Source organism: Streptomyces sp. NPDC093065, assembly GCF_044754585.1.
Lineage (GTDB): Bacteria > Actinomycetota > Actinomycetes > Streptomycetales > Streptomycetaceae > Streptomyces.
Genome location: NZ_JBIVPJ010000026.1, coordinates 68,244 through 109,935 on the forward strand (window position 1 = coordinate 68,244; position 41,692 = coordinate 109,935).

Here is a 41,692-nt window from a genome sequence, read left to right on the forward strand (position 1 = left end):
CTTCGGGTGGGTTCCGGACCCCGGTCCCCGGAGGGCTTTCGGCAGCGGCTTCGGGTGGGTCCCGGCACCCGGCCCCCGCAGGGCCAGCGGTCGGGCGGCCGATCGGCTCCCTGGGCGGAGGTGCGGATGGGGCCCCGGTCCCGTCCCCCGCAGTGCCCCCGGCCCATTCCCGGGCCGAGCCCGCGGCCGGGGGGTTGGCCGAGTCCCGGGCCGAGCCCGCGGCCGGGTCCGGGGCCGAGCCGGAGTCCGGGGCCGAGCCCGCGGCCGGGACGTCGGCCGGGTCCGGGGCCGAGCCCGCGGGCGAGGACACCGCGGAGGCCGTCGCCGAGGCTCCGGTCGTCCCCGCGCGGATTCTCGTCGTGGACGACGATCCCACCGTCGCGGAGGTCGTGGCCGGGTACCTCGTCCGGGCCGGTTACCGCGTCGACCGGGCCGGTGACGGGCCGGCGGCGCTCGCCCGGGCGGCCGTGCACCGTCCCGACCTGGTGGTGCTCGACCTCATGCTGCCCGGCATGGACGGCCTGGAGGTGTGCCGGCGGCTGCGCGGGGAGGGGCCCGTGCCGGTCGTCATGCTGACCGCCCGGGGCGACGAGGACGACCGGATCCTCGGCCTGGAGGTCGGCGCCGACGACTACGTGACCAAGCCGTTCAGCCCGCGGGAGCTGGTGCTGCGGGTGGAGTCCGTCCTGCGCCGCACCCGGCCGGCCCCGGCCCGGGCGCCGCACCCGCCGTCCGCGGCCGGCCTCACCGTCGACCCGGCCGCCCGCAGGGCCACCAAGCACGGCACCGAACTGTCTCTGACCTTGCGCGAGTTCGACCTCCTCGCCTTCTTCCTGCGGCACCCGGGGCGGGCGTTCTCGCGGGAGGAGCTGATGCGCGAGGTGTGGGGCTGGGACTTCGGCGACCTGTCCACCGTGACCGTCCACGTCCGGCGGCTGCGCGGCAAGGTCGAGGACGATCCGGCCCGGCCCCGGCTGATCCAGACGGTGTGGGGCGTGGGCTACCGCTTCGACGCCGCCGGCCGGGAGGCGGACTGACCGTGCCCGCCACCCTCCTCATGGCCCTGTACGCCTTCGCCGGCGCCGCCGCCACCGGCCTGGCCGGCGCGGCCGTGCTGCGGCTGATCCGGCGGCGCTCGCTGACCGCGTCGCTCGCCGTGGTGGCGGCGGTCGCCGTCCTCGCGATGCTCGCGGGCACGCTGGCCGTCGCGTGGGCGATGTTCCTGTCCCCGCACGACCTGTCCGTCGTCACGACCGTCGTGGCGATGGCGGCCGTCGTCTCCCTGGCCACCGCGCTGCTGCTGGGCCGCTGGGTCGTCGCCCGCAGCCGTGAACTGGCACTGGCGGCGCGGTCGTTCGGCGACGACGGCGGCTACGCGGCCCCCACCACGCCGGCCACCGCCGAACTGGACGCGCTCAGCCGTGAACTGGCGGCCACCAGTGCCCGGCTCGCCCAGTCCCGGGAGCGGGAGCGCGCCCTGGAGGCCTCCCGGCGCGAGCTGGTCGCCTGGATCTCGCACGACCTGCGCACCCCGCTGGCCGGTCTGCGCGCCATGTCCGAGGCGCTGGAGGACGGCGTCGCCGCCGACTCCGGCCGCTACCTGCGCCAGATCCGCGCCGAGGTGGAACGCCTCAACGACATGGTCGGCGACCTCTTCGAACTCTCCCGCATCCACGCCGGCACGCTCGCCCTCGCCCCGGCCCGCGTCTCGCTCTACGACCTGGTCGGCGACGCCCTCGCGGGCGCGGACCCGCTGGCGCGCGAGCAGGGCGTACGGCTGGTCGGCGACGCCGTGGCGGCCGTACCGGTCGAGGTGGACGGCAAAGAGATGAGCCGGGTCCTGGGCAACCTGCTGGTCAACGCGATCCGCCGCACCCCCGCCGACGGCACCGTCGCCGTCGCCGCCGAGCGTTTCGACGACGGCGTGGTGGTCTCCGTGACCGACGGCTGCGGCGGCATCCCCGAGGAGGACCTGCCGCGGGTCTTCGACACCGGCTGGCGCGGCACCCACGCCCGTACGCCCCCGGCCGGCGCGGGTCTCGGCCTCGCCATCGTCCGCGGCATCGTCGAGGCCCACCGAGGCCGCGCCACGGTCCACAACATCCCCGGCGGCTGCCGCTTCGAGGTGACCCTGCCCCTGGCGGACGCCTGAGGGGAGCGCGCCCCGCCCCGCGTGCCGTCCCGCACGCGGCACCGGCGGAGCGCCCTCGCGGTTCACTCGCCCCGCAGGCCCGCCCGGGCGAACTCCCGCATGCCCTCCGCGAATCCGACCCGTGGCCGCCAGCCCAGTCCGGTCCGCAGGCGGGTGGAGTCGGCGGTGATGTGGCGGACGTCGCCGAGGCGGTACTCGCCGGTGACGACGGGCTCGGGTCCGCCGTGGGCGGCGGCCAGGGCGGTGGCCATCTCGCCCACCGTGTGCGGCTCACCGCTGCCGGTGTTGTAGGCGCTCAGGGCTCCCTCCGGGGGCCGGGCGGCCTCCAGCGCCGCGACGTTGGCCGCGGCCACGTCCCGCACGTGCACGAAGTCCCGGCGCTGACGGCCGTCCTCGAAGACGCGCGGGGCCTCGCCGCGGGCCAGCGCGGAGCGGAAGAAGGAGGCGACACCGGCGTACGGGGTGTCGCGGGGCATCCGGGGGCCGTACACGTTGTGGTAGCGCAGCGACACCGCCGTCGCGCCGGTCGTCCGGGCCCAGGCGGCGGCCAGGTGCTCCTGGGCCAGCTTGGTCGTGGCGTACACGTTGCGCGGGTCGGCCGGGGCGTCCTCGCCGACCAGCCCCGGTGACAGCTCCGCGCCGCACCGCGGGCACGCGGGCTCGAACCGGCCCGCGTCCAGGTCGGCGACGGCGCGCGGCCCCGGCCGCACCACCCCGTGCCGGGGGCAGACGTACCGTCCCTCCCCGTACACGACCATCGACCCGGCGAGCACCAGCCGCCGCACGCCCGCACCGGCCATCTCGGCGAGCAGGACGGCGGTGCCGAGGTCGTTGCGGGAGACGTAGTCCGCCGCGTCGGCGAAGCCGTTGCCGAGGCCGACCATCGCCGCCTGGTGGCACACGGCGTCCACGCCGGCCAGCGCCCGCGCCACCGCCGCCGGGTCGCGCACGTCGGCGCCGGGGTCCTCGCGGACGTCGTAGCCGACGGGCTCGTGCCCGTGCTCCCGCAGGGCCTCGACGACGTGGGACCCGATGAAACCGGCACTGCCGGTGACCAGTACGCGCATGCGCACACGCTAGGCCCGCGGGGGCGCCGGACCGGGCGCCCCGACCGGCACGTCACGGGTTCGTAAGGGGCGGAGCGGGGACGGCCCGGGAGGCGACCCACGGCGCGCCCACGGCGCGACTCAAGGCGACTTTGCCAACCCTTTGCAACCCGCCCCCTCCCCGCCTCGTCTCTCCGTCCGATCCGTCCCGCACCCACGCGGTGCGCGGACGCACAGACCACGAGAGAGAGCGACCCGATGCGCCGAACCATCCTCAGTGCCGTGGCCCTGGCCTGCACCGCCGTGCTGGCGGGCACCGCGCCCGCGTTCGCCGACGACCCCACCCCGGTCCCCTCCGCCCCCGCCGAGAGCACCCCGGCCCCCGGCGCCGAACCGACCGAGGCCACCGAGGCGACCCCCGTGCCGTCCGTCAGCGTCCCGGCGGAGGAGCCCACCCGGGCACCGGCCCCCGCGCCCGCCGACGGCCAGGTCACCGTCGTGCCCAAGGGCGCCGCCGACACCGGAGTGGCGGCGTCCGCCGACACTTCGGGGAACGACACGGGGCTCGTCGGCGCGGGCGCCGGCGGGGTGCTCCTCGCGGGCGGCGCGGTCCTCTTCGTCGTACGCCGTCGACGGGCGGCGACCGGCGCATGATCCCGCGCCCCGGTCGCGTCCTCGCCACCGCCGCGCTGGCCGCGCTGCTCGCCGGCTGCGGCGGCGGCCAGGGGGACGGCGAGGCCGCTCCCGCCCCCTCGGCGACCGCGACGAACACGGCACCGGCCGCGCACGCACCGGCGAAGTCGGTGCGGCCCCTCGCGCGTTCGGTTCCGGTGGGGCTGCGCATCCCCGCCATCGGGGTCGACACCCCGGTGACGGACCTGGGGCTCGCGTCGGACGGCACGGTGGAGGTCCCGCCCGTCACGGACGACGACCGCGCCGGCTGGTACCGGCACTCGCCGACCCCGGGCCAGGCGGGGCCGTCGGTCCTCCTGGGCCACGTCACGGTGGGCCGGTACGGCGACGGGGTGTTCCGGCACCTCGCGCGGCTGCACCGCGGCGACCGGATCGAGGCCCGCCTGGAGAACGGCACGGCGGCCGAGTTCACGGTCACGGCCGTACGGACGGTGGCCAAGGCGGACTTCCCGACGGACGACGTCTACGGGGACGTGGCAGGGCCGGAGTTGCGGCTCATCACCTGCGGCGGCCCGCGCGACGGCGACGAGTACCGGGACAACGTGATCGTCTTCGCCGAACTGAGCGCCGCCGAGGGCGCGTAGCGTCCGGCCGCGCACCGCATACCCTCACGACCATGGAGAGCGTTGAAACGGTCCCGTGACAGGGCGGCGTCCGAGCTGTTCGCCGCCCTGTATCCGCGCCTCGCCGGCTGGTGCCGCCGGCTCGTCGACGACGACGAGACGGCCCACGAGATCGCCTCGGAGGCGTTCACCCGGCTCTGGGCCCGCTGGACGTCCGTGGAGGAGCCGCGCGGTTTCCTCTACGTCACCGCCGCCAATCTCGTCCGGGACCACTGGCGCAGACTAGAGCGCGAGCGCCGGGCGGTGCGCCGGGTCACCGCGGAGGTCGCGGTGCGTCCGCACCCCGAACAGGCCGACCCCTCGGTGCGGTTGCTCGTACAGTCCCTGCCGGAGCGGCTGCGCGTGCCGATCCTGCTGCACTACTACGCCGACATGCCGATCCGGGAGGTGTCCGTGCTGACCGGACGCAAGGAAGGGACCGTCAAGGCCGACCTGCACGCGGCCCGCGAACTGCTCCGCGTCCACCTGAGGAGAAGCCTTGACCACACGCCTTGAGGACGGCCCGGACGACCGGGACGAGCCGGGGTTCGCGCGGGACGACGACGATCCGCTGCTGGTCGTGCTGCGTCCGGACGCCGACTTCCTGGGCCCGCCCCCGGGCCGCTACGAGGCGATCCGGCGCGCGGCGTCCCGGCGGCGCCTGCTGCGTGCCGCCGCCGGGGCCGCGGCGACCGCTGCCGCCGCCGCCCTGATCGCGCTGCCGCTGCACTGGGCGGCTCCCGCCCCGCCCGCGAGTCCGGCGTCTCCGCCGGCCCCCGCCCGCCCCACGCCCGAGGTCTCACCGAGCCCGGCCCCGTCCCGGGACTCGACACGCTCGCCCGATCCGGGCCCCGCGCTGCCGACCGAGGCGCCCGGAACGGCCGCCGCCACGCCGTCGCCCTCCGCGCCGCCCGCCTTCGCGCCGTCGGTCGAGCCGAGCGACCCGCCCGTCCGGCAGGCCCCGTCGGGCACACCCGGCGACGTACTGCCCACGCCCTCGGCACCCGGCCCCGCGGAGCAGGACGGCGCGGCCGACGCGGCGGGCACGGCTGCTACAACGGGGCGATGATCTATCACGTGGTGCCGCTCGCCGAGTGGAACGCGGACCCGGCCCGGCCGTACGCGCCCGCCTCCCTCACCGCGGACGGCTTCGTCCACTGCTCGCCCGACGAGGCGGCCACGCTCGCCGTCGTCAACGCGTTCTACCGCGACGCGCCCCGGCCCCTGGTGGCACTGGTCCTCGACGAGGAGCGGCTCACCGCCCGGTGCGTGTGGGAGGCGCCGGAACCCGTCCCGCCGCCCGGCGTCGCCGCGGGCACCCTGTTCCCCCACGTGTTCGGCCCCCTCGACCGCGAGGCCGTCCAGCGCGTGCTGGAGGTCCGCTGGGACGACGGGGGCCGGGCCACGGGACTGCGCTGACCTCAGAGGTCCTGGGGCGGGGCGGTGGTGCCGCCGAGGAGCGCGGACGCCGTCTCGACCGGACTGGCTGCGGGCGCCGGCGGCGCGGGCTCGGCACCGGGCGCGGGGTGGCAGGTGAACCCGAGGCGGGTCATCGCCCGGGTCACCTCGGCGCCGGAGAAGTCGCGGCGGTCCTGCCGGGTGACGACCTCGCCCACCTGCTTGACCGGATAGCGGCGGCGGCCGATCGTCACGGACTCACCGGTGACGGGCTCGGGCGTGACGCCCTTCATCGAGTCCAGCACCCCTCCCTTGGTGAGGTCGAACGGGTACCGGGCGATGACACAGCGCATGATGCCTCCACTGAGGGGATGGGGCGGACGGGGTCCGTTGCCGGGGACGTGCCAGGGGATGTGCCGGCGGTGACCTAGGCCGCCGAGCCGGTCGCGCCGGCCGAGCCGCCGGTGGACTGGCGGCGCGGGCGGCGGCGCGGGGCTTCGCCGGCGGGCCGGCCCTGGGCGGAGCGCCCCTGGCCGGTGCGGGGCTGGGCGGCGCCGGTACGGCTCGCCGTGCCGGACCCCTGCCCGCCCGCGCGTCCCGAGGAACGGCCGCGCCGGCCGCGGGAAGCGGAACCCGAACCGGCGGCGGCACGACGGGGGCGCTCCACCACCGGTACGGCGATGACGACGGGGACGCCGGAGGGGGACTGCGCACCGGTGATGCGGGCCAGCTCCGCCTCGCCCGAGCGGACGGGGGTGACCCGCGGGGTGATACCGGCCGAGGCCATCAGCCGCGTCATGTCGCGCCGCTGGTCCGGCGTCACCAGCGTGACCACGCTGCCGGACTCGCCGGCGCGGGCGGTGCGGCCGCCGCGGTGCAGGTAGTCCTTGTGGTCGCCGGGCGGGTCGACGTTGACGACCAGGTCGAGGTTGTCGACGTGGATGCCGCGGGCCGCGACGTTGGTCGCCACCAGCGCCGTCACCTGGCCGTCCTTGAACTGGGCGAGGGTCCGGGTGCGCTGCGGCTGGGACTTGCCGCCGTGCAGGCCGGCGGCGCGCACGCCGCTCTTGAGCAGCTGCTTCACCAGCCGGTCCACCCGGTGCTTGGTGTCCAGGAACATGATGACCCGGCCCTCGCGGGCGGCGATCTCGACGGTCGTGCGCTGCTTGTCCTCGTCCTGCACGTGCAGGACGTGGTGCTCCATCGTGGTGACGGCACCGGCCGACGGGTCGACGGAGTGCACCACCGGGTCCGTCAGGTAGCGGCGGACCAGCCGGTCGACGTTGCGGTCCAGGGTGGCCGAGAACAGCATCCGCTGCCCGTCGGGCGCGACCTGGTCGAGCAGGGCGGTGACCTGCGGCATGAAGCCCATGTCGGTCATCTGGTCGGCCTCGTCCAGGACCGTGATCGTGACGTCGCCGAGGGCGCAGTCGCCGCGGTCGATGAGGTCCTTGAGCCGTCCGGGCGTGGCGACGACGACCTCCGCGCCGGAGCGCAGCGCCCCGGCCTGCCGGCCGATCGACATGCCGCCGACCACGGTGGCCGACCTGAGGCCCACGGCGCGGGCGTACGGGGTGAGGGCGTCGGTGACCTGCTGGGCCAGCTCACGGGTGGGGACGAGGACCAGGGCGAGCGGTCGGCGCGGCTCGGCGCGCCGGCCGGCCGTGCGGGCCAGCATGGCCAGGCCGAAGGCGAGCGTCTTGCCCGAACCGGTGCGGCCGCGGCCGAGCACGTCGCGTCCGGCCAGGGAGTTCGGCAGGGTCGCCGCCTGGATCGGGAACGGCACGGTCACGCCCTGGTCGCCGAGCGCGGTCAGCATGCGGGCCGGCAGGTCGAGTTCGGCGAAGGTCTCGACGGCGGGCAGCGCCGGCGTGATCGTCTTCGGCAGTGCGAACTCGCCGCCCTGGGGGGCGGCGGCCGGACGCCGGCCGGAGTTCTGGGGGCGGCCGCCCGACCGGGAGCGGCGCGGGCCCTCACCGGAGCGTCGGCGGTCGTTGGTGCGTGCGCGGTTCATGGGGAACCTTCCTCGATACGGCACGTATCAAGGGAGACCCGCAGCGGACGAGCGGCGCAGGGAATCGCAAGAACGAGCCGGCCCGGTCGATTTCGGCGCGGTGGCCGAGCGGACCGGGAGAATTGGTGAAAACGGGGATCGCGGCGGTCGCGGAGACCGCGGCGAAGGTGAATGCGCGGGGAGAAATCGGTGACCCCGCGGGGCGGCGTGCGCCCGGAAACGCGGCGAGCTGGGGCCCGCACCCAAGGTGCGGGCCCCAGCTGCGGAGTGTGCGAGAGCGTCAGGCCGGAGTGATGTTCTCGGCCGTCGGGCCCTTCTGGCCCTGCGCGATGTCGAAGGTCACCTTCTGACCCTCGAGCAGCTCGCGGAAGCCCTGAGCGTTGATGTTCGAGTAGTGGGCGAAGACGTCGGGGCCGCCGCCGTCCTGCTCGATGAAGCCGAAGCCCTTTTCGGCGTTGAACCACTTCACGGTGCCGGAAGCCATGTTTTCTCCTTCGGTACGGTGCTCGGAGTTCACCCTGTGTGCACTCCGGTCGCCGCGATGATCACCCCGTCGGAAAAACCTTCAGGCAACCACAACTGCAACTTCCCTCGACAGTAGCACGCCGTGATCGGGTGGGTGCCGGCGATAATCCGGCCTCCGGCCGGCCGTCCGGGAATATTCCCGGACGGCCGGCCGATTTCTGCCGCCGGCCCGGCGGACACCGGGGGCAGGGGGCGCGGCCGGCCCCGCATCGAGACGAAGGACACGTCGTGCGCGCGGGCGGTGAACGGCCCGGACGGAACGGTTCGGGGTCCGCCCGCGTCGTCCCCTTCCAGGGCACGGCGGCCGTGTCCCGGGGAGGGGCGGCGCAGTGGGCAGGGACGGGTACGCCGAGTGGACACGGCGGTTCGAGGACGAGCGCGAGCGCAGACGGGCGCAGGGCGACCCGGACTGGGCGCGGGGTGCCGTGCTGCACCGGGCGGTGTGGTCCGGCGTCCAGCGCTTCCAGGTCGGCGAGGACGGTGACGGGGCGAACCTCGTCGCCAAGGCCGAGGAGGCCGGCGACGCCGACTACGCGCGGGCGGTGCGGCTCTTCGTCGCCGAGGAGCAGAACCACGCCAGGCTCCTCGCCCGGCTGCTGGCCGCGGGCGGCCGGCCGACGCTGAGCGGCCACTGGAGCGACACCGTGTTCGTACGGCTGCGGCGGCTGCTGGGCCTGCGCACGGAACTGCTGGTGCTGATGATCGCCGAGGTCGTGGCGCTGCGGTACTACCGCGCCCTGCGGGACGGCACCGACGACGCGCTGACCTCGGAGGTGGCCGGCCGGATCCTGGCCGACGAGCAGCGGCACGTCCCCTTCCACTGCGAGCGGCTGCACGACTCGCTGGGCGAACTCCCCGCCGTGACCCGCCGCCCCGTGATGGCCCTGTGGCGGCTGCTGCTCCTGGCCGCCACCCTCGTCGTCGCCGCCGACCACGGCGCGGGGCTGCGCCGGCTCGGTGTCGGCCGGCGCCGTTTCACGGCCGACGTCATGGCCTCGTCCGCCGAGGTGACCGACGCCGTACTCGCCCCCCGGCCGGACGCGTGGACCGGCGCCGGCGGGGAGTGAGCGCCGGACGCCGGGCCCGACGACCCCGGTGACCTGTGCGGAAGCGCGCTGCTATCCTCCAGCGGATCTTCGCGCGCGGCGACGTACCGGTTGAGGGGGGTCCCATCCGGCCGCCTGCGCGTGTCCGGCCGCGCGCGTGCGCTTCGCCGCGGTCTTCTTCTGGGGAGGGACCGTATGTTGCACCGTTCTCGTGTTTCCCGGCTGCGGCTGACGGTGGCGATCGCCGCCGTGCTCGCGACCGTCCCGGCCGGCGGCCAGGCCGTGGCCGCGCCGGCGCCGCCCACCGCGCCCTTGTCCGCGTCGGCTGCGACGGCCGCCTCCGCGGCGGTGCCGTACCCGGCCGGCCGGAGCCGGCTGGCGGGCGTCGGCGCGACCGGGTTCCTGACCTGGGGCGAGGGCGGCCCCGCGGACGCCCTGTGGACCAGCTTCGCCGACGGTTCGACCACCGATCCGAGGGGCGGGCGGCCCCGCTGGGTCGCCATGGGCGCCAAGGCCTCGGACGCGGTGGTGCTCCTGCGCTCCGACGGCCTCGTCGAACTGCGCGACATGAGTACGGGCAAGTCCGTGATGGTCGTGGACCCGGACGACTTCGGCCCCTCGGGGCAGTCCGCCGGCGCGGTCGGCTCCACCCTCCTCGTCGGCACCGCGAACAGCGCCGGCGGCCAGGACGTCCACCTCGTCGACATGGTGGACGGCGCACCGGCCGGGCGCACGGTGACCGGTCTGCCGCGCGACGCGGACGACCCGCACGTCGTCGCGGGCACCCCCGACCACGCCGTACTGACCTACAGGACGGCGGGCACCTGGCAGTGGGCGCTGGTCGACCTGGCCGACGGCGCCGTCGTGCGGCGCCACGACGCGGCCTCCGCCCCCGCCTCCGTCACCGTCTCCGGCACGCACGTGGCCTGGGCCGAGTCGGACGCCCAGGGCAGGAGCCACGTGGTCGTCGCCCCTCGCGGCACCGGCACCGACCGGCGCTTCGCGATCGGGCAGGCGTCCGGTGACGTGCAGGTCGGCCTCGTGGGCGACTGGGTGACGTACGGCGTGAGCAGCGAACTGACGGCCCAGGACCCGGATCCCCTGTACGCCCTGACGGCCCGTCACCTCACCAGCGGCGCCACCCGCAAGCTCCTCGACCACACGCGGGAGACGGCCACGGCACCCGACGGCACCCTCTACGCCGGCGGCGGCACGGCGGCGGGCGGCGAGGGCCTGTACCGGATCGCCCCCGGCACCGACGGGGCGCCGGTCGCCACCCGCGTGGCGAGCAGCGGCGAGGCGACGAAGGTGACGTTGCTCGGGGACGACATCCCCGACGTGGTCGACCTCGACCGGGACAAGGGCCGATTCCGCCTGGAGTGGCGCCTGTCCCGGGTCAACGTGGCGATGGACGTCACGCTGCGCAACACCCGCACCGGGGAGGTGAAGCGGGCCGACGTGTACCCCCTGTCGACCGGATACGGCGACCCGCACCGCGTCCACCTCGACTGGGACGGTGACGTGGAGTGGAACGGCTCCCGCGGCATGTACTCCGCCGCAGGCGCCGGCCCGTACACCTGGCGGGTCGAGGCCGAGCCGCTCAACGGCATCGGCCCGAAGCTGGTCTCCTCGGGCACCTTCACCGTCGCCCGCGACCCCGGCCTGCACGACTACGACGGCGACGGCGCCCCCGACGTCCTCGCGCGGGACACGGGCGGCCGGCTGTGGCTCAACGACACCTTCGACTCCCGGGAGCAGTACACCTACTTCCAGAACCCGGAGCAGCTGGTCGGCGGCGGCTGGGACGTCTACGACCGGATCGAGGGCGCCGGTGACCTCGGCGGCGCCCCGGTGAGCGACGTGGTGGCCCGGGACCGCTCCGGCGTGCTCTGGCTGTACCTCGGCAAGGGCGACGCGAAGGCCCCGTTCACCTCCCGCATCAGGATCGGCGGGGGCTGGAACGCCTACCGTCAGCTCACCGGCGGCAGCGACCTGAACGGCGACGGCCGGGCCGACCTCGTCGCCACCGACGCCTCGGGCGCCCTGTGGCTGTACAAGGGCACCGGGAACTACAAGGCCCCCTTCGCCAAGCGCGTGAAGATCGGTACGGGCGGCTGGGGGGCGTACGACCAGATCACGGCGACCGGCGACATCGCCGGGGCCCCGGCCGGTGACCTGGTGGCCCGGGACCGCTCCGGCGTGCTCTGGCTCTACCTCGGCCACGGCGACGGCCGCTTCGCGCCCCGCACGCGCATCGGCGGCGGCTGGAACACCTACGACCACCTGGTGGGCATCGGCGACGCCGACCACGACGGCCGGCCCGACCTGTACGCGACCGATGTGCGGGCGTCCGACCCGGGGCCCTGCCTGTACAGGAGCACGGGCGCCTGGCGGTCGCCGTTCGCGGGACGCGCCGAGGTTTCCTGGTTCTTCATGGAGCGCCGGGACTACAACCTCTTCGCCTGACCCGATGGGCGCGGCGGGGCCTTGCAGGCCCCGCCGCGGGTCCGTCCCGTGCGCGTCCCGCGTACCGCGGGACGGGCCGGGCTACTTGCTGACGGCGAAGCGCATCAGGGCGTGCTCGTCGCCCTGCTTGATCTTGCCCGTCTCGTTGACGACCTCCAGCTTCCAGGCCCCGCCGACCCGCACGGCCTTCGCCACGGCACAGCCGTTGTCCTGGCTGAGCAGGCTGGGCCAGATGTCGGCGACCTGCTCGGAGCTGCCGCCGGTCGCGTCGTAGACCTTGAAGCTGATGTTGCGCGCCTTCTGGAAGGAGCTGCCCTTCTTGTAGGCGGCGGCGACGAACACGATCGACGTGATGGCGCTCGGGAGCCGTGCGAACTCGACGGTCACCGTCTCGTCGTCACCGTCCCCGTGGCCGGTCTGGTTGTCGCCGCTGTGGAGCAGCGAACCGTTGCCCATGGGGTCGAGCGAGTCGAGTCCGGCGAGGCGCACCGGGTCCCCGCCCTGCAGGGCGACGGCGATCAGGTCGAGGTCGGTGCCGGTCTTGCGCCGCAGCTTGCCGAGCACTCCGCCGCTGCTGCCGGCGGTGGGGTCCCAGGAGACGCCGATGGACAGGTGCGTGACCCCGTCCAGGTCCGCGGGACCGCCTTCCTTGGTGAGCGTGATCATGTGTGGGTCATCCTCCGTGGTCGTGCCTGTGCCGCAGAGTCTGCCTGGCGCCGGAACCCTTCGTCAGGGCGGGGCGGTCCGTCAGTTTTCGAGAAGCACCGCGGACCCGGCCGCCCCTACCGTCATGGACATGAACTCCATCGACTCCATCACCCTCGAAGTGGCCGACCCCGAGGCCGCCGCCCGCTTCTACTCCGACGCCTTCGGACTCGACGAGTCGCGGGTGCGGGTCCGCGCCTCCGACAGCCCCACGAGCGGTTTCCGCGGCTTCACGCTGTCGCTCGTGGTGGCCCAGCCCGGCAACGTCGACGCGCTGTTCACCGGCGCCGTCGACGCCGGCGCCACCGTCCTCAAGCCCGCCGCGAAGTCGCTGTGGGGCTACGGCGGAGTCGTCCAGGCACCGGACGGCACGGTCTGGCAGATCGCCACCTCGTCGAAGAAGGACACCGCCCCGGCCAGCCGCGACGTGGACGAGATCGTGCTCCTCCTGGGCGTCGAGGACGTCAAGGCGACCAAGCGGTTCTACGTCGAGCAGGGCCTCACCGTGGGCAAGAGCTTCGGCGGGAAGTACGTCGAGTTCGCCACCGGCCCGGACACCGTCAAGCTCTCCCTCTACAAGCGCCGTGCCCTCGCCAAGGTCGCGGGCGTGGCCGCCGAGGGCACCGGCTCCCACCGTCTCGTCGTCTCCGGCGGCACCCGCCCCTTCGCCGACCCGGACGGCTTCGCCTGGCAGCCGGAACTCAGCCACTGATCCGTTAGTTTCCTGTGCATGTCATCACGGGAAACTCCGCGAATACCCGGGCGCCGGGCGCGGGCGAGACTCTGGGCCGTGGCGGGTGTGGCGACCCTCGCGTTCCTCATCGCGCTGGAGATCGCCGCGCGCCGCTACGGCCTGCCGGGGCCGATGACCAACCAGGCCGAGGAGCTGGTGTCCGCCCCCGCGTCGGGGCCGCTGCTCTACGCCGGTCTGGCGCTCACGATGGTGGTCCTGACCTGGCGGGAACGGTTCGTCGCGGCCGCCTTCGCGGTCGGCGTCGACCTCGCCGTCGCGCTGGTGCGGTGGGCGGCGGACGCCACCGCGTCCGGCAGCCACTCCTTCGGCAACGGCGCGCTGTGGGCGGTCCTGGGCTGCGGGGTCGTCGCCGTGACACGGCGCACGGGACCGGAGCGGATCCTCCTGCTGAAGGGCGTCGGGCTGGGCCTGCTGCTGGTGGCCGGCCGCAAGACGGGCGACGCCTGGCTGCTGATCACGTCCAAGACCCGTCCGGACGTCCTCGACCCGTACGTGGCGACCGCCGACCACGCGCTGGGGAACCCCTCGTGGCTGATGGGGCGGGCCGTCGAGGCCACGGGCCCGGTCGGTGAGCACCTGCTGGACTGGGTCTACGTCCAGCTCGCGGTGGCCGCGGTCGTGGTCGCGCTGTACCAGTTGCGCAAGGTGGCGGCCGAGCGCCGCTTCCCGAGCCACCACCTGGTCCGCACCTTCCTGTTGATAGGTCTGCTCGGACCGGGCATCTACATGATCTTCCCGGTGGTCGGGCCGGTCTTCGCCTACGGCACCGGGGCCTTCGGCACCGGCGGCGCGGAGTGGGCGATCGCCGACCTGTGGCCGCACACCCTGCCGCCGGCCGGCACCCCGCACCCGTTCACGTACGACGGGGTCACCCCTCGCAACTGCATGCCGAGCCTGCACACTGCGTGGGCCGTCGTGATCTTCATCCACTCCCGGAAGGGGCCGCGCGTCCTGCGCTGGGCGGGGACGTTCTGGCTGGTCGCCACGCTCACCGCCACGCTGGGCTTCGGCTACCACTACGCCATCGACCTCGTCGCCGGCGTGGTGTTCGCGGTCACGGTCGAGGCGGGGCTGCGTGCGCTGGACCGCGGCTGGGACCGGTCGGGGAGCCTGCTGGTCGCCCACGGGGCGGTGGTGTTCGCCGCGATCCTGGCGTCGACGCGCTACCTGGCGCCGGAGATGGCCCGGCACCCGTGGGTCTTCGGGCCGCTCCTGCTGCTGTCGATGGCCTCGGTGATCCACGGCTACGTACGGACCACGAAGGGGTGGGAACCGGTGGCCGCGGTCGTGCCGCAGCGTCCGGAGCCGCGGCTCGAGGCGGCCTGAGGCGGCCCGGGCGGGGCGGCGGAGGCCGCGTGCCTGCCGAATTGCGAAAGTTGGCAAGTCATTGGATGCTGGGAGGCCCGGGTCCGCAGGAAGCCGCGGACCCGGTTCTCTCGTGGAGACCCGATGAGCGCCCTGCTCCAGCCCCTGACCCACCGGCACGTGCTCACCCTGCCGACGACGCCCCCGGCGGTCCGGGTGGCCCGGGAGACCGCCGAGCAGGCCCTCGCCGAGTGGGGGGTGAACCCCGGGCACCCCGCGGTGGCACCCGCCCTGCTGATCCTCAGCGAGCTGGTCACCAACAGCGTCCGCCACGCGTCCCCGCCCAGCGAGCAGGTGACCGTCACGTACGCGGCCGGCGCCGACTGCCTGGTTTTCGCCGTGCACGACCGGCACCCCCACCGGCCCCGGCTGCACGGCGCGGACTCTGGTGGCCGCCGGACCGGGGGCCTGGCGACCGTCATGGAGCTGACCGGCGCCCTGGGCGGCACCGCGGTGGTCCGGGGCGACGACGACGGCCGGGGCAAGAGCATCTGGATCACCCTCCCCCTGTGACGTGCGCGGCGGCCGGGTTCAGGAGGAGCCGTAGGTCGTCAGGGGCGGGGTGCGCAGGGCGATGACGGCCTTGTCGTCGTGGCCGTTGCCGGGCCGGTGGGTGATCAGGGCACGGCACAGGTCGTCGGGTGCCAGTCCCACCAGCCGGGAGGCGGTCACGGCCAGGGCGTCCAGGCCCCGGTCCAGCGCCTGGCCGGGGACCTCCACCAGACCGTCGGTGAACAGGATGACGGTGCTGTCCACCGGCAGTGTCCGGCAGTGGTCGGGCCGCGGCACTTCGGGCGCCACCCCGAGGGGAAGTCCGGGCTCCACGTCCAGGTACTCCACCCGGCCGTCGGGCAGCAGCACGAGCGGCGGCGGGTGCCCCGCGCTGGACCACCGCAGCTGCCATGCGCCGTCGGCGGGCTCCAGCCGCGCGAGCAGCGCCGTCGCGACGGGGGACTCGTCCAGGGCGGCGCTCATGATCCGGTCGAGCCGGCCGAGGGAGGTGCTGGGCGGGGCGCCCGGGTCGTAGTACAGGGCGCGCAGCATGTTGCGGATCTGGGACATGTCGGCGGCGGCCCGCAGGTCGTGCCCCACGACGTCCCCGATGACCGCCGCGCAGGCCCCGCCGGGCAGCAGCATGGCGTCGTACCAGTCGCCGCCCACGGCGGCGGGCGCGCTCGCCGGGCGGTAGGCCGCGCCCGCGGTGAAGGGCCGCAGGTCGGGCAGGCGGGGCAGCAGCAGCCGCTGGAACTGCTCGCTGCTGTACCGGACCTGCTGGTAGAGGCGGGCGTTCTCGATCGCCACACCCGCCGTGCCGGCCAGCGCGCGGATCACGCCCTCGTCGTGCCGGTCGAAGGGCTGCCCGTCCTTGCGTTCGGAGAGGTAGAGGTTGCCGTAGATCCGGCCGCGCACGCTGATCGCCACCCCGAGCAGGCTGCGCATCGGCGGGTGTCCGGGCGGGAAGCCCGCCGACTCCGGGTGGCGCGAGATGTTCTTGACCCGCAGCGGCTCGGGGTGGTGGATCAGGTGCCCGAGCAGGCCCCGGCCCCGCGGCAGCTCCACCCCTTCCAGGTCGGCCAGCTCCTTCGCGGTGAGCCCCAGCGGGATGAACTCCTCCAGGAACCGGCCCTCCGGGTCGAGGACGCCCATGGCCCCGTAGCGGGCGCCCACCAGGTCCATCGCGGTGCGCACGATGCGGCGCAGTACCGCGGGCAGCTCCAGCTCGCCGGTGATGTTCACCACCGCCTGCAGCAGCTCCTGCAGGGTCCGCTGGGCACGGGCCAGGGCGTGCAGCTGCTCGCCGATCCGGTTGAGGTCGGAGCTGAGCGGCAGGTCGAGGAGCGAGGCGTACGGCTCCGCGGGGCCGCCGTCCGCGGTGTCCTCGCCGTCCGCGGGATCCCCGTCCGCGGGGTTCACGCCGGCCGGGGCCGCCTCGTCCGGTGGGCGCCGCCAGTCCTCCGCCATCGCGCCTGCCTCGTTTCCCGCCGTGCGGATCGTCCTGCGCCCAGCCTGGCCCGGTGTGCGGGGGCGTGCCGCCCGGCCACAGCCGGTCGGAGTACAGCCGGCCCCGTCCGGCCGGGACCGGACTCGTCCCGGCGGATTCGGCCTGACGGGTGGCTCGCGCGAGGATGGGCGGCATGCTGATGAGGACGGGACGGGCGCGACACGCGCAAGACGGCGGCCAGGACGGTGCCCGGGGCGGGTCGACCGGGGCACGCCGCCGCGGTGCGAGAAGGGCGATGGCACGATGAGCACGCCGCTATACCAGTTGAAGGCGGAGTTCTTCAAGACGCTCGGCCATCCGGCGCGCATCCGCGTCCTGGAACTGCTGAGTGAGCGCGAGCACGCGGTGGCGGAGATGCTGCCCGAGGTGGGGATCGAGCCGGCTCATCTGTCCCAGCAGCTCGCGGTGTTGCGCCGGTCGAACCTGGTGGTGTCCCGCAAGGAGGGGTCGACCGTGTACTACTCGCTGACCAGTCCGCAGGTCGCCGAGTTGCTCAGGGTGGCGCGCGGCATCCTCTCCGGCGTGCTCGCCGGGCAGGCCGAACTGCTCGCGGACCTGCGGGCCGGCCAGACCGAGCCGGGAGGTCCGCCCGCGTAGCCGCCGCGGCGCCCGGTCACTTGTGCGCGTGCTCGCCCACGTAGAAGAGCAGCCAGATGAAACCGGCGAGCAGATGCGTGCCGAAGATGTAGAAGCCCGCCCGGAGGGCGACACCGCGCTCGAAACGGCGCTCGGAGTCGTCGCGCCCGCCGCGTCCCGGCCGGCCGGGGGATGCGGCCGTGCCGTCCTGCCGGCTCACCGGCATCCCGATCACCTCTCGTCCGTAGAGGAAGTAAGAATCAAAGCAATTAACGAATTGCACAACTTCGCAAATCTCCTTCAACCGTACCGCCTGCACGCCGCCCCGTGACCGGGCCAGTACCTTGCACCCATGCCTGATCTGAGCCCTTCCTCACCCGCCGAGGCCTACGCGGCCCTGCTCCAGGGCAACGCCCGCTTCGTGAGCGGTGACCGTCTGCACCCCAACCAGGACGCCGACCGCCGGTCGGAACTGGCCCCGCGGCAGCATCCGTTCGCGGTGCTCTTCGGGTGCTCGGACTCGCGGCTGGCGGCCGAGATCATCTTCGACCGGGGGCTGGGCGACCTGTTCGTGGTGCGGACGGCCGGCCACGTGGCGGGCGCGGAGGCGCTGGGCAGCGTCGAGTACGGGGTCAAGGTGCTGGGCGCCCCGCTCGTGGTGGTGCTCGGGCACGACTCCTGCGGCGCGGTCACCGCGGCCGCCGAGGCCGAGCGCGGCGGGACGGCACCGGCCGGCTACATCGGGGACGTGGTGGAACGGGTGATCCCCAGCGTGCTCGCGGCACGCGCCCTCGGCCGTACCGGGATCGACCAGTTCGTGGACGAGCACATCCGCCGGACCGTGGACGGCCTGGTGGGACGTTCGGCGCTGCTGGCGGACGAGGTGGCCGCCGGCCGGTGCGCGGTGGTCGGCCTGTCCTACCGCCTGGCCGGCGGAACGGTGAAGCGCGTGGCGGCCCACGGGCTCCCGGAGCAACCGGCGTGACCGGCCGGCGGCGTCGCCCGGGCGGCGTCGGCCGGAGCGCGGCTGGACACCGACGGGCCGTTACAATCCGGAGCCATGGCCCTGACCGTGAGCGACGTGGAGCGGTTCGAGGCCTCCAGGCCCCGTCTGGAGGCCATCGCCTACCGCCTCCTCGGCTCCGCGAGCGAGGCCGAGGACGCCGTGCAGGAGACCTTCCTGCGCTGGCAGGCGGCCGACGTGGAGCGCGTCGAGGTCCCCGAGGCCTGGCTGACGAAGGTCCTCACCAATCTGTGCCTCAACCAGCTCACCTCGGCCCGCGCCCGCCGTGAGACCTACGTGGGCCAGTGGCTGCCCGAGCCGCTGCTCGACGGCGACCCGATGCTCGGCCCGGCGGAGACGGCCGAACAGCGCGAGTCGGTCTCCCTCGCGGTCCTCGCGCTGCTGGAGCGGCTCTCACCGGGCGAGCGGGCGGTGTACGTCCTGCGCGAGGCCTTCCAGTACACGCACCGGGAGATCGCCGCGATCCTCGACATCACCGAGGACGCCAGCCAGCAGACCCTGCACCGCGCCAGGAAGCACGTCGCGCGGGGCAGGGCGCGTACGGAGATCGACGAGGCCGCGGCCCGGCGGGTCGTCGACGAGTTCCTCGCGGCGGCCACCAGCGGCCGGACCGAACCGCTGGTCCGCCTGCTCACCCAGGACGCCGTGTCGATCGGCGACGGCGGCGGAAAGGTCCCGGCCCGGGCCAAGGCGTTCGAGGGCGCCCGCGCCGTGGCGACGTTCCTGCGGGGCCTGTTCAAGCCCGGCAAGGCCAAGCGCGACCTGGCCGGCGGCACCGCGGAGGTCTACGCCGCCACCGCCAACGGCGACCCCGCCGTGGTGGCCGTGGTGCACGGCCGGGTCGTCGGGATCATGTGCCTGGAGGTGACCCCCGAGGGGATCGCGGGCTTCCGCAACCAGGTCAACCCCGACAAGCTCGAACGCGCGACGCGCCGCTGGGCGGCCACCGACCACGGGGAACCCCTGTTCCACGCCTTCTGACCGGGCTGCCCGGACCGGACGGACCGATTCGACCGGACTGTGGCGCACGTCACTCCCCGCCCCTGTCAGGAATCGGCGGGCTGCCCGGTTCAAGGGGCGAGTCCCGCTGGTGACACCTCAGCGGTCCGAGACAAGGGAGCACGCCATGCAGCACGTCACGCCGCACCGCATCGTCGTCCTGGGCGCCGGATACGCCGGAGCCGTCGCCGCCGGCCGTCTCGCCAGGCGGCTGCGCCCGCAGGACGCCGCGATCACCCTCGTCAACGCCGAGCCCCACTTCGTCGAACGGGTCAGGATGCACCAGCTCGCGACCGGCCAGGAGCTCAGGCCCCGGCCGCTCGACGAGATGTTCGCGAAGACCGGGGTCGAGGTGCGGATCGCGAAGGTCACCGGCGTGGACACCGACCGCGGGACCGTCTCCGTCACGGATCCGGACGGTGCCGGTGAGCTGGCGTACGACACCCTCGTCTACGCCCTCGGCAGTGCCTGGAACCCGCAGGACGTCCCCGGCGCCGTGGAGCACGCCCACGAGATCGCCGGCCGCCCCGGAGCGCTCCGGCTGCGCGAGCGCCTTGCGGGGCTGGCGGCCGGGCGGCCCGTGGTCGTGGTCGGCGGCGGGCTCACCGGCCTGGAGGCCGCGACCGAGATCGCCGAGGCCCGCCCCGACCTGGACGTGACGCTCACGGCCAGTGGCGGACTCGGCGACTGGCTCTCCCCCAGGGGCCGCCGCCACCTGCGGAAGGTTTTCCACAGCCTGGGCATCACCGCGCGCGAGAACGCCGCCGTCACCGCGGTGGCCGCCGACCACGTCGTCACCGCCGACGGCACGAGCGTCCCGGCCGACGTCACCGTGTGGACGACGGGCTTCGCCGTCCACCCGATGGCGAAGGCCACTTCGCTGGACGTCACGGGGAGCGGCCGGATCGTGGTCGACGCGACCATGCGCTCGGTCTCCCACCCGGACGTGTACGCCGTCGGCGACGCGGCCCTGGCGGCGGGCCCCGGCGACAAGCCCCTGCGGATGTCGTGCGCCTCGGGCGTGCCCAGCGCCTGGCAGGCCGCCGACGCCATCGCGGCCCGCCTGACCGGCCGGAAGCTGCCAGAGGTGGCGCCGCGCTACTTCAACCAGTGCATCTCGCTGGGCCGCAGGCAGGGCCTGATCCAGTACGTCACCGCCGACGACCGCGCGGTGCGCGCGGCCCTGACGGGACGGACGGCCGCCCTCTACAAGGAACTGGTCTGCAGGTCGGCGGCCTGGGGCGTCGCCAACCCGACCCTCGGCGTTCCGGCCCGCCGCCGTCCGGTGGCACCCCGGACCCCGGAGCCGGCCCCGGTGCGCTGAGGGACGGCCGCGCTCAGCGCACCGGGAACCCGAAGTCGTACCCCTGCTCCGCCAGCCAGGGCAGGACCTGCCGCAGGGCCTCGACGGTCTGGGTGCGGTCGCCGCCGGCGTCGTGGAAGAGGATCGTCGGCCCGTTGGGCAGCTCCCGCTGGACGGTGGCGACGATGGCGTCCGTGCCCGGCCGCTCGAAGTCCTTGGTGTCCACGTTCCAGCCCAGCGGGCGCATGCCCCGGGAGGCGGCGAGCCCCCGACTGTAGGGGGTGAAGGCCCCGCCGGGCGCCCGGTAGTACATCGGCCGTACGCCCCCGGACGCCTTGGTGATCATGCGCTCGGCGTCGAGGATCTCCTTGGACTGGTAGGCCTCGGACTTCTTGTCCATGGCGGTGTCGTGCGACACCGAGTGGTCGCACAGCCGGTGCCCGGCCGCGACGACGTCCTTCACGAGGTCCGGGTGGGCCTGGGCCTGAAGGCCCGTCATGCAGAAGGTCGCCTTCACCCCGTACTCGTCGAGCAGGTCGAGCACCTGGGGCGTCCACGCGGGGTCGGGGCCGTCGTCGATGGTGATGTTCACGCCGCGCGGCCCCGCGTCCGAGGCGTGCGCGATGCCGATGTCGACCGGCTTCGGGTCGTCGCCCGGCGTGGCCGGCGCGGACGCCTGCGGCGCCGGACCGCCGCCGACGGACTCGGCCTGCGCGGTCCACACCGAGGCGCCGACGGCGAGCACCGTCACACCGAGCGCGGCCCCGACCACCTTGCCGTACCAGCCCCGTCCACCACCGTGCCGCGCCATGTCCGCCGCCCCGCCTTCGCGTAGTCCCTCGCCGCCGGTCCTCGACGACGTCGGGGACCACATGGCAGGACGACGGACGCAGGCCGCGGGATCCGTCCGTTACCGATCACGGACAATCCGAGAGGAATTCGCGGACAACTCGACCGACGACGGCTCACGCGAGGGCGAGGTAGTGCCAGAGACAGGCCCCGGCCCCGTGCGGGCCGTGCCCGAACCGGCAATCCAGTACGCCGGTACGAGGGAGAAGGTGTTGAGGGGGACCTTGTCCCAAGGCTTCTCCTCCTGCTCCCGGATGTCGGCCGCGACCTTCTCGGCGATCGGCGCCGGCATGACGACATCCTCCACCGTGGCGTTGGGCAGCAGGAACAGCCAACCGGCCGGCGGGGCGGCGAACATGCGCAGCCGGGCCGTGCGCGTCGGCATGCACCAGTACATCGGCCGGGCAGACGACGGTGGCGCCGAAGGCGATGAGCCACCACTCGTCGGTGCTCGGCCGAACGGAACCGACATGATCGCGGCCCCCTGCCGGGCGGAAGCCCAGACACCCCGGCCGCCTCGGCGTGAGCGTGCCTTCCGGCATCGGGGGCCGGTCGACGCCCGCCGTGTGCCGGCAACGTCACGCGTCGTCCGTGCCGGTGCGGGGCCGGGAGCGGAAGGTGCGGCGGCAGGTGTCGGGCGGCACGCCGAACGTGCGGTTGAAGTGCCGGGGGAGGTGGCGGGGGCTCATCGGCGCCCCGCGGGCCAGGTCCGGTACGCCGACCGGTCGGTCCAGGCGCGCGATCGCCCAGGGAAGCAGCGCGGCGAGCGAGTGCTCGTCCCGCGTGGGCCCCGGCGCGGCGACGAACCGGGCCTGGCCGCCCGCCCGGGGGCGGCCAGGGAGCTAGCTGCCCCGGACACACCGCACCGGCCGCGACCGACGAGGACGGCCGGTCCGACCAGACCTCCTCGTCGACGCCGTCGCACGCCGCGGCGGCACCGAGCGGCGCGCGGTGGCCCCGGGCCGGGACATCCACGCCGTCGGCGCACCGCTCGCGGTGGAGGCCGTGCACCGCGTGCTCACCGGCCGCACCCGCACCACCGGTGTCGCCTCGTCCGGCGCCCTCCTCGACGCGCCGGACTTCCCGAACGCCCTGGCTCCGCACCCGACCTGGGCACTGGGCACTGGGCACTGGGCACTGCTCGAGCTACGGACGGTGTCCTGACCCCCGTCCGGTCACCGCCGGGGACGGGCGGGCCGGTCCTCACGCCCCGGAGGGCTTGGCCTCTCCGGACGCCTCCGCTGACGCCTCCGCTGACGCCCTCGCGGCGTCCAGCGCGTGGACGATGCGGGTCAGGTCGGCCGGAGCGGCCGCGAGGCGGACCCGCTCGCCCGCGTCGTCGATCTCGGCGACGTGCCAGCTCCGGGGAACGGACTCGCCGTCGCCGCCACGCAGGCGCCGTACGCCCCCGACGGAGAGCCGCCGCACCGGGATCGGCCGTGCCGCGAACCGTCCCGGACCGGGGTGGGGAACGACCGCGGGCGGGCCGTCGCCGAACACGATGTGGGTGCCGAAGTGGTTCGGGTTGTAGTCGGTGCTCTCCAGGAAACGGGCGGCGAGGAACACGTCACGGCCGTCGTGGCCGCCCCCGCCGCCCTCGGCGGCGGACTCGCGGAGTGCCGCCCCGGCCGTCGCGGCCCGCCCGGGGGCGCGCACGCGGGTCGCGCGCCAGGCGAGGGCGAGGAGGCCCGACGTGGCGAGCGTTCCGGCGACTGCCCAGGTGAGGGGCACGGGAGAGGCCGGCAGTCCGAGGGGGTGGAGGTAGCACAGCGGCAGCAGCCACAGGGCCGTGGCGACCAGCACGCCCAGGAACGGCAGTACCGACGGTAGTACCTCGTCGTCGGGAAGCCGGCGCCCGCGCAGGTGCACCAGCAGCCGGGCGGCCGGCCAGCCGGCGGCGAGGGCGAGCGCGGCCGCGAGGACGGCCACCGAACCGGCGCTGGCGAACTGCTCCCGCCAGACGTGGTGTTCCCCGGTCACGACCCTCACCCGACCGCGCCACAGGGTGAGTTCGACACGGTCACCGGCCCGGAACTCCCGGGCCGCGTCCCGCGAGACCATGACCCGCTCCAGGGGCCGGGCGTCGCCGAAGTACAGCCGGCTGGGCTGCTTCGCCTCGCCCACCTCGGTCCGCGCGATCACGGCGTCCAGGCCGGTCAGACACTCGTCGCGCTCGGCGGACGGCGTCCCGGCGGCACACGGGACGGCCGAGGACCACGCCTCCTTCGTCGCCCCGGTGACCGGCACGAACCATGCGGCCGCCCCCGCGCCCGCGAGCAGCAGCACGCACAGGACCGCGGGCACGGCGACGCCGCGCCCGGCCGTGCGCCTGGAGATGACGGCGAGATGGTCCGACTCGGGTTCCCCGTGACGGCGGTGCAGCGCCCGCAGCGCGTCGAGCGTCGCGTCGAAGTCCGCCCGGTCCTTCCCGGACACGGACAGCGGAAGGGGCAGCCGCCGCGTCCGGCCGTCGCGGGACAGCACGCCGACGCGGAAGTACTCCTCCCCGTGCCGCCCGTACTGGATGTGGACGCGCAGGTCGGCGATGTCCCGCCAAGGAACGCTCCGGCGACGGCGCAACAGCGAGCCGGTGTGCACGCCGTACGCGTCCGCGCTCACCTCCAGGGTGATCCCGTGGAGGAACGCGACGCCCACCAGGGCGGCCAGCAGCCCGCCGCCCACCCACCCGTCCACGAACTCGCCCGTGTACACCAGGCGCCCCGCGGCCAGGACGGCCCCGGCCGCGCCCAGCCCGACGAGGACCCACAGGGGCCGGGTGCGCGGGGAGCGGCAGTTCACTTCCTCACCGACGGTCATGACCGCAGGGTCCCACCGGGCGTGCCGCTCCCGCCTGTACGGCACCCGGCAGTCTTGTGGCCCGCGGAACTGCCGGGTGCCGGTGGGCGGCGGAGCACCCGGAGGGCGCCGGGCCGGACCTCGGTTGGTGACATGGGTCACACAAAAAGTGCGGTGTACGCGGGCAACTGTGCCCTTGTGTGCGACTTGTCCGTCCGTCACCGGACCGTTTCCGGTGGGGGCGGGAAAAGTCACCTGTGGCGGTGATCAGTCAGGTCATACGATCGCCGGGGTGTCGTCCCGCGTGAGCACCCCGCGAGCACGATGCCCATCACACCTTTTCGCCACCCGATCAGGGGCCCATGTGAAGATTCGCCGTGTTCTCGCAACCGCCGTCGCCGCCGCCGTGATCTCACCGGTCGGCCTCCTGTCTGCCGCGCCCGCCTTCGCCGACGAGAAGCCCGCCACGCAGCAGACGCAGAAGGCGAAGCCGACGACCGAAGAGCTCGAACAGGCCGTCGAACGCGCGCAGAAGGAGTACGACGCCGCCGTCGCCGCGGTGAACGACGCCGTCAGGTTCCTCAAGGAGGACATGGAGGCGGAGACCTACCCGACCAAGGCCGCGGTCGTCGAGACCGAGCAGGCCGCGGCGGCGGCCGCCAAGGCCAAGACCGAGGCCGACCAGGCCGTCGTGGACGCCCGGGCGAAGCTGGACGCCGCCACCACCGACGAGGACAAGGCCACCGCGCAGACGGCGCTGGACGAGGCCGAACAGGCCGCCGAGGAGGCCGCCGACGCCAAGACGGCCGCCGACACCAAGGCCACCGAGGCCAGGACCGCCCACGACGACGCCCGCGTGGCCCAGGCTCGGAAGATCGGCCTGCTCCAGAAGGCGAGGGACGAGGCCAAGGAGAAGCTGGCCGACGCCGAGAAGGCGCTCGCGGACGCCGAGGCCGACGACGAGGGAGACGACGAGGGCGAGGAGCCGGGGGAGGAGCCGACGGGCGACTGCGTCCCCGAGCCCGGGCTCACCGCCGTCGTCACCGGCCTGCCGGACAAGGTCGTCGGCGGCACCACGGAGACCTTCACCCTCCGCGTCACCAACGGCACCGGCGGCACGATGGACGCGGTGTACCCGTACGTCGGTGTCCACGGCTTCGACACCAAGGGCTTCAAGGAGCTCGACTCCTACCTGGACCTGGAGTGGTCCACCGCCGCGAACCCGGCCTGGCGCGACGCCGACCTGATGGACGCGTCCTCCCTCGGCTCCCTCAAGGCGAAGGCCTCCGTCGACGTCAGGCTGCGGCTCAAGGTCGACCCGGACGTCCCGGCCGGCCAGGGCGCCGCGTTCGTCACTGCCGACTACGTCAACGAGGACGGCTCCTGCGGCGGTTACCCGGACCTCGACGCACACGAGTTCCAGATCCTGGCCAAGGCCGACGGCGGGGGCACTCCGGCCAAGGACGAGGACACCGAGGCCAAGCCCGGCAACACCACCGAGCAGGGCGGCGCGTCCACCACTGCGGTGAACACGTCCGGAGGCGGTGGCGGCGGCTCGCTCGCCCGGACGGGTTCGAGCGACGCCCTGCCGAAGGTCGGCCTGGCGGGCGGCGCGGCGCTCGTCCTCGGCGCCGGCGCGGTACTCGCCGCCCGCCACCGCAGGACGTCCACGGCGGCCTGACCTCTCGGACGAGACCGACCGGCGCCCCTTCCCGCGAGGGCGCCGGTCGACGGCCACTCAGGTCACTCGCCCCGCCCCCCGCGCGCTCCCCCTGGTCGGACGAAGTCCAGGGCAGCAGTCCAGCCGAGCCGGACAGGCGTGCAACGGCACGGTCAGGCCGGCCTCCTCGCACCAGCCCGATCAGTGCGAACTCCGCTCGACGACGCCGTCCGGGACGCGCGGCACGCTGTCAGGTGAGCGTGCCCGCGGCCACGCCCAGCAACGTCAGACCCAGGAAGGCCGAACCCCAGACCAGTGCATGGCGTATGCAGCGGTACTTGGCCCAGACGATCTGTGACAGCGCCGCCAGTTGGCTCAGGTCCCGGGCCATGAGGTCGGTGTGCCGCACCATCTCCTCCAGGTGCCCGGCCGACAGCGCCAGCCTGGCGTCGCCGAAGTAGTGGGTACGGGCACGGCGGGGGTCTCCGAGCCGTGGAGTCACGGCCAGACCCAGCAGGGCGAGTGCCGGAACGCAGGCGCCGCATCCCACCCAGAGAAGAAGCTGCGGGACAACGGCGTACTGCCGAGGAACGATGACGCCGCTGCCGATCGCACCGAGCAGGGCGGTCAGGGCCGCGCCCAGTGACGCCAGCATGAGGCCGGCCTTGCCGTCGGCCTTCAGCAACTCCTCGCGGACCTCGGACAGCAGGACCCTGGCCAGTTGCGTCTCCCGTTCGGAGCGGGGCTCGGCGGGCGGGTCGGCGTCGCCGTTCTCCCCTGGTTCGGTCATGCTGGCGTCCTCCCTCGGAGTCGGACGGCCGCCCCGCTGGGTGCGGGACGGCCGTGTTGCTGCGCGTCCGTGGCCGGCGGTCCGCCTCAGACCGCCGACGAGCGGCGGATCTCGTCCTCCAGCGCGTTCACCGCTTGGCGGACCCGTATGTTCATTGCCGCCGTGTGCTCGCGGAACGCGGCCTCGGATTCCGCACGGTGCCGCCTGACCTCCTGTTCCACGGCGTCCTGGGCGATCTCGAAATCGGCCAGGGCACGGCGTTCGGCCAGCCGGACCTCTTCCTCATGGATCTTCACCGCGCTGTTGCTCGCGCTGGTCAGCATGCGGTCGTACGCGGACTCGCCGCTCAGGTACTTCACCAGGACGGGGAGCACGTCGAGGAAGACGAACAGCAGCCGGACCAGCCAGATGCCCACGAACAGCACCGGATTGCCGGTCGCCAGCTCTTCGAGTGCCCGCATCCTCTCCAGGACACCTATCTCCTTCTGCTTGGCGCGCTCCTCGTCAAGCCGTTGCTCGACTCCTTCGGCCCGGGCCTTGAGAAAGGCGCCACGCGACACCGACTGCTCGGCTTCGATCTTCGATACACGGCTGTTCAGGGTGGCAAGTCGCCTCTCGTTCTCCTCGGTGCGGTGGGTCGTCCGGTAGTCCTTTGCCTTGTCGCGCAGGCGCAGGCATTCCGATGTCCGCTGGTACAGGCCGGTCGCCGCCATGCGGACCAGTCGGCGGCACTCGTCACGCACCTCGGAGTCGAGGGCCTCCAGCCTGCCGGTGTCCTCGTCCACCCGCTTTTGCAGGGCAGCGGTGTCCGTGCGCAAGGCGGCCAGCTCCGCGGCCTTCTCGTCCGGGGACTTCCCGAAGGAGAGGATGTACGACCCGTCGCAGCCCTTCGGGACCGTGGCCCGAGCCGTGGACGGTACGGGGTTGCAGCGGATCAGGTTCGTGCGCAGCGCGTCGATCGCGTCGGTGCGCTCGTCGGCGACGTGCTCTTCGATGGCCGTCTGGAAGATGCGCAGCACCAGTGGTTCGGCGATCACCGCGCCGAGCAGCACGGCGATCAGCATCCGCAGCAGGAGCGGCCCGGCCCGGCGCCGCGCGTTGGGCTGGGGGGTGACCAGCCAGCGGTCGAGGTTGAGCACGAACAGCATCCAGATGACCGTCGGTACGGCGGCCACGAGCGAGACCCCGCCGAGTGCCTCGGTGGCGAAGTTCCACATGGAGAACGCCGCGATCACCGAGGTGCCGAGCACCACCCCGCCGAGCGCCGTGTACTTGCTCCGCTCGTATCTGACCCTGCCGAGCAGTTCCTCGTCGACACCGGTCAACGTGCGCAGCCGCCGGCCGGCGTCCAGGCCCGGGGGCCGGGGGGCGGAGCGGGCACCGGCACGGCCACCTGCCCCGCGGGGGACCGGCCGACCGCCCCCGTCCCTGTCACGGGCAGAGTCCGGGGCGGGACCGTCGGACGTACCGGAAGCCGAATCCGGCGCACGGTTCGTCAGCATGTCACTCAACGACATCGTCCTCGTCCTTGACGAAACCACCCTGCGGACGGGGTGAGCTCTCGCGCGCCGGGTTCGGGCCACCGCGGTGTGCCGGCCCCGACTCGACCATCCGGACGTCGGCGGCGGCGCCGACGCCGGATGCCTTCTGGCTCTTCGTCTCCCGCAGGACCTGTTCCAGGACCTGCTGGTAGTCGACGTACTCGTTGCCGCCCATCTGCCGCAGCAGTGTCAGCAGCATGTCGCGCCGGATCTGAGTCTCCGCCGTCTCCCGGTTCCGTGCGTGGGCCCGGTCCGCGGCCTCCGCCTCGTGACGGCGGGCCGCTTCCTCTCCGGTGGACCGGTGGATGCGGGCCGCGGCCTCGGTGACGTCGATCTCCTTGCGGGCGATGCCGAAGGCGTCCACGTGATCGGAGCCCTGGGCCAGCAACTCCGCGATCCGAAGGGCGTCCTGCGTTTCGAAGTCCCGCTGCCCGCGCTGGAGTTCCCACGAGCGTCGTTCGTCCCGCAGCTTCTGCTCCCAGTCGCGCAGATCGTCCGACGCGTGCACCTCCGCGCTGACGAACTCGACGCTCATGCCGGCCACCCGTGGCGGCACGATGGCGCTGTAGGCCGTCATGCGGTGGCCCACTTCGGTACGGACCGCGTTGACCTCCTCCACCCGGTGTCCGGCGCTCACCCTGGGCAGGTCACCGTCGCCCATCAGGTAGGCACGCAACGGGACGGTGACGTCGATGACGCCCTGGCGGGCGATGACGGCCGGATCAGTCACCTGGCAGGTGAAGGACGCCCGGACCGTGAAGTTGTCGGCCTCGCTCACCGACGGGAGCGTGCGCTCCACCTCGACGAGACGGGCCCGGGTGTCGACGAGACTGACCGAGGAGGCGTCGAGCACATCGGGGTGGGCCGGGTCGAACACCATGCCTTCGGGGAAGGGGCGGTAGTTGCCGCCGACCCGCAGAACGTAGACCGCGCCGGGCGGCAGCTGAGGCATGTCGTCGCGGCGTCGGCGACGAGACCACCAGGCACCCTGGACGGTGGCCAGGACTTGCTCGGCGATGACCGGGTAGTTCACTTGCTTCTGCCTCCTTGAGCTGTTGTGGGAGAGAGGGAGGGCCACGGGGAGTGCGTCCGGCCGCCGGGAGTCCGCCGGCGCTCAGGCACGCAGCGACCCGAGGAGCACCTGCGCCAGGTGGTGGGCGCCTGGAATCGAGTGATCGGGATGTTTCATGGCAATGGACAGGTGGTGGCGCAGTGCGGCCCACTGGCGCCCGTCCATGGCGCCGCGCATGGCGGCGCCGAGATCGCCGACCGCTTCGGTGACGTGCGGGTCGTCCCGCAGGTGCACCAGCGTGCGGCACAGCGCTCCGACGGCCGGTTGGCGGTTGCCGCTGTTCAGGACGTCCGCCCACAGGGCCCCGAGGTGACGGGCGCTGTCCGGCACCGTGCGCAGCAGTGCCGCGGCGACGGGCTCGGGCGTGGCGAGCCTGGTGGAGCCGAGGAGCTGTACCGCGGTGCGCAGTGCGACCGACCGTTCCCGTGAGCCCGGCGGCGCGCCGATGACGACGGTCCGTACGAACCGGAGGATGAAGCGCGAACGCTCCGCATCCCGTTCCGCGGTCTGCAGCAGCAGAACCAGGGATCGGCGGGCCGCGAAGGCCACGCGTTCCCCGCGCTGCGTCAGGAACCAGAGCCAGTTCAGCGCCTCCAACCGGTAGAGCGACCCCAGGGGTCCCGTCAGTGCCATGGCCGCCGTCACGGCCCGGCCGGCTCCGCTGTTGTCGGTCCAGCTCAGCGTGATGTTCAAGGCCTGCGGGGCGAGGTGCTCGACGTCGCACATGAAGCCCAGCGTCAGCGCGGCGGTCACCCGCTGGCCGAGGCCTCCCTCGGACCACGTCTTCAGCATGTTCTCGTCGACTTCGACCAACGCGTACCGGGCCAGGAGTGCGGTTGCGCGGGCCACCTCCGTCCGGGTGCTCAGGTCGCCCAGCAGAGCCAGCTCTCCCAGCCACTGGCGCAGCGGGTACCACAGCTCGTAGCCGTACAGGTCGTACAGCTCTGCGATGACGAATTCGCGTACCCGGGGCTCGGTGAAGACCAGCCGCCGTTCACTGCGTCCGGCGTCCCTGCCCGGCTCGGGCCGGTGCTCGACCTTCACGAGTCCCGCTGCCCGCTCCTTCCACCGGGCCCGGGACTGGCGGACCACCGCACCGTTGGACGCCGCACCGTTCGGCGCCGCACCGTTCGGCGCCGCACCGTGGTCGGCCGACTCCGTCGCCGGTGCCTCGCCACTCTGCTCCCAGTTGCGCACATGGGTGGCGAGGGCGGCACACTCCTTCTCGAACGTCCTCTCCGGAATGCCCTCCAGGAAGGCCAGGGCCGCGAGCGGGATCAGATCGTCGGCGGACGGCTGCTTGCGGAACACCTCGCGAACCAGCTCACGGCACCGGTCCTGCAGGGTGTCCAGCGCCTTGTCCGCGCCCTCCCTCGAGAGAGTCACGGCCGCGGCGACGACGTCCGCGGGCCTGCCCAGTTCACCGACCCGCTGCCGCAACTCCTGCTCGACGTGCGGGGCGAGCGGAGCCTGCGACAGCCGCGTCCTGCAGTGTTCGAACAGCTCCCCGGGATTGGGAGACCGCCAAGCCACACAGTGGTCCTGCAGGGCCAGCCTCCGACGGGTCGAGTCGTCCGCGGTGATCACGAGGAACGACTTCTTGCGCCGCAGTTCCTCGATCAGGCGCCCGATCGCGTACTCCTGGACGGCATCGACGTGCAGTTCGCCGACGTAGTCGAAGATCAGGTAGCCCTGACCTGCCTTGAGGTCGCGCGATCCGGCCAGGTCGGCGAGGGAGTTGGCGGGGGACAGGCTGCGCAGCGTGGCCCGGTCGCCCATCTTCTTCCTGAGCAGTGCGAGGGAGCCCGCCCGCCGACCGCAGTTGCCCGGCCCGGTCAGCACCACGAAAGGGTTTGCGCCCAGCTTCCCGAACGCATCGTCGAAGCAAGGCCGCGGCGGGACGTAGAAGCGCAATGCGCGGTCGGCCTCCTCGGGGGCGATGATGCCGGGGGCGAGTCCGGGCGACGAGACGGAGCCGAAACCGAAGGCCGCTCGGGAGGCGTCGACGACGCCGTAGAAGTTGTTGTTGACCAGCTGGTGGACCCGGCCGAGATCGTCGTAGCCCCGGCTGTCCTCCTCGCGCTCCTCCGTTGCCCGGCTCCGCTCGGGATCGGCCTCCGGTCCGGGGCCCGGCTCGACCCCCGCCTCACCGGTCTTCGCCGGGCCGTCGGCGTCGTCCGGTACGGGGGAGACGATGTCGTCTTCGGGACCGGGCACTGGGGGTATGGCCGATCCGTCGTCCTGAACCGGTCCCTCAGTCACCCGAGCCCCCGAAGCCGAATACGGCCCCCCGGGCGTCGACGGAGCCGGTGACATGGGTGACGTTGATCTTTTCTGCCCGGTACTCGTGGCCGGTCGCCGTTCCGCCGGCACCTGTCCCGGCCGTTGCACCGGAGGGAGCGTCAGCGGAGCTCCCCGGAGCCGTCGGTTCCGTCGTCGTCTCCGGCGCCGCAGCCCGGACGTCCCGTGGCGCGGCAGCGTGGGCACCGAGCACGGGTACGCGGATCCAGGCGGTGTCCTCGTAATCCTTCACCCGGACGCCGACCGGGGTGAAGTCCTCTGAGGTGAGAGTGGTGTGGCCGCCCTGCACGACGGACCGGTAGACCCCGTCGGACAGCAGGAGGACCAGATCGGCCTCGGTGCGCGCGTCCAGGGACGCGTAGAGCGCGGGCGCGTTCAGCAGACGCGCCGTGGCCACCACGGCTGCCCCGGCGAAGCCGTTGTCGGCCAGTTCCACCAGACCGTGGTGGATGGCGGCGCGGAGCCGCATCCGAGCCTCCGGGACGCGCTGGAGGTTGTACTCGCGCAACTCGGCGACGAGGTGGCGGACGTAGTCGTCCACAATGCGAGGTTCCTGGCCGTCGACGGGACGGACCGCCAGCTGCTCGTCTCCCTTTCGCTGGATGTGCCACTGGGCCCGGTCCAGGCCCGAGGCCCTGGCGGCGCGGTCGAGAAGTCGCGGCAGGTCGTGCTGGATTTCGGACTGCCTACGGTCGTTCCTGCTTCCGTAGGCCTGTGCGTCCACGGCGATGCAGGTACATGGATAGAAGTCAGGCCACGAAGCCACCTGATCATTTCCTCTCTGGGCAAGCGGTGGGCAATGAGCGCCCACGAGTGCTGCACGAGAGGCTAGGAGGGTTGGCGGGAAAGAATTCCGTATCAGTACGGGTTGTCAGCACCGATTTTGGCGAAATCAAGCAGCTTCGGAACGTCACATATGGTTATGGCTCGGTAACTGCGTTCCACCAGTCCCAGTGCTGTCAGCGCGGCAAGGTTCTTTTCGGCCGTGTTGAGTTTCAGTCCGGCGAGGGACGCGACTTCCTTCTGCGTCAGCGTGACACCGAGATCGCACCGCTTGCCGTCGCTGTCCGGTGTGGGCTGGGCGTACGCCTGGCACAGTTCGGCCAGGACTCGGGCCAGCCGGGTCAGGGAGTCGTAAGCCTGGAAATCGATCCGCCGCCTGTTGGCCCAGCGCAGTCGAGCACACAGCATGTGGATGACGGCTCGCATGGCGTCCGGGTGGCCGGAGAGGAAGGACTCCAGCGCCCGCACCTGGAGAACCCGGGCGCTCACATCACTGCATGCGATCACTGTGCCGGACCGGGGGCGCTCTTCGAAGGCCGCCATCTCACCGACCAGATCACCGGCTATGCGGACGGCGAGCAGCATGTCGTAGCCGCTCTCCGCGCTGCCGACCACCTTCACGACGCCATCCATGATCAACAGAACGTGCCGGCTGTCGTCGCCCTGCTGAAGCAGGGCGCGATGAGCCGGGTAGATCATCGGTGTTCCCTGGCCCAGGAGCTCTTCTCGTGTCGTTCGCCGCAGGCGACCGAGGAAGGTGGACGGCGGCCACGTCTGATTCACCAGCACTCCCGTTGTTCCGCTCTATGACGCAGCGTGCCGTTAAGTCCGGTCCATGGTCCCGTCGGGCGAGTTCCTGCACACGGGTATGACGGGATGTGGCCTGATCCCTTCCTTCTCGGCGAAATCTGGCTGAACACGCCTTTCAGGCAGCCTCGGTGCCTGGGGCTCTTTCCCGGGGTGCTTCGTGGCCGTGGCGCTGGGTGTCGCGGTGGTGGCGATGAGCGCGCCCGAGGACCGTGCCGGAGGCCGGCCGAGCTGGATCACGTAGCAACGCGTGAGCTCGGCAGGGAGGCCGCTACCAGTGCGGTCGACGATCTGCGGCGCTGGACGAGCCGGGGCCGTGTCGTCATGCCGGAGATCATGGAGGGCCACCTGGGCGCCGCCGGTCCGTCCGTGCCCGCTACCGCGCGCTGTACCTCGATCTCGCCGACGCGGTGAACGTGGCGCTTGCCGCCGATTACCACACGGGCTCGATGCTCACCCTCGACCGACGTGACTTCGGAGCACTGCGCCCGCTGAGCCGTCACAAGGTATTCCGGGCATTCCCCGACGACCTGCCGCTCTGACACAGAGACCTCATCGATCAAGTGCCCACTCCCACGACGAGCTTGTGCTACGACCATTGACGACGCCTGCGAAGACGGCCAGCCGCGATGACAGGTGCGTCGAGGCGTCGCGGTTTCAGCGACTCCGAGTCGAGGCGTGCCGCCGATCCCAATTGACCCAACCCCTTGCGTCGGGCCTCGGCTCACGACCCCGCCGGCCGGTTCCCCCTGCCTCGGTGGGGGTTCCTCTGGCGCGGGTCGTGGGATGGGAACGGCTGGCCGATCCACATGTCCCGATGGCGGCTCTCTGGGCCGAGCTCCTGCGAGCGTTGTGATGCCAATCTTGCTGGAGGGGCCCTGCTCTAGACCGCAAAGAACCCCCTGGTCAATGACCTGGGGGTTCATTTTGGAGCGGGTGACGAGAATCGAACTCGCGCTCTCAGCTTGGGAAGCGACGGCGCTTGGACGGGTTCTATGGCTCTGACCTACGCAGACATCGTCTACTTGAGTGGCCGTGAGGGTCGGCTCGCACCGCTGTTGACCGTAGTTTCCCGCTCTTACGGGCACGCTATGGGCACGGCGTCGTGTATCTGCGGGATATTGCGTGAGTGCGATGGCTGAAGCGCCGGGCTCGGCTCGTTCTCTTGCCTGGACCAGAGATCGCGTCGCGAGTGCACACCGGTTCGTCAGGGGGCCACGCTACGACAGGCATGCCGGGCCAGTGTCATTTCCGCGGACCAGTGTTGAAGTCCGTGATCGACAGGGCAGATCAACTCCCGATGATGGGAGGAGATCGTGCAGGCACACCAGGGACAGGGGCGCGGAGTTGCGCTGCGCACCGTCTGGGTGGAGGCGGCTCTCACGGGGCCGGTCGAGCACCGGAGAAAGACCCGCGCCTTGTTCGAGGAGAGGGGCTGGGAGCTACTGGACGCTCACGAGGAGGTGTACCCGGGGCCTCGCACCCCGGGCGGAATCCTTACGGATGAGGCGGTCCGGAATTCGGTCTACGCGCTTGGTGTCCCCGTCGGGCGTGATTCCGGTCGTCGACCGGAACGGTGGGCGGTCCAGGAGGTCAAAGACCTGGCGGACGATGCCCAGCTTGATCTGCGGCCCGTGAGTGCGCGGATGCGGCGGAGGCAGCGCCGCCAGGAACCGCACTGGTTCGTCTGTGCCCCGCCAAGCACGCACGCCAATTGGTGGCTGCGGTGGCTGTTCAATCTGGAGCGGCGCACGGGGGTTGCACGACACAGGGACGGTGCTGTTCGGCTCGTTGGAGGCGGTCGAGCGGCACGCTGGTGAGGATCGGGTGCGTCCCCCGTTTCCGCGTCGGGTGGGAGCACACGACGGAATGCACCGGACCAGGGTGAGGGAAGGCCACCGGTGGGTGGTGAGAGCGACGGCGCTGAGTTGGGCTGCGGGTGTGCTCGGCATCCCGGCTGCTTCTGGGCCTTGGCGGCTGGCTCTGCCTGCGCTGGTGGCGTGGGCGCTCCTGAGTTGGTGGTGCGCGACCATCATGCTTCCCTTCGTCCGTCGACGTCGTGTCGTCCGCCGGCGCCGCACCAGCCCGCTCACGTCGGATGGCCGTCGCACGGCAGCCGGGGACGGGCGCGATGCCTCGCTGGACGAGGACGCGGTGGTGGTCCACCGGCGTCGGCGCAGTCACGCATGGCTTGCGGCGCTGGCGACCAGCGGAGCGCTCTTCGCAGTCACGGCATGGGTGACCTGGACCGCTGATCCCACCGCCGCTCTACACCTGCACCTCCTCCTGGCAGGCGCGGTATTCGTCACGGGCGGCATCCGGCGCCTGGCCCGCGAGGGGAGCCGGAGACCGTTTCTGATGGCGGTGCTCGTCGCTCTGCTACCGGTGGTCGCTCCGGCACTTGGCGGGCTCAGCCCTGTGCTCTTCACCTTCTACGGGGCCGCGTTCCACGTCCGCGCGGAGGAGATGGACGTTGCGCAGGTGTGGCAGTTCCTCGCCTCGGTATACGTGTTGGGGGTCTCGATAGCGCTGACGCTCTTCTTCCTGGCCTGCTGGGGCTATTTGCGGCTGCCCCTGTTCCGCCACCGTACGCTGCGCCTGTGCCTCCCGATCGTCGCCCTGACCGGGGCCATGGCAATCACGTTGGCATGGGCGGTGATCGTATTGGACGGCGCCGGCGCGGCCGGTGAGGATGCGGTATGGCAGTGGCGATCGGGCCGAGTACCGGATTACTACTACGGTGCCAATCCCCGACCCCTCTGCGTCACTCCGATCGGCTCTCTGGATGAACTTCCCTTGTACGGGCACCGATTGGACCCCAGGCAGGTATACGGCACGTTCGGCGTGGTCGGTGGTGAGGTGACCTTGTGGGACCCCGAATCGGGCGACGCCTTTCCCCTACCCTCCGATGCCGTACAGGTGCTCTCTGCAGGGGAGGGCGAACCCCGCGCCGCGATTCCCCCTAGTTGTCGTTCCTGAGTGGATGACGATCTCGGTGAACCCGGACTCCCTGTCCAAGGGCTTCGTGTGTTCGACGTGCCCGTCGCGCTCACTTGCCGACTTCGGGGCCGTACCACTGGAGCGCCTGACCGGTGACAGCTGCCACGCATTCGAAATCCCGGTCGCGGTGCAGAAGGGTGAGTCCTTGCAATTCGGCTGTGGCGGCCACGACGAGGTCAACAGGCCCGGCGCTGCGGTGCTGCCCGCGTTGGGTGAGGATCTCCTGGACCTGCCAGGCGCGGTCGTAGGCCCGGTCATCGACCGGAACCCAGCCGAAGAGCAGACGCATGTTCTCGATGCCGTGGGCTCTGTCGGCGGCGGAGCGTGCGCTGTAAAAGAACTCCAGCTCGGTGATGGAGCAGGTGGCGATGAGTCCGGCCGCCGCCGCCCGGTCCCATCCGTACTGCTCGGCGTCGCCCCGCAGCAAGCGGACGAGCGCGCTGGTGTCGATGAGGAATTGCGCGGCGTTCACCGGCGGTGGTTCCCCTTGTCCTCAAGAAGATCCAGATCAAAAGCGCCGTCCTCCGCTGCCGCCCGCAGACGAGTGAGCGCAAGAGCGCGCCGTCGGTTCTGGAGCACCTCACGCAGGGCGGTGTTGACCGTCTCCTTCTTGGTGCTGGTCCCGAGCGCCTTGGCTACATCCGCGACCAGCTGATCGTCGAGGTCGATCACGGTTCGACTCATGAGTACCTCCAAGGATATCTACGATGCTATCGAGTATATCCACCGTGGTGCGCCGTGGGGCTGGGCTGATGTGCCTCGGGGCCCCATGGCGGCCACGGATTGCAGCTTGAGCTGCCCTGGGCCGGTCGGGCGGTCGATGCACTGCCCCGTGGAAGACCGGTGACGGGCTGGCATGCATCCCTGGAACTTGCTGCACGCCCGTGATGGTCTTCCGCTGTTCATCATCCAGGGCCCGGGCCACCCGCAAGGCAGGAGCCCGCCATTCCGCTCCCTCGGGAGCACATGACCTTCGGCGAATGGCTGTGTGCGCCTCTATCGCGCCTGTGCGCCCTGTTATCGGGGTGTGGAAACATTCACTATTCCCCGGGGTCGTGAGGAAAAGGCGTCACCCTCGGCGGAGTCGCTAATGCGGGAGGGATGCTTTGGATATTGATCGCTGGAGCAGCGTATTCGATCGAGGAAAGATCATTTCCTACCGGCGGGATCAGACCATGCTCCTGAAGGGCAGCCTGAAGGGGAACGTCCTGCGGGTCGTCGAGGGATGGGCTCTGGTCACCGATCCGCACCCGGACGGTGAGCCCACTTTCCTAGAAATCCGTGGTCGGGGGCAGCTCCTGGGGGAGACCTCGGCCTTGTCGGGACAGCCGCGAAACGCGGAAGTGACAGCGGTCTGTCGCACTGTCGTCCAGGCCATCGGCTACGAACGGTTCCTTACGGAACTGGGGCGCAGTGACGCGCTGGTCGGGATGCTGCTGCACGCGCAGCAACTGCACATGAGGGCCAATGTTCGGGCCGGGTTGCGGCGTTTCGGCGTGGCGAGCGGGCTCAGCCGACTCCTGCTCGATCTGGCCCACACCGCCGGCACGTCCCACGTGGCCGGGATTCCCCAGAAGGTGTTGGCCCACGTCCTCGGTGTCACGCCCCGGACGCTGTAGGACCGTCGGTTGCCCGGGCGTCATTGCAGAAGTGCATGACTCAGACTCCGACAGCAGTCGCACACTCCGGACGCGGTGACGCCGAGGTGCTCCAGGGCGAGGTGGGTGTGTGCTCGCGCACCTTGCTCGCGCACCTCGCTTTGCCTGGCCTGATCGCGCCCTCGGCTCACTGTGCCACGCGGAGCCCTGGCTGCGGTTGCCGGTGCTGGGCTTCACGAGGCGGTGGGTGGGATGACTGTGAGCGGCTGGGACGCCGAGGTGGCGGTGATCGGCCTTGGGGCCTGGGGCTCCGCGGCACTGTGGCAGTTGGCGATGCGGGGCGTGGACGTGATCGGGGTCGACCACGGTGTTCATGGACTTCTGCCGGCCGGCCACCGCGGGTACCGACTTCACTTCGCTGTCGGCCTGGGGCTTCGCCGTCGCCGTGGCGGCGCAGTCCGCGGGGCCACCGCTCGCCGGCGCCGTCGGCTACGGGACGGCCGTCGTGGTCGCGGGGGTGGTGACCGCTGCCGCCCTGGTATGGGTGCGGGCGCTGCACGGCCGTGAGGCGTCGGTCTCGCCGTCAGGGAGTGCCGAGCATGCCGTCCAGGACGCGGGGTAGGGCCCAGGCCAAGTCGTCGCGGGGCGTGCTCGCTCCGTCGAGGTGGGGGGCCGGGGCGGTGTCCGTGTCCTCGCTCCCGTCGGCACTCCTGGGGGCGGCGTCCTCGGAGTGGGCGTGGCCCACCGGGTGGACGTTGAGCACATGGCCGAGCAGCAGATGCCACAACACCCGGTACACGCGAGCGAGATCGGCCCGTGAATCCTTCGCGCCCTCCGCCAGCGCCCTCAGTGCGTCGAGCGCGCTCTCGGCGAACGTCGAGGCGCTGTCCGCCACATGCTCGCCCTCGGCGATGATCCGGGCGGCCCAGCGATGGTGTGACAGGTAGTCGTACGCGTCGAGCCACTGTTCGACGACCCGTTCATGGACATCCAGATGCTCTTTCGGCGCCGGGAGGTGGACCGCGACGTCCTCTGCGAGGAGGCGGAGCAGCTCGTCGCGGTCCTCGATGTGGCGGTAGAGGGACGCTTGCCCGGTACCGAGGCGCTGTGCGACCCGTCGCACGGTCAGTGCGTCCAGCCCCTCGTCGTCCGCGATGCGCCGCGCGATGGTGACGATGCGTTCACGGGAAAGGATGCGCGGTCGGCCGGGAGCACGTGCGTTCACCCGAGCACCCTACCCGTCGCCCTTACTGGCGGGGCTTGTGGTCCGGGGCGGGGGATGCCTATGCTCGAATTAGCGAACAGCGGTCGCAAATTACGAACGCCGAGGTGAACCTTGACAGCCCCTGCCGCCGCAGGCTCCGCAGCCACAGCTCCCGCCAGGTCGGGGACGAAGGCCCTGCTGGCCCTCATCCTGGCTGTCCTGTCCTACTCGCTCGTGCAGACGATGCTGGTGCCCACACTGGGGATCCTGCAGACCGAGCTCGACACGAGCGCCGCGGGTGCCTCCTGGGCGGTGCTCAGTTCCACGCTGCTGGCGAGCGCGGTCCTCACCCCGCTCATCAGCCGGCTCGGCGACAGCTACGGCAAGCGGCGTGTGCTGCTGGTCACGCTGGTGCTGCATCTGCTGGGCAACATCGGGGCGGCGGCCGCCTGGAACGTGGGCTCGCTGATCGTCTTCCGTGGCGTCCAGGGCGTCAGCCTCGCGCTGCTGCCGCTGTCTCTGGGGCTGATCCGCGAGGTGCTGCCCCCGCACCGGGTGGCGTTCGGGCTGGGCCTCACCTCGGGTCTGGTGGGCGGCGCGGCCGGCCTCGGCCTGCTGGTCGGCGGCCTGATCGTCGACCACGCCTCATGGCGGTGGCTGTTCGTCGCGGGCGGGGCACTGGTCCTGCTGGCCCTGGTCGCCGTGGTGCGGTACGTGCCCGAGATCCGTCCGAGCGCACCGGCGGCGCGGCTGGACCTGGCCGGTGTCGTGCTGCTGGGCCTGGCCCTCGTCTGTGTGCTTCTGGGGCTGACCGAGGGGCCGTCCTGGGGCTGGGCGTCCGCTCGGGTGCTCGGGCTCTTCGCCGGCGGCGTGCTGTTCTGCGCGGTGTTCCTGCGGTGGGAGCGCCGGGTGCCGCACCCGCTGATCGACCCGGCCCTGCTGCTCGGCCGCCCGATCGTGGGTGCCCACGTCGGGGCCTTCCTGCTGGGCGCCACCCAGTTCGTCTTCTACGTCCTGGTGCCCAAGCTCGCCGAACTGCCGGCGGGGCTGCCGCCGGAGGCGGCACGTCTGGTCGACTACGGCTTCGGTGCGTCGGTCACGGTTGCGGGCCTGATCCTCATTCCCGGCACGCTGCTCGGCCTGCCGGCCAGCTCGGCCGTGGGGCGGGTCGAGGTCCGGCTGGGCCCGCGCGCCCCGCTGGTGCTCGGGCTCGCGCTGAGCGCGGTGGGCGGGGCGGCCATGGCGCTGTTCCATGCGCGGGAGTGGACGACCGTGGTGGCGTACTGCGTGATCGGCACCGGATGCGGTTTTGCGATGGCGGCGCTGCCCAAACTGATCCACGACGTCAGCCCGCCGCACACCATCGCGACGGCCAACGGCATCAACACGGTGGCCCGGACCATGGGCGGAGCCGTCGGCAGCCAGCTCGCCGCCGCGGTTCTGGCTTCCCGTGTGATCTCCGGGACATCGCTCCCCGACGATTCGGGCTTCACCCTCGCGTTCTGGATTGCCACGGCCGTAGCCGCGTCGGGGGCGCTCTATGCGTTGCTGTCCGGAAATCGATCGACCACTGGAAAAGAAATCAGCCAGGAATTCATTAGGGTCGGAGATGGAGGCGATGGAAAAGTAATGGGTGAGCGAGAGCAAAAGAATGGGTCGACGGCGGGTTCCGTCGACACTGCCGAGTCCACCGGGTGACCGCAACTGGCTAGAAACCCCAGGTAGATGGACTCTCTATGGTTAAGTAAGGGTGCCGACCGCGCTTCCGGCGCCGCTCCCATGTGCTGGAACAGGCCCGCTTCGACCAGCTCAAGGAGTGGGCCCGCGCCCACCGTGTAACCCCCTCGATGGTGCTGGCGACGGCGTTCGCGGAGAGCCTCGGCCAGCGAGCGAGAATCGGCGATTCCTGCTCAATGTCCCGCTGTTCGACCGGCAGGCCGGCCATCCGGACACCGAACGGATGATCGCCGACTTCACCAACCTGATCCTGCTGGAGGTGGAGACCGGCGGTACCGCGCCCTTCGCGGAGCTGCTTCTCCGCCGTACAGTGAACGCCCTCGCCCCGAGGGCCTGGCGTACGTCATCTACACCTCCGGTTACACCGGCACGCCCAAGGGCGTGATGATCAGCCACCGCAGCGCGCTCAACGCGGTCGTCGACATCAACACCCGTCACGGCGTGCACGAGGACGACCGGGTCCTGGCCCCGGCCGGCCTGGGCTTCGACCTCTCCGTCTACGACGTCTTCGGCCCCCTGGCCCGGGGCGGCGCCCTGGTGTTGCCCGACCCCGACCGGCGCGGCGACCCCTCCCACTGGGCGGCGCTGATCCACGAGCACCGCGTCACGCTGTGGAACTCCGTGCCCGCTCAGCTCCAGATGCTCGACGACTGTCTGGGCCCCACCGCCGAGTGGGACCTGTCCCGGCTGCGGCTGGCCCTGCTCAGCGGCGGCTGGAGCCGTCGGCGGGCTAATGGTGCGGCAGTCGCCCGCCGGTCTGGGCAACAATAAGACCGTGTCCTACGTGGAGAGGCGTCGTTGGACTCGGCATGGGGCGGGGTACGTGGAGTTGGATTGTTCCGGACGGGCTGTGGGAGATCGCGAAGCCGCTGATCCCGCCGTCG

The 41,692-nt window shown here is 72.5% G+C and carries 40 protein-coding genes and 4 pseudogenes; 24 read left to right on the forward strand and 20 right to left on the reverse strand.

Translation table 11 applies throughout. The features are described from left to right. Positions 1 to 350: 350 nt before the first annotated feature. The gene (locus ACIQFU_RS33080; RefSeq protein ID WP_402556607.1) at positions 351 to 1,037 is read left to right on the forward strand and encodes a response regulator transcription factor; all 687 of its coding nucleotides are present in this window, start codon (positions 351 to 353) and stop codon (positions 1,035 to 1,037) included. A 20-nt stretch (positions 1,038 to 1,057) separates the two neighbouring features. After that, positions 1,058 to 2,152 carry a sensor histidine kinase gene (locus ACIQFU_RS33085; RefSeq protein ID WP_402556609.1) on the forward strand — a complete coding sequence of 365 codons (1,095 nt, stop codon included), beginning with the start codon at positions 1,058 to 1,060 and terminating at the stop codon, positions 2,150 to 2,152. Positions 2,153 to 2,214: 62 nt separating this feature from the next. On the opposite strand, the gene ACIQFU_RS33090 is transcribed toward ACIQFU_RS33085, so the two are convergent. Beyond that, a complete protein-coding gene (locus ACIQFU_RS33090; protein WP_402556548.1) occupies positions 2,215 to 3,219 on the reverse strand; it encodes an NAD-dependent epimerase/dehydratase family protein in 1,005 nt (334 codons plus the stop codon). A gap of 237 nt (positions 3,220 to 3,456) precedes the next feature. Here ACIQFU_RS33090 and ACIQFU_RS33095 point away from each other — a divergent pair, with 237 nt between their 5' ends. From ACIQFU_RS33095 to ACIQFU_RS33115, 5 genes are read left to right on the forward strand one after another with little or no spacing between them, the layout of a single operon-like run. After that, the gene (locus tag ACIQFU_RS33095) at positions 3,457 to 3,852 is read left to right on the forward strand and encodes an LPXTG cell wall anchor domain-containing protein (protein ID WP_402556549.1); all 396 of its coding nucleotides are present in this window, start codon (positions 3,457 to 3,459) and stop codon (positions 3,850 to 3,852) included. Beyond that, on the forward strand, positions 3,849 to 4,475 hold the full coding sequence (locus ACIQFU_RS33100; protein ID WP_402556551.1) for a class F sortase: 627 nt from the start codon (positions 3,849 to 3,851) through the stop codon (positions 4,473 to 4,475). The genes ACIQFU_RS33095 and ACIQFU_RS33100 overlap by 4 nt, the downstream gene beginning before the upstream one ends. A 42-nt stretch (positions 4,476 to 4,517) precedes the next feature. Then, complete coding sequence (locus tag ACIQFU_RS33105) at positions 4,518 to 5,009, forward strand: RNA polymerase sigma factor (RefSeq protein ID WP_328561645.1); 492 nt, start codon at positions 4,518 to 4,520, stop codon at positions 5,007 to 5,009. Next, positions 4,993 to 5,562 carry a hypothetical protein gene (locus ACIQFU_RS33110; protein WP_402556553.1) on the forward strand — a complete coding sequence of 190 codons (570 nt, stop codon included), beginning with the start codon at positions 4,993 to 4,995 and terminating at the stop codon, positions 5,560 to 5,562. Before ACIQFU_RS33105 ends, ACIQFU_RS33110 begins: the two co-directional genes overlap by 17 nt. Continuing rightward, positions 5,559 to 5,912: a DUF952 domain-containing protein gene (locus ACIQFU_RS33115; RefSeq protein WP_402556554.1), complete on the forward strand. Its 354-nt coding sequence runs from the start codon at positions 5,559 to 5,561 to the stop codon at positions 5,910 to 5,912. Before ACIQFU_RS33110 ends, ACIQFU_RS33115 begins: the two co-directional genes overlap by 4 nt. 2 nt (positions 5,913 to 5,914) lie before the next feature. Here the strand turns inward: ACIQFU_RS33115 and ACIQFU_RS33120 are convergent, their stop codons facing one another. The 3 genes from ACIQFU_RS33120 to ACIQFU_RS33130 all read right to left on the reverse strand — a co-directional run bounded on the left by ACIQFU_RS33120 (position 5,915) and on the right by ACIQFU_RS33130 (position 8,389). Next, complete coding sequence (locus ACIQFU_RS33120; RefSeq protein WP_402556556.1) at positions 5,915 to 6,244, reverse strand: SCO5918 family protein; 330 nt, start codon at positions 6,242 to 6,244, stop codon at positions 5,915 to 5,917. Positions 6,245 to 6,318: 74 nt separating this feature from the next. Continuing rightward, positions 6,319 to 7,905, reverse strand: coding sequence for a DEAD/DEAH box helicase (locus ACIQFU_RS33125; protein WP_402556558.1), 1,587 nt, complete (start codon positions 7,903 to 7,905; stop codon positions 6,319 to 6,321). A gap of 280 nt (positions 7,906 to 8,185) precedes the next feature. Then, the gene (locus ACIQFU_RS33130; RefSeq protein WP_003975209.1) at positions 8,186 to 8,389 is read right to left on the reverse strand and encodes a cold-shock protein; all 204 of its coding nucleotides are present in this window, start codon (positions 8,387 to 8,389) and stop codon (positions 8,186 to 8,188) included. A 370-nt stretch (positions 8,390 to 8,759) separates the two neighbouring features. Here ACIQFU_RS33130 and ACIQFU_RS33135 point away from each other — a divergent pair, with 370 nt between their 5' ends. Then, the gene (locus ACIQFU_RS33135) at positions 8,760 to 9,497 is read left to right on the forward strand and encodes a ferritin-like domain-containing protein (protein ID WP_402556559.1); all 738 of its coding nucleotides are present in this window, start codon (positions 8,760 to 8,762) and stop codon (positions 9,495 to 9,497) included. Between the two features lie 174 nt (positions 9,498 to 9,671). Beyond that, a complete protein-coding gene (locus ACIQFU_RS33140; protein ID WP_402556561.1) occupies positions 9,672 to 11,942 on the forward strand; it encodes an FG-GAP repeat domain-containing protein in 2,271 nt (756 codons plus the stop codon). An 81-nt stretch (positions 11,943 to 12,023) separates the two neighbouring features. Here the strand turns inward: ACIQFU_RS33140 and ACIQFU_RS33145 are convergent, their stop codons facing one another. Next, positions 12,024 to 12,608, reverse strand: coding sequence for a TerD family protein (locus tag ACIQFU_RS33145; protein ID WP_402556562.1), 585 nt, complete (start codon positions 12,606 to 12,608; stop codon positions 12,024 to 12,026). 130 nt (positions 12,609 to 12,738) lie between these two features. On the opposite strand from ACIQFU_RS33145, the gene ACIQFU_RS33150 reads away from it, so the two are divergent. The 3 genes from ACIQFU_RS33150 (at position 12,739) to ACIQFU_RS33160 (ending at position 15,279) form a co-directional block, all read left to right on the forward strand. Beyond that, entirely contained in the window at positions 12,739 to 13,359 is a 621-nt protein-coding gene (locus ACIQFU_RS33150; RefSeq protein WP_402556564.1) for a glyoxalase, read from the forward strand. Positions 13,360 to 13,437: 78 nt separating this feature from the next. Continuing rightward, the gene (locus tag ACIQFU_RS33155; RefSeq protein ID WP_402556566.1) at positions 13,438 to 14,727 is read left to right on the forward strand and encodes a phosphatase PAP2 family protein; all 1,290 of its coding nucleotides are present in this window, start codon (positions 13,438 to 13,440) and stop codon (positions 14,725 to 14,727) included. A 123-nt stretch (positions 14,728 to 14,850) separates the two neighbouring features. Further along, positions 14,851 to 15,279, forward strand: coding sequence for an ATP-binding protein (locus ACIQFU_RS33160; RefSeq protein ID WP_402556567.1), 429 nt, complete (start codon positions 14,851 to 14,853; stop codon positions 15,277 to 15,279). An 18-nt stretch (positions 15,280 to 15,297) separates the two neighbouring features. Here ACIQFU_RS33160 and ACIQFU_RS33165 read toward each other — a convergent pair whose 3' ends face one another. Further along, positions 15,298 to 16,728 (reverse strand): SpoIIE family protein phosphatase, encoded by a 1,431-nt coding sequence (locus ACIQFU_RS33165; RefSeq protein ID WP_402556569.1) that lies wholly within the window; start codon positions 16,726 to 16,728, stop codon positions 15,298 to 15,300. A 283-nt stretch (positions 16,729 to 17,011) separates the two neighbouring features. Here ACIQFU_RS33165 and ACIQFU_RS33170 point away from each other — a divergent pair, with 283 nt between their 5' ends. Continuing rightward, positions 17,012 to 17,365, forward strand: a complete 354-nt coding sequence (locus ACIQFU_RS33170; RefSeq protein ID WP_402556570.1) for an ArsR/SmtB family transcription factor — start codon at positions 17,012 to 17,014, stop codon at positions 17,363 to 17,365. Between the two features lie 16 nt (positions 17,366 to 17,381). Here ACIQFU_RS33170 and ACIQFU_RS33175 read toward each other — a convergent pair whose 3' ends face one another. Beyond that, entirely contained in the window at positions 17,382 to 17,570 is a 189-nt protein-coding gene (locus tag ACIQFU_RS33175) for a DUF6126 family protein (RefSeq protein WP_402556571.1), read from the reverse strand. Between the two features lie 126 nt (positions 17,571 to 17,696). Between ACIQFU_RS33175 and ACIQFU_RS33180 the strand changes: the two genes are divergently transcribed. The 3 genes from ACIQFU_RS33180 (at position 17,697) to ACIQFU_RS33190 (ending at position 20,691) form a co-directional block, all read left to right on the forward strand. Further along, the gene (locus tag ACIQFU_RS33180; protein ID WP_402556572.1) at positions 17,697 to 18,329 is read left to right on the forward strand and encodes a carbonic anhydrase; all 633 of its coding nucleotides are present in this window, start codon (positions 17,697 to 17,699) and stop codon (positions 18,327 to 18,329) included. A gap of 75 nt (positions 18,330 to 18,404) precedes the next feature. Next, entirely contained in the window at positions 18,405 to 19,349 is a 945-nt protein-coding gene (gene sigJ / locus ACIQFU_RS33185) for an RNA polymerase sigma factor SigJ (RefSeq protein ID WP_402556573.1), read from the forward strand. A gap of 145 nt (positions 19,350 to 19,494) precedes the next feature. Further along, positions 19,495 to 20,691 carry an NAD(P)/FAD-dependent oxidoreductase gene (locus ACIQFU_RS33190; RefSeq protein ID WP_402556575.1) on the forward strand — a complete coding sequence of 399 codons (1,197 nt, stop codon included), beginning with the start codon at positions 19,495 to 19,497 and terminating at the stop codon, positions 20,689 to 20,691. A 13-nt stretch (positions 20,692 to 20,704) separates the two neighbouring features. Here ACIQFU_RS33190 and ACIQFU_RS33195 read toward each other — a convergent pair whose 3' ends face one another. The 3 genes and pseudogenes from ACIQFU_RS33195 to ACIQFU_RS33205 all read right to left on the reverse strand — a co-directional run. After that, the gene (locus tag ACIQFU_RS33195) at positions 20,705 to 21,481 is read right to left on the reverse strand and encodes a polysaccharide deacetylase family protein (protein WP_402556576.1); all 777 of its coding nucleotides are present in this window, start codon (positions 21,479 to 21,481) and stop codon (positions 20,705 to 20,707) included. Between the two features lie 99 nt (positions 21,482 to 21,580). Next, a complete protein-coding gene (locus ACIQFU_RS33200) occupies positions 21,581 to 21,904 on the reverse strand; it encodes a hypothetical protein (protein ID WP_402556577.1) in 324 nt (107 codons plus the stop codon). A 193-nt stretch (positions 21,905 to 22,097) separates the two neighbouring features. After that, positions 22,098 to 22,346, reverse strand: a pseudogene (locus ACIQFU_RS33205) (AraC family transcriptional regulator); the annotation flags it as partial. Positions 22,347 to 22,349: 3 nt separating this feature from the next. On the opposite strand from ACIQFU_RS33205, the pseudogene ACIQFU_RS33210 reads away from it, so the two are divergent. Then, positions 22,350 to 22,683 (forward strand): annotated as a pseudogene (locus ACIQFU_RS33210) (hypothetical protein); the annotation flags it as partial. A 39-nt stretch (positions 22,684 to 22,722) separates the two neighbouring features. Here ACIQFU_RS33210 and ACIQFU_RS33215 read toward each other — a convergent pair. Beyond that, the gene (locus ACIQFU_RS33215) at positions 22,723 to 24,336 is read right to left on the reverse strand and encodes a PH domain-containing protein (RefSeq protein ID WP_402556578.1); all 1,614 of its coding nucleotides are present in this window, start codon (positions 24,334 to 24,336) and stop codon (positions 22,723 to 22,725) included. A gap of 343 nt (positions 24,337 to 24,679) precedes the next feature. On the opposite strand from ACIQFU_RS33215, the gene ACIQFU_RS33220 reads away from it, so the two are divergent. Next, positions 24,680 to 25,996 carry a peptidase gene (locus tag ACIQFU_RS33220; RefSeq protein WP_402556580.1) on the forward strand — a complete coding sequence of 439 codons (1,317 nt, stop codon included), beginning with the start codon at positions 24,680 to 24,682 and terminating at the stop codon, positions 25,994 to 25,996. A gap of 229 nt (positions 25,997 to 26,225) precedes the next feature. Here the strand turns inward: ACIQFU_RS33220 and ACIQFU_RS33225 are convergent, their stop codons facing one another. The 6 genes from ACIQFU_RS33225 to ACIQFU_RS33250 form a co-directional block, all read right to left on the reverse strand. Further along, the gene (locus ACIQFU_RS33225) at positions 26,226 to 26,765 is read right to left on the reverse strand and encodes a Pycsar system effector family protein (protein WP_402556582.1); all 540 of its coding nucleotides are present in this window, start codon (positions 26,763 to 26,765) and stop codon (positions 26,226 to 26,228) included. A gap of 86 nt (positions 26,766 to 26,851) precedes the next feature. Then, positions 26,852 to 28,090, reverse strand: a complete 1,239-nt coding sequence (locus ACIQFU_RS33230; protein WP_402556583.1) for a DUF4407 domain-containing protein — start codon at positions 28,088 to 28,090, stop codon at positions 26,852 to 26,854. A 178-nt stretch (positions 28,091 to 28,268) separates the two neighbouring features. Continuing rightward, complete coding sequence (locus tag ACIQFU_RS33235; RefSeq protein WP_402556585.1) at positions 28,269 to 29,339, reverse strand: hypothetical protein; 1,071 nt, start codon at positions 29,337 to 29,339, stop codon at positions 28,269 to 28,271. A gap of 81 nt (positions 29,340 to 29,420) precedes the next feature. Next, entirely contained in the window at positions 29,421 to 31,595 is a 2,175-nt protein-coding gene (locus ACIQFU_RS33240; protein ID WP_402556587.1) for a hypothetical protein, read from the reverse strand. Positions 31,596 to 31,632: 37 nt separating this feature from the next. After that, complete coding sequence (locus ACIQFU_RS33245; RefSeq protein ID WP_402556588.1) at positions 31,633 to 32,403, reverse strand: hypothetical protein; 771 nt, start codon at positions 32,401 to 32,403, stop codon at positions 31,633 to 31,635. A 134-nt stretch (positions 32,404 to 32,537) separates the two neighbouring features. After that, the gene (locus ACIQFU_RS33250) at positions 32,538 to 33,245 is read right to left on the reverse strand and encodes a Crp/Fnr family transcriptional regulator (RefSeq protein ID WP_402556590.1); all 708 of its coding nucleotides are present in this window, start codon (positions 33,243 to 33,245) and stop codon (positions 32,538 to 32,540) included. A gap of 255 nt (positions 33,246 to 33,500) precedes the next feature. Here ACIQFU_RS33250 and ACIQFU_RS33255 point away from each other — a divergent pair. Both ACIQFU_RS33255 and ACIQFU_RS33260 read left to right on the forward strand, forming a co-directional pair. Next, positions 33,501 to 33,811 (forward strand): annotated as a pseudogene (locus tag ACIQFU_RS33255) (VapC toxin family PIN domain ribonuclease). A 1,492-nt stretch (positions 33,812 to 35,303) separates the two neighbouring features. After that, positions 35,304 to 36,248, forward strand: coding sequence for a hypothetical protein (locus ACIQFU_RS33260; protein ID WP_402556591.1), 945 nt, complete (start codon positions 35,304 to 35,306; stop codon positions 36,246 to 36,248). A gap of 70 nt (positions 36,249 to 36,318) precedes the next feature. Here the strand turns inward: ACIQFU_RS33260 and ACIQFU_RS33265 are convergent, their stop codons facing one another. Both ACIQFU_RS33265 and ACIQFU_RS33270 read right to left on the reverse strand, forming a co-directional pair. Continuing rightward, positions 36,319 to 36,741, reverse strand: coding sequence for a PIN domain nuclease (locus tag ACIQFU_RS33265; protein ID WP_402556592.1), 423 nt, complete (start codon positions 36,739 to 36,741; stop codon positions 36,319 to 36,321). Further along, positions 36,738 to 36,953, reverse strand: a complete 216-nt coding sequence (locus tag ACIQFU_RS33270) for a type II toxin-antitoxin system VapB family antitoxin (RefSeq protein WP_159325084.1) — start codon at positions 36,951 to 36,953, stop codon at positions 36,738 to 36,740. Before ACIQFU_RS33270 ends, ACIQFU_RS33265 begins: the two co-directional genes overlap by 4 nt. A gap of 422 nt (positions 36,954 to 37,375) precedes the next feature. Between ACIQFU_RS33270 and ACIQFU_RS33275 the strand changes: the two genes are divergently transcribed. Both ACIQFU_RS33275 and ACIQFU_RS33280 read left to right on the forward strand, forming a co-directional pair. Further along, entirely contained in the window at positions 37,376 to 37,888 is a 513-nt protein-coding gene (locus tag ACIQFU_RS33275; protein WP_402556594.1) for a Crp/Fnr family transcriptional regulator, read from the forward strand. A 352-nt stretch (positions 37,889 to 38,240) separates the two neighbouring features. Further along, complete coding sequence (locus ACIQFU_RS33280; protein WP_402556595.1) at positions 38,241 to 38,489, forward strand: hypothetical protein; 249 nt, start codon at positions 38,241 to 38,243, stop codon at positions 38,487 to 38,489. Here the strand turns inward: ACIQFU_RS33280 and ACIQFU_RS33285 are convergent. Continuing rightward, entirely contained in the window at positions 38,451 to 39,092 is a 642-nt protein-coding gene (locus tag ACIQFU_RS33285; protein WP_402556597.1) for a TetR/AcrR family transcriptional regulator, read from the reverse strand. The two genes, ACIQFU_RS33280 and ACIQFU_RS33285, sit on opposite strands and share 39 nt — an antisense overlap. Positions 39,093 to 39,203: 111 nt before the next feature. On the opposite strand from ACIQFU_RS33285, the gene ACIQFU_RS33290 reads away from it, so the two are divergent. Together ACIQFU_RS33290 and ACIQFU_RS33295 are read left to right on the forward strand one after the other, a co-directional pair. Then, positions 39,204 to 40,769: an MFS transporter gene (locus ACIQFU_RS33290; RefSeq protein ID WP_402556599.1), complete on the forward strand. Its 1,566-nt coding sequence runs from the start codon at positions 39,204 to 39,206 to the stop codon at positions 40,767 to 40,769. 330 nt (positions 40,770 to 41,099) lie between these two features. Beyond that, positions 41,100 to 41,525 (forward strand): annotated as a pseudogene (locus ACIQFU_RS33295) (AMP-binding protein); the annotation flags it as partial. Positions 41,526 to 41,692 lie beyond the last annotated feature (167 nt).

Bases quoted from the DNA above. Each gene is read 5' to 3' on its own strand.
- ACIQFU_RS33085 (WP_402556609.1), top strand. From the start codon at position 1,058: ATGGCCCTGTACGCCTTCGCCGGCGCCGCCGCCACCGGCCTGGCCGGC.
- ACIQFU_RS33090 (WP_402556548.1), bottom strand. From the start codon at position 3,219: ATGCGCGTACTGGTCACCGGCAGTGCCGGTTTCATCGGGTCCCACGTC.
- ACIQFU_RS33095 (WP_402556549.1), top strand. From the start codon at position 3,457: ATGCGCCGAACCATCCTCAGTGCCGTGGCCCTGGCCTGCACCGCCGTG.
- ACIQFU_RS33100 (WP_402556551.1), top strand. From the start codon at position 3,849: ATGATCCCGCGCCCCGGTCGCGTCCTCGCCACCGCCGCGCTGGCCGCG.
- ACIQFU_RS33115 (WP_402556554.1), top strand. From the start codon at position 5,559: ATGATCTATCACGTGGTGCCGCTCGCCGAGTGGAACGCGGACCCGGCC.
- ACIQFU_RS33120 (WP_402556556.1), bottom strand. From the start codon at position 6,244: ATGCGCTGTGTCATCGCCCGGTACCCGTTCGACCTCACCAAGGGAGGG.
- ACIQFU_RS33125 (WP_402556558.1), bottom strand. From the start codon at position 7,905: ATGAACCGCGCACGCACCAACGACCGCCGACGCTCCGGTGAGGGCCCG.
- ACIQFU_RS33130 (WP_003975209.1), bottom strand. From the start codon at position 8,389: ATGGCTTCCGGCACCGTGAAGTGGTTCAACGCCGAAAAGGGCTTCGGC.
- ACIQFU_RS33140 (WP_402556561.1), top strand. From the start codon at position 9,672: ATGTTGCACCGTTCTCGTGTTTCCCGGCTGCGGCTGACGGTGGCGATC.
- ACIQFU_RS33145 (WP_402556562.1), bottom strand. From the start codon at position 12,608: ATGATCACGCTCACCAAGGAAGGCGGTCCCGCGGACCTGGACGGGGTC.
- ACIQFU_RS33150 (WP_402556564.1), top strand. From the start codon at position 12,739: ATGAACTCCATCGACTCCATCACCCTCGAAGTGGCCGACCCCGAGGCC.
- ACIQFU_RS33160 (WP_402556567.1), top strand. From the start codon at position 14,851: ATGAGCGCCCTGCTCCAGCCCCTGACCCACCGGCACGTGCTCACCCTG.
- ACIQFU_RS33165 (WP_402556569.1), bottom strand. From the start codon at position 16,728: ATGGCGGAGGACTGGCGGCGCCCACCGGACGAGGCGGCCCCGGCCGGC.
- ACIQFU_RS33170 (WP_402556570.1), top strand. From the start codon at position 17,012: ATGAGCACGCCGCTATACCAGTTGAAGGCGGAGTTCTTCAAGACGCTC.
- ACIQFU_RS33175 (WP_402556571.1), bottom strand. From the start codon at position 17,570: ATGCCGGTGAGCCGGCAGGACGGCACGGCCGCATCCCCCGGCCGGCCG.
- ACIQFU_RS33180 (WP_402556572.1), top strand. From the start codon at position 17,697: ATGCCTGATCTGAGCCCTTCCTCACCCGCCGAGGCCTACGCGGCCCTG.
- sigJ (WP_402556573.1), top strand. From the start codon at position 18,405: ATGGCCCTGACCGTGAGCGACGTGGAGCGGTTCGAGGCCTCCAGGCCC.
- ACIQFU_RS33190 (WP_402556575.1), top strand. From the start codon at position 19,495: ATGCAGCACGTCACGCCGCACCGCATCGTCGTCCTGGGCGCCGGATAC.
- ACIQFU_RS33195 (WP_402556576.1), bottom strand. From the start codon at position 21,481: ATGGCGCGGCACGGTGGTGGACGGGGCTGGTACGGCAAGGTGGTCGGG.
- ACIQFU_RS33200 (WP_402556577.1), bottom strand. From the start codon at position 21,904: ATGCCGACGCGCACGGCCCGGCTGCGCATGTTCGCCGCCCCGCCGGCC.
- ACIQFU_RS33215 (WP_402556578.1), bottom strand. From the start codon at position 24,336: ATGACCGTCGGTGAGGAAGTGAACTGCCGCTCCCCGCGCACCCGGCCC.
- ACIQFU_RS33225 (WP_402556582.1), bottom strand. From the start codon at position 26,765: ATGACCGAACCAGGGGAGAACGGCGACGCCGACCCGCCCGCCGAGCCC.
- ACIQFU_RS33260 (WP_402556591.1), top strand. From the start codon at position 35,304: ATGCTTCCCTTCGTCCGTCGACGTCGTGTCGTCCGCCGGCGCCGCACC.
- ACIQFU_RS33270 (WP_159325084.1), bottom strand. From the start codon at position 36,953: ATGAGTCGAACCGTGATCGACCTCGACGATCAGCTGGTCGCGGATGTA.
- ACIQFU_RS33280 (WP_402556595.1), top strand. From the start codon at position 38,241: ATGGACTTCTGCCGGCCGGCCACCGCGGGTACCGACTTCACTTCGCTG.